This is a genomic window from Sphingopyxis italica (assembly GCF_011926545.1).
Classification (GTDB): domain Bacteria; phylum Pseudomonadota; class Alphaproteobacteria; order Sphingomonadales; family Sphingomonadaceae; genus Sphingopyxis; species Sphingopyxis italica.
Genome location: NZ_JAATIT010000002.1, coordinates 679712 through 733382 on the forward strand (window position 1 = coordinate 679712; position 53671 = coordinate 733382).

Below are 53671 nucleotides of genomic sequence, written 5' to 3' on the forward strand. Positions count from 1 at the left end.
AGGCCTTGAGGCGTCCGCCAGAATGTTCGGCCGCCTCGACATTGAACATGTTCTCCTCGCGCGTCAGCCGCGCCGGATTGGCAAGGCCGGCGGTCGCGAAGACGGATGCATACATATAGGCTTCCGAGAGAAGTACGCCCTGGGCGACCCCCGCATCATCCAGAACGCGCAAGGCATCCGCGCCGGAACGACTGTCCAAAATTGCGGGATTGAGGCCCGCGAACATAGCGGGGAGCCGCTCGGCCACTCGCCGCAGCTCGGCTGTGACCTGGGGACTCTGGATATGAAGGTGATGATCGGCCGCCGGCGTCAGTATTCCGGCTTGCGGCAAAGTCGTGGCGGTCGCCACCAGATCGGAACACCCCGTCAAGCACATCATCGATCACCCTATAAATCCGTCGCCATTTCAGACTGCGGGCGCTCAAGCACCAGCCCGGAAATCTAATGATGCCATTAGGCGATACCGGGTCTAGTCGGCCTAGGCTTCGACAGGTCGATCAAGCGAGAAAGCGCTGGACCGTCAAGCATCGCCTACCGGCGCGCCGCAATCAGATCGAGGGTGGCCCTCTGTGTCCTTTGCATCGACTTCTCCCACCAAAGCGCGAAACGGCGCTGCGGCGACTGAGCGTCGCCCGGCCGATGGGTCAGGAGGCGGAACGTCGGTCCGGGCACCGGCGGCCGGTCCAGCGCCGCAACAAGTTCGCCTCTTTCGATCAGCCGATTGACGACGACCGATCGTCCGATAGCTATGCCCTGACTGCAAAGAGCCGCATGATAGGCGAGATGCGCGAGATTGAAGTGGCGCTCGCTCGCAGGAGATTCAGGCCACCGCGTTGCCGCTCCCCGCCGCCACGCGTTCCACTCGTCCCCGCTCGCTCCGCCGATCCACGGGACGTCATCGTGAAGCAAAACGATAGGGAGTTCGGCATCGGCACCGAGGCGATCCAGATAATCGCGCGAACAGACCGGAAAGATGAACTCCTGCAGAGAGGCGAGTTCCTGCAGCTCCGCAATCGGATGCGGCGAATAATCGATCGAGATGTCGATGCCTTCATCCTCCATCCGTTCGACCGTCGAAGGAAAAAGTTCCGATCGCACAAAGATTTCGATTCCGGGATTCTCGCTGTAGAAATCCTCGAGATGGGGCACCAACCATTCGGTTGCCAGCGACGGGAAGCAGGACACGACGATCGCACCGCGCTGCTGGTGATGAATCCGGCTGACCGCATCGTTCAAGATCATAGCGACGTCGGACATTGCCCCCATCAGCGAAATCCCCGCCTCGGTGAGCGTTATTCGGCTCTTGTTGCGCACGAATAATGGCGTGGCGAGGCGGGCTTCGAGGCGCAGGACCCGTTGGCTCACAGCGCCCTGCGTCACGCCGAGCCGCCGCGCCGCTGCCGTGATCGATTCATGCCGGGCAGCCGCCCGAAAAATCCAAAGGTCGGACATAAGCTGCGCATCGAGCCGGTAAGCGTCGGCGTCTTCTTCGATCGTCTGAGACATACCCGCCACCGGTAAGGACGTGGCCGGCTCAGAGCAATGCCTTCGACCCGCACTAATGACGGCAATAGCCTTTCTAGATTGTCCGCTAGTTGCGAAACAGGAAGTGCACGACCGGGAGGTATGATAGCGATGCACTTGGAGCCCCGGTCCGTTGTGGACAAAGAGCCGGTCGACGGCTTGACCGTGAGCGGTCCCGCGAGCGGCCGTTACCTGATCGGCGGCCGTCCCTATCTGAATTTTTCCGGCGCCGGCTACCTTGCCCTCTCGGAGCTGCCCGAACTGCGCGAGGCCGCGCTGGACGCCATTGCCCGCGGCGTCCCCTTCGCGCAGCAATTGCCGCCGCCCTACGGCATTCGGGACCCGCTGTTCGAGGAGGTCGAACAGGTCGCCGCCGACTATATGGGCACCGAAACAGCCGTCTTTTTCGCGTCCGGCTATATGATCGGCATGGTGGCTCTCGCAGCCGAACGCCAGTCGCGCGATCAGCTTTTCATCGACGAATCCGCGCATCAGAATCTCAAGGACGCGGCGATCCTCTCGGGGGTGCCAATTACCTATTTCCGGCACCGTGATGCCGAGGCTCTGCGGCACAAGATCGACAGCTCGCTCGCGCCGCGGTCGCGGCCGCTGCTCCTCACCGACGGGACATTTGCGGCATCGGGCGACTTGGCGCCGCTGCGGGACTATGCCGATATCCTGGCGAATTTTGGCGGCGCGATGATCGTCGACGATGCCCATGGCTTCGGTGTATTGGGACTCGGCGGCTGCGGCGCGATTGAACATCTGGGGGTGACGGATCTCGCGATCCAAGGTGCAACGTTTAGCAAGGCCCTTTGCGCTCAAGGCGCCGTGATAGGCTGCACGGAGGCGCAGGCGCGCCGGATCAACGCGCTCGCACCCAAGCGCGGCGCGAACGCCGGCTCGCCAATATCCGCTGCGGTTTCGGTAGCGGCGATGCGCTATATGCGCCTGAATCCCTCACGGCGGCACAAGCTCAGCCGCCTCGCGGTTTCGCTGCGAAAAGGCCTCAGCAACAACGGATTTGCCGTTTCCGACTCCCCGTCGAACATCATCTCTTTTCGGCTTCAGTCGCGCGACGAGATGCGGCGGGTCCAGTACCGACTCTTTTCCAAAGGCATCTACCTACCAATATCGGATTATCCAGGGGCGGGCCCCGGAGGCATTTTCAGGGCGGCGGTGTACGCCAACCATGACCAGGCGGACATCGACAGACTGGTTTCCGAACTCGGAGCGATCTGACCAATGCTCACATATCACCGACTCCGAATGTCCCCGATGCCACGCCTCCAGACCAGACGGAGGGCGCTATGGTCGAACTGACGCATCACAAGCAATATGGTGGAGGCGTGCACGACATTCCTCCAGACGACCGGGTTTACCGCCTCGTGGTGATCGCGATCTCCGAGCCGGATCTGCTCTCACATATTCTCGGAATGGTCGCCGAACATGATCTTTTGCCTGCCGACATCGACTGTCGTTTCAGCCAGATGCAGTTTCGGGTGTCCTTGCAGGTGTCGGGATTGCGCACGGCCGCGCTGGAAACTCTCGCCAGGCGGATCGACGATATGCCTGAGGTTCGTTACGCCTATTGGAGGCCATCGAGCCGTCGGACTAAGATGCAGCGGCACCCGTCATGTGGTTCACACGATTTTCGAGGCCCCTCTCTCGCATCTCCCTCTACAATCGCATTCGCGTGTTAGTGCCACCCTGCGCTCAACCACGTATGCGCCACCGACAGGAAGTTATGGCTAAGACTGTCATTGTTCTTTCAGGTCTGATCCGCCCGCTCGTCGAATGCAGGCTACCCGACTGGGTCGAACCGCGCTTCTTTCAGTCGAAAGATGAAGCTCTCGAACTCGCGCCCGATGCCGAAATCGGCTGTTCGATATGTACGATAAAAGGGACATGGCGGTGGTCATCACCGCCGCGACAAACCTCAAATGGCTGAACTCCATCTACGCCGGGGTCGACGGCATGCCGCTCGACCTGTTTCATGAGCGCGGCACCATCGTCACGAACGGCGCCGGCATCAACGCGATCACCATCGCCGAATATGTCGTGATGGGCATGCTCACCGTCGCCAAGGGTTACCGCGACGTCGTCCGCGCGCAAGAACGCCGCGAATGGCTGATGGACTCGTCAGGAAAGGTCGAACTGTTCGGGTCGAAAGCGCTGCTGCTCGGCTATGGCGCGATCGGCAGCTGATCGAGGAGCAGCTGAAGGCGTTTGCGGTCGACGTTACGGTGGTGCGCCGGTCGCCCGGCCCCAACACGCTCACCCCCGATCAGTGGCGCGCCCGCTTAAGCGATTTCGACTGGGTTATCCTCGCGGTCCCCGCGACCCCCGAAACCGACGAGGGCGCGGCGGATGCCGAATAGAGAGGAGCGGGATGCCGGAGGACGTGTTATTCCGGCGCGACCCAAGACCGCCCGATCGGAATAGCGGCCAAGACGACCCAGCCGAAAAGCTGGCTGCGGTGTTGAAGCCGCACCGCAAGGGTCGCTACCCAACACCAGCCGTTGCCGCGAAGTCCCATGCCTGTTCCTCATGGTCCACGACACGGCTCGATCGAACGTCCATGAGCGGTGAAGATCATTCTTGCTCACCGATCAGACGGTGCGTCGGGATGATGCGCGATTTAGCGGGGGATCGGAATGCAGAGCGACGTGAAGCGAAAAGCAGCAAGCCGGGGCGGCGCTTTGTGGATCGCGGCTTGCATGAGCCTGATTCTTTCTGGCTGCGGCGGCACGCCCGAGGTCACACTCCCCGCCGACCGGGCCGAAAGCGCGGCGCTTTGCTACGGCGCCACGATGGCGGTGACGCAGGAAACCGTCGGGAAGGGCTCCGTCCCGCTCGACGACGCGAGCCATACGCTGCATTTCGCGCTGCTCGCCGGGACGGACGGCGACCTCGACGACCCGGCCAAGGTCGTCGCCAAGATCGAACGCATCGGCACGCACGACAAGGGATTGCAGGACAAGTTCGTCGCCGACAATTATGCCGCAAGCTACACCGCGCCGTGCGCCAAGGCGTTCCCGGAAACGCAGGCGAACGCGTTCAAGGGCCTGCCGCCCGACGCGCGCGACACGCGCACCCAATGCTATACGCTGTCGACCGTGCTGCTTCAGATTTTCGCACAAAGCGAGATTGCGCCCGACGCCCGCGCCGCGACCTGGGTCAAGCTCAATGGCCAGCTCGAACAATTGTCGAACAGCGAAGTCTATCCGGCGGAGGATGACAAGCATATCGGCGAGATCGCGATGCGCGCGCTCGCCAAGGCGGTGCGGCTGGGGCCACCCGTCGATGTGATGAAGGCGTGCGGCGACCGCTATCTGAAAGACTGACGGCGATGCCGCCGAGCGACGTGACCGGGGGCGCATCGATGACGTACACGACGGTCTATGACATCGCGAGCGATAGTGTCGGCTTGTGGTTTCCGCTGTTGGGGCTGGGATTGATCCTGGTCGGCGCGGTGATGAAATGGCGTTTCGGGCAATCGGGCTGGAGCAGCTATCCGTTCATCGCGATCGGCATCTTCACGATTCTCGCTGCGGGCGCGGTCCCGTGGTGGGACTATTGCCGGGTTACGCAGGCGGTGGCGAACGGCGAGGCGCAGCGGGTCGAAGGCCCGATCCATGACTGGCGCATGGCGCGTGGGCGCAAAAAGCGCCAAAGCACCGGTGTCACTCTTTATAGTCGTTACGAACATTTCGCGGTCGGCAGTGTCGATTTCGACATACATTGGGACGCGCTGGAAGCGGGCTTCGCCAACCGCGGCAGCACCGAGGAAAAACCCACGCTCCGCCTGGCGAACGGGATGCCCGCGCGCATCTGGTATCTGCCGGTCGACGGCCCCGGCAAGCCGCCGCGCATCGTCCGTATCGATCTGGGCGCGGAAAGCTGGGCCGATGCGGTGCGGCAACCCGATGCCGGCATAGCCTTCCGGCTGGTGCAAGGCCGTATCTCGGACGAAGCCAATATTCTGTCAGCGGACCAGAAGGCGCGGCTCGATGTCCGTCTCACTGCCTTCGAGCGGACGACCGGACATCGGCTTGCCGTGGTCACGACGCCGTCTCTCGGCGGGATCGACATCGCGCGCTTCGCGGCCCAGCTCGCCGATCGCAGAGGCATGGGCGACGACAGCATCCTGCTCCTGGTCGCGCCGAACGAGCGGCAGGCGCGGATCACCGTGGGGCGCGGGCTCGAGGCCCGCCTGCCCGACGCCGCAGCGCAAGAGATCATGGACATGGCGATCCTGCCGCTGTTTCGTCGCGACGACATCCCCACGGGAATCGAGGCGGGCGCATCGATGATCATCGGCAAGGTGACGAGCGAAGAGGGGAAATGAACCGGCTACTGAGCCAACCTGCGATCGGCGCCGTTCTGGTGCTGCAGCTCGCAAGCGCCGGGGCGCTCGGCGCGCTGTGGTTGCGCGACGGCTGGATCACGCCGACCGGCATCGCATTTGCCCTGCTGCCGCTCGGCCTATTGCTGTGGGGCGTGATGGCGGGCGGGGACGACCGTTCGCAAATCGGCATCATGATCTGGGCGCTCACCATGTTCGGGCCGCTCATTCCCGCAGTATATGTTTTGCAAAGCGGCCCCGAAAACTGGTTCGTGCAATGGCGGTTCATGGCCGCCTTCGGCGGTGGTTATGTCATGGTATTGATTGTCTTCATGCTGTGGCTCGCGGCCTGGACGGCATGGGTGCCATCCGCGCCGGGCGCCATGCCGCTGTCCGAGCACAGGCTGAAGCAGCGCATCGGATCATTGGCGAACGCCGGGCTGCACCTGCGGGTCGAGCGACCGGCGGGCGAACCCGACCGGATTCTGATCGCCCGCGGCTTTCGGGACGGAAAGCGAACGATCGGGGTGCGGCTGACCTTCGTTTCCAGGCGCCATTGCGTATTGGCGCGCGAGGTGTCGCTGATCCGCGGCGACAAGCCGATGAATGCCAGCGAAGCGCGGATGCGAAGCGGCCCCCGCAACCACGACGGTAAGCACCCCGACGCCGACCTAATCTATGACGCCAGTCTGACGGCGTCGCCGCCGAGCGAAGCTGTCCGGCGGCGGATAGCTCTGCGCATTACGGACGATCGCGTCGAGATCGCCGGGGACAAGGACATTGCGGCCGCTCCGGCCAATCTGGCGCATGTGCTGACCAAGGTCGTCCACCAGTCGGGGTGGGCCTGGCAGGGGGTATTCGCCGACTGGCAACGAGGCTGTCGCTAGACCCCGCCACCGCGCAAATCCGAGGGTGTCATCCCGAAGCGGCGGCGGAAGGTGCGGTTGAAATAAGATAAATCTCCAAAACCGCAGCCAAAGGCAATCGCTGCGATCGTCCGGAGCACCTGCCCCGGGTGCAGCAACAGGCTGTGCGCCCGGTCGAGCCGCTGACTGAGGACATATTTGGAGAAGCTGCTTCCCTCATCCTGAAACAGGCGGCGGACATAGCGCGAACTGATCCCGCAGCGCCTTGCCACCCCTTCAACGTCCAGTTGTGGATCGCACAGGTAGCGGGCGATCTCGGCCTTGATCGCTTGGACCCGTGCCGCTTTCACGCCGGGTTGCTCAGGCAGCGGCGAGCCGTCGGCCGCGGCGATGGCACCGATCAGGTCGCGGATATGCCCGGCGACGAGAGGTCCGCCTGCGCCCGCGCTCACCTCGGTGCGCAGGCGGAGCATGTCGATATAGGCATGGAGCAGGCCCAGCAGGTCGCTCTGCCGGGGCACGACCCGCATCGCCAAATCATCTGCCCCCGAATAGAAGGAGCGCAGATCGTCGAGCGCGATCGCAATATTGGTGAAGCGGCTCTGTTTCTGGCAGCTTATGATGCTGGCCTCGCCGCCGCGCACGAAAATAGAATCGCCCGGCGCCAGAATATGCTCGCGCCCGCCTTGCCTGATGTCCAGCGGCGCATCGGCAATGATCAAATAGAGCATCTCCACGGGGTCGGCGGCAATCAGACTGCCGGTGCGCGTGACCCGCACCGGCGACGCAGAAACCGAGGCATAGGCGGCGCCCGGTAACGCGCATAATGTTCCTTCGGCGTGAAAGGGCACGTCCCTGGTCGGCTCTATGTCGAGCCGGACCATCGCCTGCCCGAACACCTCACGCCACATCGGCAGGCGCTCGCGAACCGGAACCGAGGCAGTGGACAATTGCTGCGACAAGCCCGTCGAGTTCAAGCCCACCCCCAATTCACCGGCCGCCAGCCGCCAGCGTCCATGGTCCATCCTTATCCGGCGGATGCCGCCTGGTCCATCCCGCGTTCCGTCTGGTCCGAGACGGGCGCGAGCCGGCGTGGCATCTGCTTTCGATCGCGGGAGCGGAGGCGGCAATAGCGATCCATCGGCACATCCGTGGACGGCTCCAGAGGCAACCCGGCCTGAAAGGCTTCTCTCCACCTCTGCCGGCCTCCCCGCCCGGGCCTGCCCATGTCTCTTGCGACATGGGCAGGCCGTTGATTCGATTGAGCAGGAAACGGAAATGCGACCGTCAACAATCCGGAAGATCTATTCCTTTTTTGTAGCGTTTGTCCTGACTGCAGTAGCTACGCCGGATTGGGCGCTGGGCCGCGGGCTGCATCGGGATAGTGTCGAAGCGGCCGACCTGAGTGTGATGGCGGTCAACAAGACCGACCGCCGCATCGAGCAGATTGCGCTGCGCGAGCCCGACGGCATCGAACTCGATTCCGATATCTTCGGTTATGACGGCCTCGCGCCGCGGCAATGGCGGGCCTTTACCATCCCCCGTGGAGCGGGGGTCTGCACTTATGAAATCTCGATCCTGTTTGAGGAAAAGAAGGAAGCGGACTGCTGCAGCGACCCTTTGCCGATCGGCGTCCGAAATCTGTGCGATGATCCGCGGATTGTCGTTCATGACTAGCTGGCGTAAAATCGGCTTTGGCGGCCTGCTTCTCTCCGCCACCATCCCCTTGAACGGGACGGTGGTTGCCCCATCGAACGCGCAAACGGCGGCGCCAGTCACGGTTCCGGCAAGTTTCGATTGCGGCAAAGCGACGCGCGCGGTCGATCGCTTCCTGTGCGCCAATGCCGCCTTGCGCTGGCAGGACCTGGCCCTCTCGCGAAGCTATCGCGCTACGCTCAGCGCGCTGAGCGGCCCGGCACGCGCGGCGCTGGTGGCGGAGCAGCGCGACTGGGTTAGCGAACGCGACCGCCGCTGCGCCGCCGACCGCAGCTTCATTGAACTGAACGATCCCGCGTCATCGGTCCACGATCAGGCGTATGACTGCCTGATGACGGTCTATCTCGACCTAAGGCACTTACGATCGCTACGCGACAGCGGCATGATCGACGAAGCGGAATATCGGGCGAAGCGCGCCGAGATATTGGCGGCCCTGTGATGAAGCGCCGGACTCGCCTAGGCCTCGCGGCCCTGCTCTGTGCAGCGATCGCGGGCTGCGCAAACCGGGAGCTAGCCGCGCGCGACACTTTGGCCAAGCCTTCACATGACCGATCGAGCGCGTGACGGCGACGAAGATGAGCGGCGGGCGCTGGAGCGAAGTGATGCGGCGCGCGAACCCCGTCCCCGACCCACCCGCGGAAATTCGGGCCGACCCGGCGCGGCTCGCCCAGTGGACCGAGAGCCATCACGCGCCCTTCTCTCCCGGCTTCGAACATAATTACGCAGGGTTCCACGCCGCCGGATGTGGACATGAGGCCGAACACCTCTGCTTCTGCCCGCTCGAAGCTCCGATCGGGAAGCAGGCGGCTTGTCACTGCAAAGCGCCCATCGCCCCGTTGTTGCCGGGCTCCTGAGATGGAGAAGCGCGATGACCGAGGAAGGCGCCGGCATGGCCCTGCGCGCGTTGATCGGTCCGGGGATCGTCGCAGAGATCTTCGGGCTGCTGTTCCTGATCGCGGCGCTCGACAGGTTTCTCAAGGCGCATCGCTCTTGGCTATCCGGCCGCTGGACATTGTGTCCGCGGCGGTGGCTTGGGGGTTCGTCGCGATGACGTTCGCGGTTACGAGCGGCGCGGTCTACTCCGCCGATACCGAGATCGCGCAGTTCGACATGGCGACGTACGCCGAACACCGCATCGCGGGCACCGCGCGCGGCGACCAGCCTATACCGTGTCGGCCGATCTTGGCAGAGCGGTGTGAGCAACATACAATCGCTGCGGCGACGAATTTCTGGCAGAGCCGGATAGACAGGCACCCGAGCACTTCTGCCTCGCCGCGATGAACCGGCGCGGCGCGTCTGGCCACGCGGTCTCCCGGGCGATAGCGGGAGATTAAGGGCCGCATTTCATCCGACGTCCTCCAGGCAGCCATACCAGCAGATAATTTCGCCGTCCGTACCAACGCGCGCCGCCCCTCTGGAACGCAGTCGCCTCCAAGCGTCGGTTTCAGAACGGCGGACGCGATATTCCGTGTCGATCGGGCTTCCGCTTTCGAATGATTTGTTCATTGCGTCCAGCGTCGGCTGGATGTCATCGGGGTGCAATGCGTCCAGCCAGCCAAAACCTTGCCATTGATCCCCCTTCATTCCAGTCATTTCCAACCATCGTTGGCTGACATCCAAAGCCCGTCCTTCCGGATCGATGATCCATGGAATTTGGGGCAACAACTCGACCATATGCCGAAAGTTTTCTTCGGCCGCCCGGCGCGCTTCTTCGGCGTCCTTAATGGGGGACATATCCGCAATCGCCACGGACACCCCGACCACTTCTCCTGCTTCGTCACGGGCTGGCTCGTAGGACAAGTGAATCGTCCGGCCGCCATTGACGCCAGACGCAGGTTTCGTGACTTCGACGCTTGGAATAGCCTCGCCGTCGAGCGCCCGACGGATATACTCTTCGACTATCGGAAAGAGTTCGGGGATCATTTCCGAAACAGTTCTACCGATATGTTCCTCCATAGGCCGCCCGTTCATTTCCGCGAGCTTACGGTTTAGCATCCTGTACCGAAGGTTTCGATCCAGAAACCCCAGTCCAACCGGCGCGCCGTCATACACGGCCTGCAGTTGCGCGAGCCTCACCGAGGGAAGGAGATCCAAGCTACCGCGAGAAACGCGCCCTACAGCATCAATCGACATGGCGGAGGGATCTATCGGTCGAAAACCTGACACAGCATCCGCAAGGTCTTTGGCGGGCATCGCCTTTCCGTAGAGCCAGCCTTGCGCCAACTCGCAACCGAGCCACTGTAACATCTGGACCTGCTCAAGTGTCTCGACCCCTTCAGCTACTGTTACAAGTCCCAAGCTTTGACCCAAGCCCACGACCGCGGCGACAATTTTCCGACTGTCACGACGCTCCTCCATGGATCGCACAAAACTCTGATCAACCTTGATTTCATCGAACGGAAGGGATTGGAGATGCGTTAAACTCGAGTACCCCGTTCCAAAATCATCGAGCGCCAGCTTGCAGCCCCGGGCCTTCAAGGCCCCCAAAATTGTACGCGCTTGATCACCATTCTCTGTCAAAGCGCTTTCGGTAATTTCGATCGTCAAACGATCTAAAGAGAATCCGGCAGCCTCGGCGATGGCCTGGATATTTATGGGCAAGCTGGGCCCGCGCAACTGGACTGGTGAGATATTGACGGAGAGGGTTCCGAAGCTTGGCTGGCTCGCCATTGCAGAGAAAGCTCGATGGAATAATTCACTGGTTAATCGGTCAATCCATCCGTCTTTTTCGGCCAAAGAAACAAATTCCCCTGGTGGAATCCATCCTCGATCGGGGTGTTTCCATCTGGCGAGAAGCTCAAACCCTTGCAGATCACCCGTTCGAAGATTGACAAGCGGCTGAAAGTGCGGGCGGAACTCACCATTGGCGAAAGCTCGCTCGATTTCTCGTTGCTGTTCGATGTTCCCCACCCCCCGCGGCCTTATTGGCCCTTCATTCTGTTTTCCGCCGCGTGTCCGACTTCGGAAGCAGCAGGACGAATCTAGGCCCACTTTCCGCTGCTTCCTAACGGGGATTTGACAAATTGGCGGACCACAGTCGGGCTCAGACGGTGTAAGTGAAGCCGAAGTAGCTGTCGCCGGTTTTATCATTGCGGGCGGCAGCCTCGGGATGTCCGCTCCTGCCAAACAGCAGTCATTCGCCACCGATGCCCCGAAAACAGGCGTTATGACGAGAGCAGCCTGTCGGGAAAGCGCTCGCGATAGTGCTGGATGCGCGTGGTGCGCAAACCCGGAACCCCGACCCGATCGAACAGACGCTGCCAGTTTGCCAGTTCTTCGAGGCTCATGCGATAACGGGCGCAAGTCTCTTCGGGCGTGAGCAGCCCGCCTTCGACCGCAGCAACCACTTGCGCCTTGCGTCGGCTGACCCACCGCGTCGTCTCAGGCGGCGGCAGATTATCGATCGTCAATTCTTCGCCCAGCGGACCGATGATTGATGCCGAACGTATCTTCTGGTTCTCGAGCACATCGACTCTCCGTCTCGCGGCATTATGCCGCAGTTGTGCCCCCCGATCTTGCAACGGGATGATGCTGGCTTAATCGGGTTAATGAAGTTTTGGCCGAGAGCCTTAATTGAGACGAGCCGAGAGCGGCGCAGGCCAAATCTTGAATTGGCTCGCACGCGCCTGCTGAATCATCCTGCCCTGAAAATGGCACCTTCGGCTCCGCCGTGCGTATTGGTTCCGACATGGTGGATAGTTGGAGGCGTTGATGGCAACCGAGTGCACGGCCTACCGCGATGGCAAGGGATCACTTCACCCGACCCCCGAGAGGGCAACGCTCGCCGATCTGGCCGATGTATTGGGACGCGTGGGCGAGGAAGGCGGAATGACTTCAGGCGTCGCCAAGCTGATCTTCGAGAAAAGAGAAGAGATCGAGCGGGTCTTTGCCGAGCATGATGCCATCCTCGCGAGCAGCACTCCGACGCAGGACGAGACAGGAGAAGTCGTACCAATCAAGGGCGCCGGCTGAACCGGCCATAACCGGTTGGATCGTCGCGCTACTCAAGCAGCGTGATCTGATCGGCTCAACGCCGAACAAAGAAAATCGCCCGGTTCTCAGAAACTGCGAAAACCTTCGATCGTACCGCCACGAGCGCAACCGGCGCCCTTTTGCCCGAAACAGTCCCTGCTCCCGATAGCAGCCGGACATAAGCGCGGGTTTCGGCAGGCAGCGTCTGGCCATCGGAAATGAAGGCGGCGTAGCGCGTCGGTCCGGCGTTATAGGCCGCGAAGAGGCCGTGGTAGCCGAAACGGTCGTACGAGCTTGAGCTCCAGATAATGCAGCGCTTTCGCGGCGGCGCGGCGCGTGTCGTTCGCTTCCTCGGCGAAACGAACGATCCGCGCGCGCCCGTCGTCGGGATCGGGAACCAGTTCGACGATGCCGCGCGTCTCGAGCTCGCTCAGCATCAGGCTGATCGCCTGGCGCGTAACGCCAAGGTTGCGGGCGATGCGCGTCGCGCGATGTTCCCCCGCCGAGATATGGCGATCAGCATCGACTGGGCGCGGCTGACGTTCGGAATGCCGGCTTCCTTGAGCGCAGCCTGAAGCGCCTCATCGAACCAATAGAGGGCGCTCAGCAGGTTCATCATCAGAAATCGGCTATCGATCGTCGTCATCCCCTTGGCCGCGGCGCGCCGGTCATAAGGTCGGTCGCCACCTCCTTGCAATCGCGGCGCATGGAGCCCGACCCGGTCGCGGTCAACCGGTCTTGCGATTCCGCAGGCGCCCCTTCGCGGCGCCGCATATCGGTCGGCGTCATGCCGAACCGGCGCGCGAAGGCGCGGGTGAAGCTGGCGTTGCTTTGATAGCCGCAGCGATAGCCGATGCTCGAAATCGGCAGATCGCTGAGCGTCAACAACATGCGGGCATGCGACAGCCGCCGCTCGCTCACCGCCTCCGCGACGGTGCATTTATACATTTCGCGAAACCCCTGCGTCAGCTTCGCTTTGCCGAGCCCCGACCGCCGCGCGATCTCGGCCACGGTCAATGGCTCCCGCCAGCCTTCGCTGACCAGCTGGTGCGCAGTGGCGACGCGTTTGGCGTCGATCTCGCTCAGCGTCGTCTTGCCATGGAACTCGACCATCCGATGCTCTTCGAGCGCGCCGAACAGCCGGCACAGCAGTTCGAGGCTGCGCGCGGTGCGGAGCATGCCCGCAACCTCGCTTTCCCCCTCGACCGCCACGAGCGCACGGCCAAGCTCGCGCAGGTCGGCGGAGAGATACCAGCTTCCCTTCACGCTCGGCAGCAGCCCGAACATGCGCAGGCACGCGTTGCGGCTGATCGCGAACAGCAGGATATGGCCGCCCGCTTCCTCGCCGATATTTTCGCCCGCCAATATGCTGACCGCGGGTTCGCCCATGTCGCCGAAGCCGATGACGATCGGCTCGGGCGGCAGCCACGTCGGATCGAGGACGCCGCGCCCGATGAAGCTCGCCAATTCCGCCGATATGATGATCGCGCGCTTATGTGTCATCGAACTGCCGGCCTCTCCCGATCAGCGTGGGGTGAGGTCCCCTTAGAGTTCCGGGAGAAACGCGTCCAGTTCGGTGGACGACACCCCCGGCAGCGGGATCAGCGGCCGGTGGCTCCGCGCGCCGACAGATGTGTGAGAAGCAGTACGGTGAGCAGCGCGCCGCCGCTGAGCTGGCCGAGCCACTCGACCGCGCCATAGCCCCACCCGAGCGCGAGACCAGCCACCGGATAGGCCAGAAGCAACAGGAACAGGCCGCCCCGGCGCATGCGCACGGCCGTTCCGGCGCGAAGCTTGCGGCCCAGAAGATCGCGCTGATGCCGGTCGCGTGCGGCGCAAAGCATCGCGAATCCGGCGAAGGCGAAGAGGAAGAGCAAAAGGTGGATCATGCCGCTTCGACACCCGGTATCGCGCCCGCGGAAGCTCGGCGCGACGAGACCCTGCCCTCCTGCCTGCGCGCGACCTTCAGCGCCGCCCAGCCAAAGCCGACGGCAATAAGCAGCATCGCGCCATCGAACGCGGCGAAAACCGCGTCGCCGGCCGCCAGACTGGTGAAGAGCGACCGATCGGTGGTCAAGGCGTTGACGACGGGCACCGCCGCGAAAGCGAGCGCGGTTGCCGACAAGGTTTCGAGCCAAGCGCGCCGCGCGGGTCGTGCCAGCGCCCATATCGCCACCGCGCCCCAGGCGATGAACATGGTATCGATCTCGCGGTCGCTGCGACCGGCGATGCCGAGCGGCAACAGACGGTTGGCGAGGAAATAAACCGCCATGCCGAACGGCAGGCCCGCAATCGCCGCGATGTTCAGCTTCTCGACGAGCCGGAATCCGAAATGTGGCCGCTCGGGATCGGACAGCCTGGCGCGGCGCTTCACCGTCCACAGGATCAGGCCCGAGGCGACCATGACGCAGCCCGCCACGCCCGACAGGAAATAGAGGGCTCGCAGCCAGGGCGAGGCGAAACGGCCGGCGTGAATCCCGATCATCGTGTCTTCGGTCACCGTCGCCGCACCCGATGGATCCAGCGCGCCGACCGGCCTCCCCGTCACCCCGTCGAAGGTCAGCGAGCGCAGGCTGATCGACATCCCGGCATCGGGCGCACTCGACACGATGACCTGCGCCGAACGATCACCCGGGTTGAGGATGCGCACGCTTCCCGCGGCGCTTCCCCATGCTTGCTCGGCGCGCTCGACCATCGGTCCGATGGGGGCAAGCGGTGCCGCCCCCGTCTTTTCCCCCGGCACGGGCCAAGGAGAGGTCGCGTCGAAAAATTTGCCTTCATCGGCGTAATTGGCGGCGATACCCCACGGCATATAGTGGGTCGCAAGGCTGACGAGGCCGGTGTAGGTGATCATCAGGATGAAGGGCAAGAACAGCACGCTCGACGCATTATGCGCATCGAGCCAGCTTCGCTGGCCCTTGCCGAACCGCAGCAGGAAGAAATCCGCGAGGATCTTCTTGTGCGTGACGATGCCGCTGAGGATCGCGACGAGCATCGCCATCGCCGCGATGCCGACCAGCCAGCGCGCCCAATACCAGTTGATGTAATGAAGATCGTAGTGAAAGCGGTAGAGGAACCAGCCGCCCAGCGTCTCGCGCGCGAAAACCCTGGTCCCGGTGCCGTCGAGGCGCGCGCTGGTCGGCGCGTCGGCGGGCGCGTCAGGGCCGTTCACCCAATAGAGTTGCAGGCCGGCGGCGCGCTTGCCCGTCGAATAGATCGACCATTCGCTGCCATCGGACGCCTCGCGCTTCAGCCACTCGGTCGCCGCGACGAAGCCGCTCGCCGGATCGGCCGGGACGCTCCGCACCTCGGGCGTCATCCAGAGGGTGATTTCTTCCTGAAAATAGGCCGAAGTCCCCGTCACGAAGATGGCGAACAGCAGCCAGCCGAGCAGCAGCCCCGTCCAGGTGTGCAGCCACGCCATCGATTGCCGGAAGCCGCCCTTCACAGCCTTCCTCCCACCGCGATCAGCAGCCAGTCGGCGGTGCCGGCAACCAGCCCGGCGGCGACCAGCCCGATCCACAGCCGCAGGGCCGAGCGGACCGCAAAGGCGGTCATCGCGATCCCCGCGAAGATCGCGAAGGAGAGCGTCGTCGCGGCGATCGAGGCCTGCGCGGCGTCGCCCGGCAGCAGCCGCGCGATCAGCATGGTCAGCGCGCTGGTGACGGCATAGTTGAGCGGCACCGCGGCGAGCGCGCGCGCCGCGATGTCGCGCCCCCTCGCGGCGCGCAAATTTTGGACCGCCCTGCTCATCGCACCCCTATCGCAACATTGCGACTGACTCGCAATAGCCTCGCTCCATGTCAGAAGCGATAGCCGATCGTTCCCATCACATTGCGCGGGGCGCCGACGAAGCAGTCGCCGCGCGCGAGGCAGGAGGCGTAATATTCGTTGTCGAGCAGGTTCGTGGCGTTGACCGCGAAGCGCCAGTTATTCCAGCTGATCTCGGCGAGCGCGTCGACCGTCGTGCGCGAGGGCGTGACGATCGACCAGACCGGGCTGGTCGATACGCTCTTGCCGTTATAGACGACGCCGGCGCCGAGGCGCAGCTGCGCTTCGCCCGACAGGCCAAAGATCTTGGTCGACCAGAGCGACGCCGTGTGGCGCGGCATATAGTCGAGGCTCGTATTGCTTTCCGACTTGAGCTTCGCATAGCCATAATTGGCCAGCAATTCGAAATCGCCCGGGAGGGTATGGCTGGCCTCGATTTCGAAGCCCTTGGTGTTGAGTTCGCCCGACTGGGTCGTGCCCCCGGCGGCAAGATAGAGGACGCGATTGCGCTCCTTGATCTTGAAAGCCGTCGCGGTGACCAGCGTGCCGGGCGTCGGCTGCCACTTGATGCCCGCTTCATACTGCGTACCGGTCTGCGGAACATAGGGATCGCCGAAGGTGCCGTCGCCATTGTCGATCCGGCCGGCTACCGGCAGGAAGCTTTCGGTATAGCTGAAAAAGGGGGAAATGCCCGCGCCGATCTCGCCGATGATGCCGGCGCGGAAGGTGGTGGCATTGTCCTTCTGGCCCGACGAGCCGGTCACCCGGTCGCGGCGGGCGCCGAGCACGACCGAGACGCGGTCGAAGAAGCGGATCTGATCCTGGACGTAAATGCCCAGCTGCTTCTGGCTTTCCGTGGTGAAGGGGCCGGTGGGATCATAGGTCGCCAGCGCGTCATAATCGATGTCGTAGAGGTCGACGAGTTCGGCCCCGCCGGCATAACGCTTGGCAATCTTGTTCCAGCTATAGTCGATGCCGACGAGCAGCTTGTGCTCGATGTTGGCGCCGGTGCCGAAATTGAACTGGAGATTATTGTCGGTCGAGAAGACGTTCATCCGCGCGTCGCTGGCGTCGGCAGTCAGGGCGATGGTGCGGCCGTCGGTCCCGTAGACCGAGAAAGGATCCTGCGGATTCGTATAGCTGTCGGCATAATGGGTGTTATATTCAAGGTCGCTGTCGATATAGCGGGCCTTCAGGCTGAGCTGCACATTGTCCGAGAAGCGGTGGGTGATCGATCCGCCGCCTTGCAACGAACGGCCCGCATAGCGGTCCCAGCCGGCCTTACCGACGAAAGTGTAGCGGTCGAGTTGCTCTCCGGCGACCGTATTGGGCCGGAAAGTGCCGATGATCGGCAGGAATTGCGAGGTCGAGCCGGTATCGTCCTCCTGATAGAGGCCGGTCAACACGATGTCGGTGTCGGGGGTCGGCTGCCAGCGGATCGACGGCGCGAACATCACGCGGTCATCGGGCACATGGTCGACATAGGTATCGGCGTCACGCGCACGGCCGACGAACCGAACCGCGAGATTGTCGGCAAGCGCGAGGTTGACGTCGCCCAGCACTTCCTTGCGGTCGTAGCTGCCATAGACGAAGTTGATTTCGCCGCGCGTGTCGAAGTCGGGCGTCTTGCTGACGAGGTTGACGATGCCGCCGATCGAGCCCTGGCCGAACAGCACCGAGGCGGGGCCGCGCACGATTTCGACGCGCGAGAAATTATACGGGTCGGACGTGATGCTGGCATAATAGGAGAAGATGTCGCGCATGCCGTCGCGGAACTGGAGCGCGTCGAGGCCGCGGATGTTGAAGCCGTCGACGCGGGTGTCGCGGCCATAGGGATTGGCGAGGACACCGGCGGCATATTTCACCGTGTCGCTGATGCTGATCGCCCCCTGCGCCTCATATTGGTCGGCGGTGACGACCTTGACCGGCTGCGGCAATTCGGTCAGCGCGGTGTCGGTCTTGGTTCCGGTATAGCCGGTGACGACGATCGCATCCTCGTCGGCATCGGCTTCGGCAGCGGCGGCATCGGCGGACGCGGCAACGTCCCCGCCCTCGCCGGCCCAGGCCGGATTGGCGGCAATAGCCAGCGTGGCTGCCCCGCAGAGCGCGATCATTCGGACGGTCATGGCGTTTCCCTTTTTGCGACTCAGTCTCAATTGAGCGAGGCCGCTAAAGCGAACGGGTCGCAATAGCAAGCTACTAATAATCGTTTGCAATAGGAGGCGCTCGGGGTCACACAGCTTTCTCGCGCACCGCCGACATTGCCGGCCGGACACATTCGGAAAAAAGAGGGACGTCTTTATGAAAATCACTTTTGCCGCGCTGATGGCCTTCAGCATCCTTGCCTCGCCTGCAACGGCCCACGAGGTCTGGGTCGAGCGCGACGCGACCGGTCCGGCGCGCATCTATCTGGGCGAACCCGTCGATCCGGTCCCCGCAGCCGGCGACCCCGAATTTGCCAAGCTGACCGCCCCGCGCCTGATCGCAGCCGGCGCCGTGAAGCCGGTCGCGCTGGTCCGCCGCGCGAACCATATCGAGGCGGCGGTGACCGGCACCGGCGACGTCCGCCTGACCGACGACAATGTCTTCACGCCATGGGAAGCCGAGGGCGGCAAATGGGAGGGCGTCGTCTATTATGCCCGCGCCGGCCGCACCGAAACCCGCTCGGCGCTCGACCTCGAGATCGTTCCGACCGCCGCCGGAGCGAACAGCTTCGTCGTCAACTGGCTCGGCAAGCCGCTCCCCGGCGCGAAGGTGACGGTGATCAATGCCGACCGTTGGCAAAAGAGCTTCGCCGCCGACGACCAGGGCCGCATCGACGTCCCGGTGACGGGCACCGGCCGCTATCTGCTATCGATCTCGCACGATGTCGAGGGCGCCCGCACGCTCGGCGGCAAAGAGGTCGCGAAGACCTATCACATCTCGACGCTGACCTTCGTCGCGCCATAACAGCCCGCGACGGGCGATGCGTTGGTGCCCCTGGCCGGACTCGAACCAGCACTCCTTGCGGAACTCGATTTTGAGTCGAGCGCGTCTACCAATTTCACCACAGGGGCCCGTGGACGCGGAGCCGTTGCCACAAAAGCACGGTCCGCGTCCAGCGCGAATCATGGCGAAGCATGAGGTTGCGCGAAACGCCGCCGCCGATAAGGTGGCGCGATGACCGAAAAGACGCCGGCGCCCGCCGCCTCGCCCACCCGATCGCAGAGCAAAGCGAAGCCCGCCGCCGCTCCGCCGCCCGCGTTCGGTCCCGGCCGGATCGCGGCGGCGATGCTGATCGTCCTGGCGCTGGTCGGCGTCGCGCTGCTCGTGGTCGAGCTGACGCGTTTCTTCATGCTCGTCTTTGCGGCGATCGTGCTCGGCGCGATCTTCGACGCCATCGCGAGCTGGCTTTGCCGCAAGACACGGGTCGGCCGGGGCATCGCGCTGGCGCTGTCGGTCGCGGGGATCGTCGCGATCTTTGCGGGGGCCTTCATGCTGTTCGGATCGCAGCTGGCGCGCGAGGTCGACACGATTCGCGAGCAGATTCCGCAAGCTCTGCGCGGGGTTGAGGCATTTCTCGATCGCTATGGGCTGGGGCAACGCGTGCGCGAGCTGGCCGAGGTCGGCAGCGACGATCTCTCGCGGCTTGCCTCGCAAGCGGGCGGCTATGCGCTCGCGGCGGGCAGCGGCATCGCCGATTTCGTGCTGGTGCTCGTCGCCGCGATCTTCCTCGCTAGCGATCCCGCGACCTATCGGCGCGGGCTGTTGCTCATGCTTCCGGTACGTGCCGAAGAGACGGCGGCGCTGGCGCTGGGCGATGCCGCGCGCGGGCTGAAGGGCTGGATGGTCGGGCAGGCGGTGTCGTCGCTCGTCGTCGCGGCGCTGACCTGGGCGGGGCTCGCGCTGCTCGGCGTGCCCGCCGCGGGCGGGCTCGGCCTGATCGCGGGGCTGCTCGACGTCATCCCGATGATCGGCCCCATCATCGCCGGCGTCCCCGCCGTGCTGCTCGCCTTCACCGTCTCGCCCGCGACCGCGCTATGGACGCTCATATTGTTCCTCGCGATCCAGCAGCTGCAGGGCAATTTCCTGCAGCCGATGATCCAGAAGCAGGCGGTCGACGTGCCGCCCGCGGTATTGCTGTTCGCGGTCGTTGCGGCGGGCATTTTGTTCGGCTTCCTCGGCGTGCTGCTCGCCGCGCCGCTGACGGTGGTGGTCTATGTGCTGGTCCAGCGCGTCTATGTGAAAACGTTGCTCGGCAAGCCGATCAAGATCGCGGGGGCGGACTAACGCTAATTCCGTTCGCATCGAGCGAAGTCGAGATGCCCATAAGGCATGCGCCGACGATGGGTGTCTCGACTTCGCTCGACACGAACGGAACTCTAGCCCCTATTTCTTCAATTCCTTCGCCAGCGTCTTCGCCGTCGCCTTGCCATAGGGCGGCTTGAAGCCCGCGAGGCCCGCGACGTCAAGCTTGGGCTGGCGATAGACCGCGCGCGCGTGGCTGAAGGTCTTGAAGCCGTCGACCCCGTGATAATTGCCCATGCCCGACGGGCCCACCCCGCCGAAGGGTAGATCCTCCATCGCATTGTGGAACAATACGTCGTTGACCGTGACCCCGCCCGAGATCGTCCGCGTCAGCACGCGGTCCTCCTCGCTCTTGTCCTGCCCGAAATAATAGAGGCCGAGCGGGCGGTCATGTTCGTTCACATAGTCGATCGCCTCGTCGATCGTCTTGTAGGTCTTGACCGGCAGCACGGGTCCGAAGATTTCCTCCTGCATCACCTTCATGTCGTCGGTCGGGTTGCGGACGATGTGGAGCGGCATCTTGTGGCCGTTCGCGCTCGCGAAATCCTCGTTGCCCGGATTGACCTCGATCACCTCGGCGCCCTTTTCGCGCGCGTCGGCGAGGTAGGATTGCAGCCGGTCATAGTTCCGGCCGTTGACGACCGAGGTATAGTCGTCGTTGGCGAGCAGCGTCGGATAGAGCGCCGCCGCGCCCCTGGTGACGCTGTCGATCACCGCGCCTTCCTGATCCTCCGCGACGAGCAGATAATCGGGCGCGAGGCATATCTGTCCCGCGTTCATCATCTTGCCGAGCGCGACGCGCTGGCCGACGAGATCCTTGTTCGCGCTGCGCCCGATGAAGGTCGGCGACTTGCCGCCGAGTTCGAGCGTCACGGGAACCAGATTATCGGCGGCGGCGCGCATGATGTGGCGGCCCACACTCGTCGCGCCGGTGAAGATCATATGGTCGAAGGCGAGCTTCGAAAAGGCGATGCCGACCTCGGCGTCACCGGTAAACACCGCCATTTCGCTTTCGTCGAAATAGTCGGGGACGAGCCGCGCCATCAGGGCCGAGACATGTTCGGTGAATTCGCTGGGCTTGATCATCGCGCGGTTCCCCGCCGCGAGGATGCCCGCCATCGGCACGAAGACCATGCCGACGGGGAAATTCCACGGGGCGACCACGCCGACGACGCCCTTCGGCTGGAACTGCACTTCGGCCTTCGCGCCGAGCAGGCCGAGCGGGAAAGTGGGCCTCCGCTTCTCGCCCTTCGCCCAGCTCGCCATATGCTTTTTCGCGTGCTTGAGCGCACTGACCGACGGCATGATGTCGGTCATCAGCGTCTGCTCGCGGCTGCGGTGGCCGAAATCCTCGCTCACCGCCTTGGCGAAATCCTCCGCATGATCGACGAGCAGCGCGATCGCGCGGTCGAGGCGGTCGGTGCGCACCGCGAGGCTTTCGGGCATCGCGGCAGTAAAACTCGCCTTCTGCGCCGCGAGCACCTGGCTCATCCGCCGCGTCTCGCCCTCGATTGCCGTCGCCATAGCTGTTCCCCTCCGTTTGTGCCCGTCAGATCATGTCGGCGATCGGGTTGCAAGATGAAACTCGCACGCCGAACTTGTCAAACTTGTCATTCCCCTCGGGTATAATAATACCCGTCGCCAGAAAAGGTCCTCGTCACCGACGAGTGTGGTGCGGAAACGGTGGAGGGGACCGGGCCATCCATCGTGGATCGGCCCTAACCCGCCGCGATAATGTAGGAAAGCGGCTTTTTTTCGGCATTGCGGATGGGGTGCATATTCGGTGCCGAGCAAACTATGTCCAGAATGGCAATGGCCGCTTGCGCCATGAACAATGCCGGGACATAAGGAGAACTTGGGGGGAAGAATCTTGACGCAGCACAGCGATAGCCGACAGGCCGACAGGCCGACAGGCCGACAGGCCGACAGGCCGACAGGCCGACAGGCCGACAGGCCGACAGGCCGACAGGCCGACAGGCCGACAGTTTCGTCGGCCGGCAACCGGACGCTGTCAAAGGCTAAAAAAGACAAGAATGACGAATTTTATACGCAGCTTGTCGATATAGAAAATGAGCTGCGGCATTATCGGGATCAGCTTCGCGGCAAGACGATTTTCTGCAATTGCGACGACCCGTTCGAGAGTAATTTCTTCCGCTATTTCGCGCTCAACTTCAACACGCTGGGCCTGAAGAAGCTCATCGCCACCTGCCATGTGAAATCCAGCATCGCCGGGGCGCAATTGCCGCTGTTCGATATGGAGGGGCTGAAGCCCGAGGGCAAATTGCCCTATGCGATCGAGATCAACGCGGTGCCCGACCATGATGGCGACGGCGCGACCGACCTGGCCGATGTCGAATATCTGCTGCGCCACGACGCCAACAGCTCGCGGCCGCTGGAGGGCGACGCCGACTATAGCGGCGGCGATTTCCGCAGCCGCGAGTGCGTGGCGCTATTGGAAGAAGCCGACATCGTCGTCACCAACCCGCCCTTCTCGCTGTTCCGCGAATATGTCGCGCAGCTGGTCGATTACGGGAAACAGTTCCTGATTATCGGCAACCAGAATGCGATTACCTATAAGGGGGTTTTCACGTTTATAAAAAATAATAAAATGTGGCTCGGTATCGATAATGGCGGGACAAAGTGGTTTCGCGTACCCAATGACTACGACATTCAAACTGAGTCACGTAAAAAAATAAAAGATGGGGTCAAATATTTCAGTATGGGAAGTGTCGTTTGGTTCACAAACATGGACAACCCAAAACGGCACGACAGCATCCCGCTTTTCAAAAAATATTCATCTGCCGAATATCCTGCGTATGACAATTACGATGCCATCGATGTAGCAAGGGTGGCGGATATTCCCATCGATTACGATGGCGTGATGGGCGTACCGATTACCTTTCTGGACAAATATAATCCTGAGCATTTCGAGTTAGTTGGTTCAAATCGCGACGTGGGTCAAGATCCAAGCGGAGTCTACGGCAGAGGATCAATGCTACACGGGAAGGAAACATTTAAAAGACTGTTCATCAGGCGAAAGACCGGCGCATGAAAATCACCCTGAAAAATATCAAGGTTTCCGAACTGGTCGAGGGCTACAAGGACGAGGGCGAGGCTGGGGTGCGCGGTTTTGGCGGGCGGCTGGACATCCGCCCCGCTTACCAGCGCGAGATGATCTACAAGGACAAGCAGAAGCATGAGGTGATCCACACCGTCCGCAAATCCTTCCCGCTCAACACCATGTATTGGGCGGTGGCGGGCGGCGGATATGAATTGATGGATGGTCAGCAACGCACGCTCAGCATCTGCCAATATGTCGCCGGCGATTATTCGGTCGAGATCGACGGATCGCCCAAGGGCTTCGGCAATCTGACAGCCGACAGGAAGCGGCAAATCCTCGATTATAAGCTGTCGGTCTATGTCTGCGAAGGCAGCGAGGACGAAAAGCTCGACTGGTTCCGGATCATCAACATCGCGGGCGAAAAGCTGACCGACCAGGAATTGCGCAACGCCATCTATACCGGCCCATGGCTCGCCGATGCGAAGCGATGGTTTTCCAAAACCGGCGCGCCGGCGGCGGCGATCGGTAGCAAGCTGGTGAACGGCGCGCCGATCCGGCAGGACTATCTGGAAACCGCGCTCGACTGGCTGTCCGGTGGCCGGATCGAGCATTATATGGCCGGGCACCAGCATGACCAGAATGCCAACGAACTGTGGACCTATTTTCAGAATGTCATCAATTGGGTCGAGTTGACCTTTCCGAATTACCGCAAGGAAATGAAGGGTGTGGCATGGGGACCGCTCTACAACAGCTTTGGAAAAGAAAAGCTCGATACGGCGAAGCTGGAGGCGGACGTTACGCGCCTGATGCGCGACGAGGATGTGACGAAAAAGTCGGGCATCTATGATTATGTCCTGAGCGGCAGCGAGCGCGCCTTGTCGATCCGCGCCTTCACCGACAATATGAAGCGCGAAGCCTATGAACGGCAACGGGGTGTCTGCCCGGCCTGCAATGACCCTTTCCCGCTGGACGGGATGGAGGCCGATCACATCACCCCGTGGAGCAAGGGCGGAAAAACCGTCGCGGCCAATTGCCAGATGCTTTGCAAGATGGACAACCGGACAAAGAGCGGGAAGTGAGCGGCGGACGGGGCCTGCCCCGCTTGCGCGAGGCCGATGACCCCCACCCGCTGCGACTAACGACCAAGTTCGTAAGTCTCGCTGCCCTCCCCTGAAGAGGAGGGCGTGGAATGTGCCCCTTTCGCAGGTGCAGCATTTTCGCTAGGGTCGATGCAACATTCATCCATCCCATCGGAGTCTCCCGCCATGACCGCCACCGATCCCGTCGTTTTCCTCTCCTATGCGCGCACGCCGATGGGCAGCATGCAGGGCAGCCTGTCGGACGCGAGCGCGACCGACCTTGGCGCGACCGCGGTGAAGGCGGCGGTCGAGCGCGCGGGGGTTTCGGGCGACGATGTCGAGCGCATCTATATGGGCTGCGTGCTGCCCGCCGGGCTTGGCCAGGCACCGGCGCGTCAGGCCGCGATCAAGGCGGGCCTGCCCAAATCGGTGCAGGCGACGACCGTGAACAAGGTGTGCGGTTCGGGGATGCAGACGGTGATCATGGGCGCCGAGGCGCTGGCCGCGGGCAGCGTCGACCTGATCGTCGCGGGCGGCATGGAATCGATGACCAACGCGCCCTATCTGCTCAAGAAGCATCGCGGCGGGGCGCGCATCGGCCACGACACCGCTTATGACCATATGTTCCTCGACGGGCTGGAAGACGCCTATGAGGCGGGCCGCGCGATGGGGACGTTCGCGCAGGATACCGCCGACGCCTATCAGCTCTCGCGTCAGGCGCAGGATGATTATACGCTGACGTCGCTGAGCCGCGCCAAGGGTGCGATCGCCGACGGCGCCTTCGCCGCCGAAATCGCGCCGGTGACGATCGCGGGGCGCAAGGGCGACGTCGTCGTCGATACCGACGAAGCGCCGGGCAAGGCGATGCCCGACAAGATCCCGACGCTGAGGCCCGCCTTCGCCAAGGACGGCACGATCACCGCGGCGACCAGTTCGTCGATCTCGGACGGCGCCGCCGCGGTGGTGCTGACGCGCCAGTCGATCGCCGACGCCAAGGGCGCGAAGCCGGTCGCAAGGCTGGTCGCGCACGCCGCGCACGCGCAGGAGCCGAAGGATTTCACCGTCGCCCCGGTCGGCGCGATCAACAAGCTGCTGGCCAAGACCGGCTGGTCGATCGGCGACGTCGACCTGTTCGAGGTCAATGAAGCCTTTGCCTGTGTCGCGATGTTCGCGATGCACGACCTTGGCATTCCGCACGACAAGATCAACGTCCACGGCGGCGCGACCGCGCTCGGCCACCCGATCGGCGCCAGCGGCACGCGCATCATCACGACGCTGATCGCCGCGCTCCAGCGCCACGGCAAGACGCGTGGCATCGCGAGCCTGTGCATCGGCGGCGGCGAAGCGACCGCGGTGGCCGTCGAACTGGTCTAAAATCATAATCGGCGAAGGTTGCACGGCGCCGTCGCACGACGGCGCCGTTTCGTCGTCACCCTCGCGACAAATTGCGACACTGATGACCTGAAAATAAACGCCGCATTCCGGTTCGGTTCAAACCGACCCGCCTAATCCTTCTCCTGTCATCGGGCAGCCCCCCTCCCCCTGACGGATTGAAAAGGAATGGCACAATGAAGAAGATGAAATTTCTCACCGCCGGTCTGATCGCCGCGATGATGGTTCCGGCCGTGGCGCAGGCGCAGACCCGCGAGATCCGCGCCGACCGCCGCGACGTTCGCGAAGAGCGCCGCGAGGTTCGCGATGCACAGCGTTATGGCGATCGCGGCGACGTGCGCGAGGAGCGCCGCGAATATCGCGATGCGAAGCGCGAGCTGCGCGAAGACCGCCGCGACTGGCGCCAGGACCGGCGCTATCGCGATTATCGCGCACCCTTTCGCTACCATCAGTTCCGCGTCGGCTCGACGCTTCGTTCCAACTATTATGCGCCGGCGTATCGTCCCGCGTGGGACAGCCGCTGGGGCGTGCCGCGGGCGGGTCGCAACCTGACCTATGTCCGCCACTATAACGACCTGCTGCTCGTCAACGCGCGGAACGGCAAGGTCATCCGGGTCTATCGCAACCATTTCCGGTGGCGCTGACCGCTAGCGACAAGGGCCGGGCGAGCGATCGTCCGGCCTTTTTTGGATGGCGTTGGATGGCAGCTTTGGGGTGGAGAGCGGATGCAGCTTAAGTTTTCGCGCTGCTTTATTCGGGTATCCAGAAATCCACGCTAACCACCCCACCAGTCGTCTGTGGAGTGCCTGCATCGTCGGTCGGCGAGGCAAAGCGCGCTTTACGCTCGAGCGACCTGCAGGGAACAACATCTAGAGCCTTGTGACCGCTTGATGATTTGACCTCGCAATTCTCGACTCTCCCTTTCGCGTTGATATCGAACGCGACGACAACACGGCCTGAAATTTCGCCTTCGAGGGCTTTGCGCGGATAATCGGCCACGGACAGCCAGCGAGGGGTCAACAAGGTTGCTCCGCCATAATCCTTGATCGCCTCGCCAAAGGGGGACGTGTTTTGGGCCATTGCGGGCCAAGTGCCGAATAGGGACAGGCAGGCCAAAGTTTTGAGATGTTGGCTCTTCATATTTTGATGTCCTCACGCCTGCGTTGGTGCAGGGGCCCAGGGTTAAGCCGGTCCGTAAACGTCCTCTATCGGTAGAATCCTATCGCCGGTCCCCAGCCGGTCAATCGCCCCAGATATGATCGGTCTGGATCCAGCCCTTGCGCCCCTGGACGTCGAACAGGCACCAGCCGTTCTTGCAATCGCTGATCCGGCCGACGACGCCGGGCTGCGCGCGATAGGCTATGGCGGCCGAGACGCTCGCATCCTCGCGCATCGGACGGATTTCGTCGGTGACGATCGCGGTGCGGGTGCGGCTCAAGAGACGCGCCGCCATCCAGCCTTGCGTCCCGTCGGGGTCCTCGATCTTGCGCCAGTTTTCGTGGCGCGCGATGACCTTGACGGGCAAATCAGTGCGCCGATACTCCCACATCACGGGGACGTGCGGCGACGGCCCCTTGCGCATCCGCGCCTGATCGACGCTGATCGACGCCCAATAAGGCACTTCGACATCGGATTGCGATTGTGCGGCGGCCGGTCCCACACTGGCCATCAGCAGGGCGGCGGTAAATATCAAGCGGCTGGTCATCGCTTTGCCTTGTCAAACTCATCCCCGCATTTCAACCGCTCACCGCGCAAAAGGCTGCGTTCATCCCCAGCCTTTTCATTTCTCCCGCTCTTGACCGCCGCGCCGCGCCGCGCTCTATCGGCGGCCATGCCCGATTCCACCCGTCCCAAGCGCCCGCGCGTCATCGTCACCCGCCAGTTGATGCCGCATGTCGAGGCACGCATGGCCGAATTGTTCGATGCCCGGCTGTCGGCGCGCGATCGCGCCTTTACCCGCGAGGAATTGAAGGCGGCGGTCGCCGATTGCGACGTGTTCGTGCCGACGGTGACCGACGAGATCGATGCGGAGGTGATCGCCGCGGCCAGCGAGCGGCTCAAGCTGATCGCCAATTTCGGGGCCGGGGTCGACCATATCGACCTCGCCGCCGCGCGCGCCAAGGGTATCATGGTGTCGAACACGCCCGGCGTCTTTACCGAAGACACCGCCGACATGACGATGGCGCTGATCCTCAGCGTCCCGCGCCGCCTCGCCGAGGGCGAGAAGCTGATGCGATCGGGCAAATGGGAAGGCTGGGCGCCGAGCACGATGCTCGGCCACCGCGTCGGCGGCAAATTGCTCGGCATCATCGGCATGGGGCGCATCGGGCTGTCGGTCGCGCGGCGCGCCCGCGCGTTCGGCCTGTCGATCCATTATCACAACCGCAAGCGCCTGCCCGAAGCGATCGAGGAAGAACTCGGCGCGAGCTATCACGCGAGCGTCGACACGCTGCTCCGCATCAGCGACGTCGTCACGATCCACTGCCCGCACACCAGCGAAACGCACGAAATGGTGAGCGCCGCGCGCATCGGCGCGATGAAGCCGACCGCTTATTTGATCAACACCGCACGCGGCGAGATCGTCGACGAAAAGGCGCTGATCGCGGCGCTGCAAACGGGCCGCATCGCGGGCGCCGGGCTCGACGTCTATACGCACGAACCCGCGGTCGACCCCGCTCTGCTCGCGCTCGACAATGTCGTGCTGCTGCCGCACCTCGGCTCGGCGACGATCGAGGGCCGCGAGGCGTCGGGCGAAAAAGTCATCGCCAACATCCGCGCCTGGTGCGACGGACATCGCCCGCCCGATCAGGTGCTGGAGGGGTGGGCCTGAGTCCCGTCGCCCCCGCCTTCGCGGGGGCGATATGTTCTCTAATCCCCCGTCAGGATCCGGTCGACGAGCTGCTTCACCGTCGGGGTGAAGTTGTTCGAATAAAAGGGATCGGTCTTGAAGTTGAACGCGGCGTGGCCCGCGAACATCAGATTCTGCTCGACGTCGCCGCCGTGCGCGATGTCCTGCAGCGTTTTCTGGATGCAGAAACTGCGCGGGTCGGCGAGATAGCCGGTGGTGTAATCGTCATGGTCCTTCCACGACGAAAAGCCGCAATGCGACAGGCAGCCCATGCAGTCGGTCTGGTCCTTGCGGATCATCGCCTTGTCGGCTTCGGTCACGAACACCACCGTATTGTCGGGGGTCTTCAGCGCCTCGGTATAGCCTTCGGCGAACCAGTCGCGCGCGCGCGCACGGTCGTGGGGCGTGACCCAGAAATTCTTGCCCTTCACCCCGACGTCGAGCTGGACGATATGGTCGCCCGCTTCCTGCTTCGAGTAAGGAATCTGACGCTCCGAGCGCGCTTCGAGATCGCGCAAAAAGGGCGTGCGAACCGCGCTCGAATAGAAACCGGTCGGCGAGAAACGGTGGAGCAGCACATCGCCGTCGTCGAGCGTGCGCAAACGGTCCTTCCACTGCTGCGGGATCGGGCTTTCCTCGGTCAGCAGCGGCCGCGTGCCGTACTGGAAGACGATCTGGCCGAGCTCGGGATTGTCGATCCAGTTTTCCCAGTCGCGCAGATACCAGACGCCGCCCGCCATCACGATCGGCACATCGTCCGCGATCCCCTCGGCGCGCATCGTTTCGCGCACCGCGGCGACGCGCGGATAGGGGTCCTGCGGCACCAGCGGGTCTTCGGCGTTCGACAGGCCATTATGCCCGCCAGCCAGCCAGGGATCCTCATAGACAACGGCGCCCAGCAGATGCGGGACCTTGCTGTAAGCGCGCTTCCACAGCGCGCGAAAGGCACGCGCCGAGCTGATGATCGGCAGATACAGGACGTTGTGCCGCGCCGCGATCTCGCTCAATTTATACGGCATGCCCGCGCCGCAGGTCACGCCCGCGACGAGGCCCTTGGTCCGTTCGAGTACGCCTTCGAGTATCTGCTGCGCGCCGCCCATTTCCCAGAGCACGTTGATGTTGATCGCGCCCTTGCCGCCCGACACGTCATAAGCGCGCTCGACCTGTGCGACCGCCCCCTCGATGCCATACTGGATCAGTTCCTCGTGGCGTTCCTTGCGCGTCAGCGCGTGATAGATTTGCGGGATGATCTTGCCTTCGGCGTCATAACTGTCGGCATTGACCGCCGAAACGGTGCCGATGCCGCCCGCCGCGGCCCACGCGCCGCTCGACATATGATTGGTCGCCGACACGCCCTTGCCGCCTTCGACCAGCGGCCAGACTTCACGCCCGCCGTAAAGGATGGGCTTCAAACCTTTGAACACTCTAAACCTTCTCTCTCTCCGCCGGTTCGCGAGCGCGAACCAGCCCCCTTTGCCGCTTGCGTAAGCGGAAATCGGACCCCGTTGTCAATCGCAGCCGACCCAGCCACCGCCGAACGGCCCATAGCCTCCAAGCGCCCGAGCATAGAGCTTTTCATAGGCGCCGACCATGGTAGATTCGTCGAACCGTTCGGTGGCGACGCGGCGGTTCGCCGTGCCGACCTCGGCGCGCAACACCGCATTTTCCGACATCCGCGCCAGTCCAGCGCGAAATCCCGCCTCGTCCGCCGCGACATAGGGGCGGTTCAAGTCCGAAACCATCGCGGCCACGTCGCCGACCGCTGGACTGACGACGGGCAACCCCGCCGCCATCGCCTCGATCACCGCGATCGGCGCCTGTTCGCTGAGCGATGAGAGCGCGAGCAGGTCGAAATGGCCGATCCAGCGCGCGGGCTGCGCCATGAAGCCGGGCATGACGAGACGGCCCGCCATGCCGCACGCCGCGGCCTCGGCGGCGATGGCCGCATGTTCGGGGCCCTCGCCCACGATCGCCAGCCGGACGTTCGCGGGCAACGCCGCCACCGCGCGCACGAGGCGCGGCAAATCCTTGACCTTGCGCAGTCCGGCGACGGTGCCGATCACCACCTCGCCCGGACGGCGTTCCAGCCCCGGAATCGCGACCAACGGCGGGGCTTCATAGGCTGCCGTGTCGATCCCGTTGCGGATCATCGCCACATGGTCGCGGGCGCCCCATTCGCCGCGCGCGATACGCTCCAGCAGCGCCGACGGCACGACGAGCGCCTCGGCCGCCGGAAGCGCGAGGCGGCGGAAGGCGTTGCGTTTCCAGTTGCGCCGGACGCTTTCGTCCTCGTTAAAGCCGTCCTCGTGATGGATCAGCGGCGGCAGGCGATAGGCGCGCGAAAACAGGCGGTGCGCCATCACGCCGTCCATCGCGCCCCAATTATAGCTGAGCACCAGGTCGAAATTCCGTATGTAGCGCACAAGATCGCGGTAGCGGCCAAACGACGGCTTGCCGTGCAGCGGCGGCGCGTCCTTTGGAAAATCGACGACAATCCCCGGATCGATCGCATCGCGCGCGCCGAGCGCGCCCGGCATCGCCGACAGGATCGTGTGATGCGCGCGCCCCTCCATCAGATTCATCAGCCGGACCGCGCGCGCCTCCTTGCCGCCGAGCGAAAAGCTCGAATGCAGGTGCAGGATGCGGATCGGCCAAGGCGTCTCGGGCTTGTCGGCGCTCACGCTTGCGGAAGCTCCATCGCCCATGCGTCGATCGCCGCGCGCGCTTCGGGCTCGTCCATCGTCGGGGCATGGCCCACACCCGGCACCTCGACCAGCCGCGCGCCCGGCAATTCGGCCGCCATCTTCGCGCCCGCCCGGCGCGCCAATATGTCCGACAGCTCGCCGCGCAGGATCAGCAGCGGAACGCCCGCCAACGCGCGATAGGCGGGCCACAGGTCGACGCCCGCGTCGCCGCCGTTCGGAACGCGCAGCGGCGCCGCGATCTGCTTGTCATAATCGGTGACGATGCGCCCCTCGGGCGTCAGCCTGTGCGTGCGCTTGGTCAGCCGCAGCCAGTCGCGGATGTCATAGGCCGGATAGACCGCGCGGTTGAGGTCGGCAAAGGCGCGCGCGGCGTGAATCCAGGTCGGCTGGCTGCCGCCCGCGCCGATATAGTCGCGGATGCGTTCAAGCCCCGCGGTCTCGAGTTCGGGGCCGACATCGTTGAGCACCGCGCCGGCGAGCCGCCCGGGCAGCGTCGCCGCCATCAGCATCGCAACCAGCCCGCCGAGCGAGGTGCCGATCGCCGCGAACCGTTCGATCTTCAGCTCATCGAGCAGCGCGACCACATCCTGCACATAGGTCAGCGGGACATAGGTCATCGGGTCCTTGGCATAGGCGCTCTCGCCCCGCCCGCGAAATTCGATGACGATGACCTTGCGATATTGCGCCACATGCGGCGCCAGCGCTTCGAAATCGCGGGCATTGCGCGCGAGTCCGGGCATGCACAATATCGGCGGCAGGTCCTCGCTGCCTTCGGGGCCGGCATAGACGCGCGCGTGCAGCCGGACGCCGTCGGGCGACCACCAATATTGGTCCGACCAGTCGCGGCTGTCCTGCTGAGCCAATATGGCACGTCCCCTTGCTTCGTCTCTTGCGTCCCCTGCACGGGACTCGTTCGCGTCTATCGCCAACCGCGCCGCGCGGCGCAAGCGATCCGTCGCCGCGCAGGTTGCCCCTGCCCGCTTTCGCCGATAAGACGCGGGCGACCATGAGCGATCCTTTGATTTCCTTCCAACCCGCAACCGGCGAAGAACTGTGGCGCGGGCCGGTCAGCGACGTCGATGCCGAGGTCGAGATCGCCCGCCGCGCCTGGCCCGAATGGGCGGCAAAGCCCGTCACCTTCCGCACCGAAACGCTGCGCCGCTTCGCCGACCGGGTGAAGGCCGAGGGCGAGGCGCTCGCCGACCTGATCGCGCGCGAGACCGGAAAACCGCTCTGGGAAGCGCGCACCGAGGTCGAATCGGTCGCGAACAAGGTCGATATTTCGGTCAAGGCCTATGCCGAGCGCACCGCCAACCGCCGCATCGAGGGCGCGATGGGGCTGCGCAACGCGGTGCGACACAAGCCGCATGGCGCCGTCGCCGTGCTTGGCCCGTATAATTTTCCGGCGCATTTGCCGAACGGCCATATCGTCCCGGCGCTGATCGCGGGCAATGCGGTCGTCTTCAAACCATCGGAGAAAACGCCCGCGGTCGGCGCGAAGCTCGTCGAGCTCTTTCACAGCGCGGGCGTGCCGCAAGAGGTTCTGCGCCTCGTCGTCGGCGGCCCCGATACGGGCAAGGCGCTCGCGGGCCATGACGGCATCGACGGGCTGCTCTTCACCGGCTCGGCGCGCACCGGGCTTGCCCTCAACCGCCAGTTCGCGGGCCAGCCGGGCAAGATGCTCGCGCTCGAAATGGGCGGCAACAATCCGATCGTCGTGTGGGACACCGCCGACATCCGCACCGCGGCGATCCTCGTCGTCCAATCGGCTTTCCTGAGCGCCGGGCAAAGGTGCAGCAACGCCCGGCGGCTGATCGTCCGCGACACGCTGGCCGACCGGCTGATCGAGGAAGTGTGCGATCTGGCGAACCGGCTGATCGTCGATCATCCGCACGCCGATCCCGCGCCCTATATGGGGCCGGTGATCGACAATGAGGCGGCCGATGGGCTGACCGAAAGCTTTCTGATCCTGATGTCGAACGGCGGCAAGGTGATCCGCCATATGGCGCGGCCGATCGCCGGTCGTCCCTTCCTGACGCCCGGCATCATCGACGTCACCGCGATGCCCGAGCGCCCCGACATCGAGCTGTTCGGCCCGCTGTTGCAGGTCATTCGCGTCGAGACATTCGAGGCGGCGATCGCCGAGGCGAACAACACCGCTTTCGGCCTGTCGGCGTCGCTGATCGGCGGCACGCCGCAGCTTTACGACCAATTCTGGGCCAATGCCCGCGCGGGGGTGATCAACTGGAACCGGCCGACCAACGGCGCCTCGTCCGCCGCCCCCTTCGGCGGTATCGGCCTGTCGGGCAATCACCGCCCGAGCGCCTTCTACGCCGCCGACTATTGCGCCTATCCGGTGGCGAGTTCGGAAAGCGACGCGATGCGCGCCTCGATCGGCGTGGGCTTGCGCGATCCCGAGGGATCGCAGCTGGTGACGAAGAAATATCTCTGACGAATGAGTTCGCAACCGGCCCAATTTTACCTTCACCACCGTCAATAAAGCCTGCTTTGCCAATCGCGGCCCGCGCGATCATCTATCCTGCATGGCAAAGACTCTCCCTCCTGCGGGCAAGCTCTGGCTCGTCGGCGCCGGTCCCGGCGATCCCGACCTGTTGACGCTGCGCGCCGCGCGGCTGCTCGAAAGCGCCGACCTCGTCGTCCATGACGGGCTCGTCGGAGAAGGCGTGCTCGCGCTGATCCCGGCGCATGTCGAGCGGATCAGCGTCGCCAAGCAGCGCAGTCGCCACACGATGAAGCAGGAAATGATCAACGAACTGCTCGTCCGCGAGACGCTCGCCGGCAAGCAGGTCGTGCGTCTCAAGGGCGGCGATCCCTTCATTTTCGGCCGCGGCGGCGAGGAACTCGACGCGGCGCGCAAGTCCGGCGTCGCGGTGGAGGTCGTCCCTGGCATCACCGCGGCGGCGGGCTGTGCCGCGCAAGCGGGCCTCCCCCTCACCCACCGCGAAGATGCGAGCGCGGTGAGCTTCGTCGCCGGCCAGTGCAAGGATCTGACCGATCAGGACTGGTCGGGGCTCGCCGGTCACGGCCGCACGCTGGTGATCTACATGGGCCTCGCGACCGCGCCCGCCATCGCCGACAAGCTGATCGCCGACGGCGTTTCGCCCGGCCTGCCCGTCGCGGTCGTCGAGCGCGGCACGACCAAGGATGCCCGTGTGCTCCGCACGCTGCTCACCGATCTCGGCGACCTCGTCGCGCGCGAGAAGGTCGCGAGCCCGGCGCTGATCATCGTCGGCAAGGTCGCGGCGCGCGCCGACGCGCTCGACTGCCTCGGCGCGCCCGGCGTCGCCAATAGTTTGAAGGATATTGCATGCGAATCTTGACCGGCAACGACCTGAAATCGGGAGCTGTCATCTGGTGGACCGGCCGCGACTGGTCGCTCCACGTCGAGGAAGCCGCCGACGTCGGCGAGCATGGCGAAGCCGTGCTCGCGGCCGAGGACGGCGCGCGGCGGGTCAACGGCGGCTATATCGTCGATGCCGAGGCGACCCCCGAAGGCCCGCGTCCCGCGCATATCAAGGACCGCATCCGCGCGCTCGGCCCGACCGTGCGCCCCGACCTCACATTGAAACCCGCCGATCCGACGGCCGGCGACTGGGTGATCTGACATGTACCAATATGACAAGTACGACCAGGGCATGGTCGATGCGCGCGTCGAGGAATTTCGCGACCAGGTGCGCCGCCGCATCGCGGGCGACATCAACGACGACCAGTTCAAGCCGCTCAGGCTGAAGAACGGCCTCTATCTCCAGCTCCACGCCTATATGCTGCGCGTCGCCATTCCCTATGGCACGTTCAATTCGCTGCAGATGCGCAAGCTCGCCGACATCGCGCGCAAATATGACCGCGGCTACGGCCATTTCACCACGCGCCAGAATATCCAGTACAACTGGATCAAGCTCGAGGAAGCACCCGACATCCTCGCCGAGTTGGCGACGGTCGAAATGCACGCGATCCAGACCAGCGGCGAAAGCATCCGCAACATCTCGGCCGACCAATATGCCGGCGCCGCCGCCGACGAGATTTGCGATCCGCGTCCGTGGGCCGAGCTGATCCGTCAGGCGACGACCTTCCACCCCGAATTCAGCTATTTGCCGCGCAAGTTCAAGATCGCGGTGATCTCGGCTGCCGAGGATCGCGCGGCGCTGCGCTGGCACGACTGCGCGCTGCGCATCGTGCGGAACGAGGCGGGCGAAGAAGGCTTTGAAGTCTATGCCGGCGGCGGCATGGGGCGCACGCCGTTCATCGCGTACAAGATCCGCGACTTCCTGCCCGCGCAGCAGATCTTCTCCTATTTGCAGGCGATCCTGCGCGTGTGGAACCTCCACGCCCGGCGCGACAATATCCACAAGCAGCGGATGAAAATCCTCGTCCACGAACTCGGCGAAGAGGAATTCCGCCGCCAGGTGGAGGAGGAATTCCAGACCTTCCTCGCGCTCGGCACCGATTTCCCGCAGGCCGAATATGACCGCATCGCGGAATATTTCACCCCGCCGCCGTTCGAGGCCGGGCTTTCGGACGAAATCGACCGCAGCGATCCCGACTTCGCCTTGTGGGTCGACCGGCAGGTCGCAGAGCACAAGGCGCCGGGATATGCGATCGCGAACATCAGCCTGAAGCCGATCGGCGGCATCGCGGGCGACATCTCAGCGGACCAGATGGATATCGTCGCCGACCTCGCCGAACGCTACAGCTTCGACGAAATCCGCGCGACGCATGCGCAGAATCTTGTCCTGCCGCATGTCCGCAAGGCCGACCTTTATGCGGTGTGGCAGGCGCTCGACGCCGCGGAGCTTGCCGATGCGAACCTCGACCTGATCACCGACATCATCGCCTGCCCCGGGCTCGACTATTGCACCCTCGCCAATGCGCGCTCGATCCCGCTGGCGCAGAAGATTTCGGAGCGTTTCGCGGACATGGAGCGCCAGCTCGACATCGGCGAGCTCAAGATCAAGATCTCGGGCTGCATCAACGCCTGCGGCCACCATCATGCCGGCCAGATCGGTATCCTCGGCGTCGATCGCAAAGGCACCGAAAACTATCAGCTGCTGCTCGGCGGCTCGGGTGCCGAAGACACCTCACAGGCCAAGATCACCGGCCCGGGCTTCGACGAAGCCGGGATCGTCGATGCGGTCGAACGCACCGTCGAACGCTATCGCGAGCTCCGCGAGCCCGGCGAACGTTTCCTCGACACCTATCGCCGCGTCGGCCTCGACCCTTTCAAGGAGGCCATCTATGGCTAATTTCCGTTACCGCGACGACCAGCCGCACGAAGAGCCGGCGGTCACTCTCGACGCCTTTCTCGAACAACCCGACGCGACCGCGGTGCGGCTCGAGGCGGGCGAGGATGCGCGGCGGCTGATCCCCTTTCTGGGCCGGCTGCAGCTCATAGAAATCTCCTTCCCGCGCTTTCGCGACGGGCGCGGCTTTTCGAGCGCGCGCATCCTGCGCGAGGCCGGCTATGAGGGAGAGCTGCGCGCCGAGGGCGATGTGCTGATCGACCTTCTCTTCTTCATGCGGCGCTGCGGCTTCGACAGCTTCTCGTCGCAGCATTCGCTCAACCCCGCCGATGTCGAGGCGGCGCTGAACCGCTACAGCAACGTCTATCAGGACGCGACCGACGCGGCGGTGCCGATCTGGAAGCTGAGGCATGGCTGACGTGAAGACCTCTCCCCGCACCCGCGACCGGATCGACGTCGCGCCGCGATTCACGCAGGCCGACGTCATCCGCCTCAACAACCTCTTCCGCGGCCAGGATGCCGCGGAGGTGGTGACGAGCGTGATCGGCGCCGGGCTTCTCGGCGAAAGCGCGATCGTGTCGAGCTTCGGTGCCGAAAGCGCGGTGCTGCTGCACCTCGTCAGCCGCGCCGCACCCGACATGCCCGTGCTGTTCCTCGATACCGGCAAGCATTTCCCCGAAACTTTGGCCTATCGCGACACTCTCGCGGCGAAGTTGGGGCTTAACATCGTCAACCTGGCGCCCGACGCCGAGGAACTGGCGAAGAAGGACGCGACCGAGCTGCGCTGGTCGTACGATCCCGACGGCTGCTGTGAAATCCGCAAGGTCAAGCCGCTCGAAAAGGCGCTGACCGACTTCGACACGTCGATCACGGGGCGCAAGGGCTTTCAGTCGTCGACGCGGCAGGGCCTCGCGCGTTTCGAGCTCGACGGGACCACCGGCCGTTTGAAATTCAACCCGCTCGCCAACTGGACGCGCGAAATGCTCGACGCCTATTTCGCCGAGCACGACCTGCCGCGCCATCCGCTCGAAGCCGAGGGCTATCCCTCGATCGGCTGCTCGCCCTGCACGTCGAAGGTCAAGCCGGGCGAAGACCCCCGCTCGGGCCGCTGGCGCGGCTGGGACAAGACCGAATGCGGCATCCACACCGAAGTGACCCCGATCGACGACGATCCGGCGAACGATCCGGCGTTCTGACGAGCTGCCCGAAAGCCATTCGCCCTGAGCTTGTCGAAGGGCGGCATTTTCTGTTGGGGCCGCAAGAAGAAGGACGGTGCTTCGACAAGCTCAGCACGAACGGATTTGAAGTTGGACTTTAAGCCCTACTCATAATCCTCGAACGCCATGCTGTCGTCGGCGAGGTCGCTGAACTTGGTCGTCTTCGCCTCGAAGTGCAGGCGCACCTTGCCGGTCGAACCGTGACGCGATTTGGCGACGATGACTTCGGCAAGCCCGAAGACGCGCTCCATTTCGGCGGCCCATTCCTCGTGCTGCGCGTGGATCTTGACATCGTCGCCCTCGATCGGGCGCTTGGGCTCGCGCGCGGCGACGTAATAATCCTCGCGGAACACGAAGAGCACCATGTCGGCGTCCTGCTCGATCGAGCCCGATTCGCGAAGATCGGACAGCTGCGGGCGCTTGTCTTCGCGGCTTTCGACCGCACGGCTGAGCTGCGACAGTGCCATCACCGGCACATGAAGTTCCTTGGCCAGCGTCTTCAAACCACGCGAAATTTCTGAAATTTCCTGCACGCGGTTGTCGCCGCTCTTCGACGACCCCTGAAGGAGTTGAAGATAGTCGACGATGACGAAGCCGATGCCGTGGCGCCGCTGGAGCCGCCGCGCGCGGGTGCGCAGGCCCGCGATCGTCAGGCCCGGCGTGTCGTCGATGAACAGCGGCAGCGTCTGGAGCGTCTGCGCCGCGCGGCTCAGCTGCTGGAACTGCTCCTTGCTGATCTTGCCCATGCGTAGCGCCTCGCCCGACACCCCCGATTGTTCGGCGAGCACGCGCGTCGCGAGCTGGTCGGCGGACATTTCGAGGCTGAAGAAGGCGACCTTGGCGCCCATATTCTTCTCGGGCGGAATGCCGTCGTCTTCGTCGCGGCGGAAACGCTCGGCGGCGTTATAGGCGATGTTGGTCGCAAGCGAGGTCTTGCCCATGCCCGGACGTCCGGCGAGGATCATCAAGTCCGAATTGTGCATACCGCCGATCTTGGCGTTCATGCTGCCGATGCCGGTGGTGATCCCCGACAGATGGCCACCCGAGTTGAGCGCACGTTCGGCGGCTTGCAGTGCGGTGAGGCTCGCCTGGCTGAAGCTCTTGACCGACCCCATCTCGGCCTCGCCGCCCGCGACCCGGTAAAGTGCGGTTTCGGCCTCCTCGATCTGCGCCTGCGGATCGACGCGTTCGCTCGTGTCGAGCGCATTATCGACGAGCGAGCGGCCGACGCCCGCGAGTTCGCGGAGCAGCGCGAGGTCGAAAATCTGCCGCGCGAAATCGCGCGCGCCGATCAGGCCCGCACCGCTGCCGGTGAGCTGCGCGAGGTAACCGACGCCGCCGACCGCCTTCATCGCCTCGTCGGCCTCGAAATAGGGCTTGAGCGTCACCGGGGTCGCGATGCTGTTGCGCTCGATCAGCGCCATCGTCTGTTGAAAGATGCGGCCGTGGAGCGGCTCGAAGAAATGCTCGGGATTGAGCGCCACCGGCAAATCCTCGACGACTCGGTTGTCGATCAGGATCGCGCCGAGAAACGCGGCCTCAGCCTCGATATTACGGGGTAATTGGCGCTCATCCCCGGTGTTGGCCGGGGTGGGAATCAGGGCTAGTTCGGGCATGGCTGCATCATGCGCCGCTCGCGCAATAGGCGCAACCGGCTTGGATGTGCCGGTCATCAGCATCGTGGACCCCTCTGGGGATAATTCCCAAATCCGTTCGCATCGAGCGAAGTCGAGATGCCCCTCGGGCTGGGCATGATCTCGATGGGTGTCTCGACTTCGCTCGACACGAGCGGAAACGGGAGCGCCTTACGCCCTTGCCCTTCGTGCGTGGCCAAGTAGAAGCACGGACGGCATGAGCGACGCAGACCCTTCGACACAGCGGATCATTTCGGTCGAACTCGACGAGGGGTCGATCGTCTGGCGCAATCCCGATGTCGAGCAGGAACGGCGCGTCGCGATCTTCGACCTGATCGAGGACAACAAGTTCGTGCCGCAACGCGGCCACCCCGACGGCTATGCCGGTCCCTATCGGCTCATGTTGCGTGTCGAGGAAGGACGTTTGATCTTTGAAATCGCACGCGAAGATGGCTCTCCGCTCGAAGCGATCATCCTTGGCCTCGGGCGCTTCCGCCGCCCGATCCGCGACTATTTCGCGATTTGCGACAGCTATTATCAGGCGATCAAGACATCGACCGCGCAGCAGATCGAGACCGTCGACATGGCGCGGCGCGGGCTGCACAATGAGGCGGCCGAAATGCTGATGGACCGGCTCGACGGCAAGATCGCGGTCGATTTCGATACCGCGCGGCGGCTGTTTACGCTGATCTGCGTGCTGCATATCAAGGGCTAGGGATGGCGACGGGGGCAATCAGGGGCGGAAAGGTCACGAAGACCGCAGCCGCATGGCGCGCGGCGATTGCACGCGCGCTGCGCCGGATCGGCGCCGCCATCGTGCTGCTGCTCCTCGCCGCGGGCCTCGCGCTGTGGTGGGCGGCCCGCTGGACACCCGACCGCGCCCTCTATCCGACGCAGGGGGTGACGATCGACGCCGGCAACGGCGACGTCCATTGGGGCTCGATCAAGGCCGCAGGCGCCGAGTTCGCCTATATCGCGGCGACCGACGGGTCGAGCGGCATCGACCCCAAATTCTCCCGCAACATGACCGAAGCGCGCGAGGCGGGGGTGCAGGCGGGCGCGATCCACCGCTACAGCCTCTGCCAGCTCGCGACCGACCAGGCCGCCAATTTCATCCGCCATGTGCCGCGCCGCGCCGATATGCTGCCCGCCGTGGTCTGGCTCGACTATGACGACCGCTGCCCCGACCGGCCGACACGCGCGCTGCTCCTGTCCGAACTCGCCACCTTTCTGGCGCAGATCGAGGCGCATATGGGCAAGCAAAGCCTGATCGCGCCCGGCCCGGCGTTCGAGAGCGATTACAAGGTGACGCGGGGGATCGCGCGCACGACCTGGTTGCGCCGCGATTTCTTCGAGCCCGATTATGGCGCGCACCCCTGGGCGATGTGGCAGGCGAACGACTATGTGCGCCTGTCGGGCGCCAGAGGCACCGTCGGCTGGAACGTGCTGCGCCCGCGAGGAGAGATGCGATGACCGAGACCCGTGATGCGCTGATCGAAGCCGCGCGCGACGCCGCAAGCCGGGCTTATGCGCCCTATTCTGGCTTTCATGTCGGCGCGGCCTTGCTGCTCAAGAACGGCGATGTGGTGACCGGCGCCAATGTCGAAAATGCCAGCTACGGCCTCACCCTCTGCGCCGAAACCGCCGCGGTGGCCAAGATCGCCAACGAAGGTTGGATCGGCGAGCTTGCCGAAGTCGCGATCGTCGGCGGCCGCCCCGACGGCGACGCACTCACCGGCAGCGATCCGGTCAATCCCTGCGGTCGCTGCCGCCAGATCCTCAACGAAGCCGCCGAGCGGTCGAAGACCGACATCCTTGTCCATTGCGCCTCGGGCGACGGTAGCGCGGTGAAGTCTTACAAGCTCAGCGAACTGCTTCCCGCAGCCTTTGGTCCGAAGGATCTCGGCCTCATCGACTGACCGCTTGCGCAACCCCCACAGGACCGACAAGAGACACCATGGCCATTCTTTCCGACCGCTGGATTCGCGAAGCCGCCCGGACGCAGGGCATGATCGAACCGTTCGTCGAGGCGCAACGCCGCGACGGCTGCATCAGCTATGGCCTCTCTTCCTACGGCTATGACGCGCGCGTTGCGCCCGAATTCAAGATCTTCACCAACATCGATTCGACCACGGTCGATCCCAAGGAATTCGATCCCAAGAATTTCGTCGACCGCGAAACCGACGTCTGCATCATCCCGCCGAACAGCTTCGCGCTCGCCCGCACGGTCGAATATTTCCGCATCCCGCGCGACATACTCGTCATCTGCCTCGGCAAATCGACCTATGCGCGCTGCGGCATCATCGTGAACGTCACCCCGCTCGAGCCCGGCTGGGAAGGCCATGTGACGCTCGAATTTTCGAACACCACTCCCCTGCCCGCCAAAATCTATGCCAATGAGGGCGCGTGCCAGTTCCTGTTCCTGCAGGGCAACGAGCCGTGCGAGACGAGCTACGCCGACCGCGCGGGCAAATATATGGGGCAAAAGGGCGTCACGCTGCCCAAGCTGTGACGAGCCGCCGGACGGCGGAACCTCTTGTCTTCCCCAAGCGTCCTACCCGCACAAGCGGACGGGGCATTGTTTGGAGGATCCAACCCATGTCCATGATCGCCGTCTTTTTCGGCCGCCTGTTCATCGCCGTGATTTTCATCGTGTCGGGGGTCAACAAGCTGATCCACGTCAACGACACCAATGCGATGATTTCAGCGGTGGGCCTTCCCGGCGGGCTCGCAATCCCGACCGGCCTTTTCGAACTGATCGCGGGCATCTGCATCGCGCTCGGCATCGGGGTTCGGCTGGTGTCGATCCTGCTCGCGGCCTTCGTCCTCCTCACCATCCTCTTTTTCCACCGCGAGTTCACCGATCCGGTGCAGGCGACGGCGGCGATGAAGAATCTGGCGATCGCGGGCGGGCTGCTCTGCCTTTTCGGCTATGGCAATACGCGCTGGAGCTATGACGCGCTGCGCGCACGGCGGCGCGAGGAACTGGCGACGCACCGGGCACAGGAGCACGCGACCGACGCCGAACTGCGCGCCGCACGCGCCGAAGGCCGGGCGGAGGTGGCCGGGGCGCCGGTTGTGGTCGAGAAGCGACCGTTCTGGCGCCGCTGACGCTTCGCGCTTGGCAAGCCTCGCCGCCTGCGCTAGCCTCCACTTAACGTTTACGTAAAGGGAGGACAGCCATGGCGGCGACCCGCGAGTTCGACATCATCGTCTATGGCGCGACCGGTTTTACCGGCCGTCTCGTCGCCGAATATCTCGCGCACCATTACAAGGGCCGCAAGGACGCTCCCAAATGGGCGATGGCGGGGCGCAGCCTTGACAAGCTGGCCGAAGTTCGCGGCCTTATCGGCGCGAGCCCCGAAACGCCGCTGATCGTCGCCGACGCCAGCGACCCCGCGAGCCTCGACAAGCTGGCGCAAAGCACGAAGGTCGTGCTCACGACCGTTGGCCCCTACCAGCTTTACGGCAGCGAACTTGTCGCCGCCTGCGTTCGCGCTGGCACCGCCTATGCCGACCTTTGCGGCGAACCCGGCTGGATGCGCGAGATGATCGACGAGTATGAGGCCGCCGCGAAGGCGTCGGGCGCGCGCATCACGTTCAGTTGCGGTTTTGACAGCATCCCGTTCGACCTCGGCGTCCATTTCCTGCAAGCCGAGGCCATCAAACGCCACGGCAAGCCCGCGCCGCGCGTCAAGGGCCGCGTCCGCAAGATGGCCGGCGGCGCATCGGGCGGCACGATCGCGAGCCTGACCGAAACGCTGAAAGCGATCGCCAAAAAGCCGTCGCTCGCGCTGCTGCTCAAATCCAGCTTCGCGCTGACGCCGGGCTTCGAGGGGCCCTCGCAGCCGACCGGGCTGATCCCCGAATATGACGGCGCGACCGGCACCTGGACCGCGCCCTTCGTGATGGCGCCGATCAACACCAAGAATGTCCACCGCACCAATTTCCTGCTCGGACACAAATGGGGCGCGGATCTGGTCTATGACGAGATGGTGATGACGACGATTGGCGACGCCGGAAAGGCGATGGCCGAAGCGATGGCGAAGGCGAACCCGTTCGGCGAGTCGACGCTCAAGCCCGGCGAAGGCCCGAGCAAGGAAGAGCGCGAGAAGGGCTTCTACGACATCCTGTTCATCGGCGAATATCCCGACGGCACCACGGTGCGCGCGAGCGTCCAGGGCGACCGCGACCCGGGCTATGGCTCGACATCGAAGATGCTCGCCGAAACGGGCATGGCGCTGCTCGAAACCAAGGGCGCGGGCGGCGTGTGGACGCCGGGCGCGCTGCTCGGCGATGCGTTGGTCGCACGGTTGACCGCGAACGCCGGGCTGACGTTCCAGATCGAGGACTAATTCCTGTTCCGTTCGTGCTGAGCTTGTCGAAGCACCGTTCTTCTCTCCTTCAAGAGAAGAGCGGCCCTTCGACCAGCTCAGGGCAAGCGGGCTTTATGGTGAAATGACATTATGACTTCCGGTTCTCCCTCCGCCCTCGACACCCTTCTCTCCACCCTCCACGTCGACGACGGCAGGGCCAAGGCGCATATCGACGAAGGCTGGATGCAGGGCCGCACCGCCTATGGCGGGATCAGCTCGGCGATCGCGCTCGCCGGCACGATGGCGCTGCATCCGACCGAGACGCCGCTGCGTTATGCGCAGATCAGCTTCGTCGGTCCGGTCGGCGGCGACTGCACGGTCGAAACGCGCGTGCTGCGCCAATCGAAATCCTCGCTGTTCATCGACGCCGGGGTTTCGAGCGATCAGGGGTTCGGCACCGCCGCGGTCTTTGCTTTCTCGGGCGACCGGGCGAGCCATGTCGACCATGATCGGCTGGCGATGCCCGATGCGCCCGATCCCGACACGCTGGCGCCGGTGCCCGAGCATCACGCGCGCCCGTCTTTCACGCGCCATTTCGATATGCGGCCGACCACGGGCCCGCGCTTCGGCTGGAAGAGCGACGTCGGCGAATATCTGACCTGGGTCCGCTTCGTCGAGGAGCCCCGATGCCATCCCGCGGTCGCGCTGCTCGCGATGGGTGACGCGCTGCCTCCCGCCGCGATGGCGCTGTTCAGCCAGTTCGGACCGATCAGTTCGATGAACTGGACGGTGAACATGCTGACCGGCACGCCCGCGACCGATGACGGCTGGTGGCTGCTGTCGGCAAAGACCGGCTATGCCCGCCACGGCCTGTCGGTGCAGGACATGATGCTGTGGAACCGCGCCGGGCAGCCGGTCCTCAGCGGCAGTCAGGCGATCGCGATCTACGCCTGAACCGGCAACGCGATCACCGCGTCGAGCCCGCCGTCAGGGCGATTGGACAAGGTCAGCGATCCGCCCTCGCCCTCCGCGATGTCGCGCGCGATCGACAGGCCCAGCCCGGCACCGCCGGTGGCGCGATTGCGCGACTGTTCGCCGCGCGCGAAGGGCTCGATCAGCGTGCGAATCTGTTCCTCGGTCAGCCCGGGGCCGTCGTCGGACACCGCTATCCGCACCGTCCCTTCTTCGACGCCCACCGACAGGCGCGCCCGCACGCCATAGGCCACGGCATTGTCGGCCAGATTGCGCAAGGCGCGCTTGAGCAGCATCGGCCGCGCCAGCACCGCCACATCGGCAACACCGGCGATCGCGACATCCTGCCCGCGCTCCTGATAGTCCGCCGCCAGTTCGCCGATCAGTTCGCGAAGCGGGATGCGCTCCTGCGCTTCGGTTCCCGCCCCCGAGCGCGCCAGCGCCAATATGTCGCTCAGCATCGCGGTCATTTCCTCGATGCTCGCGATCATCTTGTCGCGCAGCGCGTCGTCCTCGACCTGCTCGACACGCACGCGCAGGCTAGCGAGCGGGGTGCGCAGGTCGTGCCCGACGGCGCCGAGCATCCGGTCCTTGTCGGACAGCATCGTCGCGATCCGCGCCCGATAGGCGTTGAAGGCGGCGATGAGGTCGCGCATGTCCGACGGCCCCTCCTCTTCGAGCGGCGTGGCGTCGCGCAGCGCCGGGTTGGTGCGGGCCGCGCGCGTCAGGTCGCGCAAGGGCCGCGCGGCGCGCCATGCAATCAGCATGATCGGGACGAGGAGGAGGAGGTAAAGCGACAGCGTCTGCCACAGCAGAAAGCCCTGCAACCGGTCGCCGCCGATCTGGATCCGGCTGCGGGCCGCGACATAGCGGCCATCAATCTTTGCCGAGACGACGACGATCCTGCCCGGATAATCGGACCGGCGCGGAAAATTGGCGCGCTGCGCGCGCGGCCGGACGGGCAAGGCCCAGGCGTCGACCGCCTCGACCCGCACATCGGCATCGTGCAGCAGGCCCGAGACATAGTCGGCAAGGTCGGGCATCGGCTTCGCGCCGGCGGGCACCGGAATCGGCGTATCGGAAATCACCTGCTTGCGGCCGCGCTCCCGGCCGCGCCGCTCGTCATCGCCGTCGCCGCGGCGCGTCCGGAAGTCGCCGCGGCGGTCGCGCTCGACGGCGTCGATGATCCGCGCGACCGCCATCCCGCCGCCATGCGCCAGAAATTGCTGTTTCTGTCCGCGCACCAGCAATGCGAAGTTGATCGCCTGCGCGACGAACAGCATCATCGCGACCGCAAAGACGAGCTGGCCGACAAGGCTTTTCGGCCACAGGCGGAATTTCATGCGGCGGGACCCATGCGCTTGACTTCGCACGCGAGCGTATAGCCCCCGCCCCACACGGTCTTGACGAGCTGCGGATGCGCGGCGTCGACCTCGATCTTCTTGCGCAGCCGGCTGACCAGATTGTCGATCGCGCGGTCGAAGATGTCCGCCTCGCGCCCGCGGACAAGATCGAGCAGCCGGTCGCGGCTCATCACCTGCCGCGGGTGGCGGACCAGCGCATGGAGCAGATGATATTCGCCCGACGACAGCGCAACCTCATTGCCCTCGCCATCGACCAACACGCGTTCGACCTCGCGCAGCACCCAGTCGCCAAAGGCATAATATGTTCCGCCGGGATCGAGCGCCCGCCCGCCCGCCTGCGTCCGGCGCAGCACGGTGCGGATGCGCGCGACCAGCTCGCGCGGGTTGAACGGTTTGACGACATAATCGTCGGCGCCGATCTCCAGCCCGACGATGCGTTCGGTATCCTCGGCGCGCGCGGTCAGCAGGATGACGGGAATGCCGCTCGTCTCACGCAAATGGCGGGTCAGCGACAATCCATCCTCGCCGGGCATCATAATGTCGCTAACGACCAGATCGACGGTCTGCGCGCGCAGCACCGAACGCGCCTCGGCGGCGCTGGTGGCATCGACGACGGTAAAGCCCTGCGCGCTCAGATATTCGGCGAGCGGCTCACGGATCGACGGTTCGTCGTCGATCAGCAGGATGCGCGGCGTATCGCTATCGGTCATGCGGCTCTCATTTGGTGCTAGTTCGCCCACCGGTCCGTGGGGAACGGTGGGCGATAGCTGGCAGGGACCGGCGGCAAAGGCAATGCCGGGAGGGGGGATGGCCTGTCGTTACCGAAAAAGCCCCTGCCAAATGGCTTATTCGCCGGCGGGAGCGGCCGGAGCCGCGCCGCGCTTGGCGCGCCATGCGCCGCGCTGCGCCTTGCGTTCCTCGGCGGTCACCTGACCGTCCTTGTTCGCGTCGGCGGCGTCGAAGCGGGCGAGCGCGGCGGTCTGGAACTCGGCCTGGCTGATCGCCTTGTCGCCGTCGGTGTCGGCCTTGCCCATCATCCGCATGGCATGATGGCCGCCGCGCTTGCCGTGATGGCCGCGCATCGCGTGGCGCTTGCCTTGGCCGGCTTCGTCCGCCGCCGCGCGCTTTTCGCCGCGCTCGGCACGCTTGGCCGCGCGGTCGGCGCGTTTGGCTGCACGGTCGGCGCCATGCTGGTCCCATTCGGCCTTGCTGATGCTGCCATTGCCGTCGGCGTCGAGGCGCGCGAACATCTTCGCCTGCCGCTCGGCGTGCTTGGCCGCGCGGTCGGCGGTGTCGAGCTTGCCGTCCTGATTGACATCCATCCTGGCAAACATTTCCGCGGCCCTGGTCTGCACCTCGGCACGGGTCTGCGTAGCGTTGCGGTCGCCGCCGGGGGCGGCGAGGACGGGCACGGCGATCAACGCCGCACCCAGCGTCAAAAGTGGGATTTTCTTGTTCATATATCGAACTCCTTCGGGGACCTTGCGGGGGAGAGCCGGTCCCGATGAAGGCGTTTTAGCCGCGATTTGTCCCAGCCCAGTGCCGTATGAGCGAAAAAATGTCGCAAAATGTCGCAGAAAGGCTGCACCGTTCATGGGGGCGCAAGCGCCGGGGCCGGCCGCGCTTCCAGGCGCGGCCGGCCCCGGCCATTGCTTCATTCGTCAGGGACTGACGGGCGAATCGTCGTCCTTGTCGGCGACGAGGATGATCGCGCCGACGCCGACCAGCAGGCCGACAAGCCCGATGATCCAGCTCGAATTGCCCTCAAGCTCGTTCGCGCCCGCAGTGGCGGACGCAGCGCGCGGGGCGCTGGACGCGGCCGACGCCGCAACCGGGGCCGCAACGACCGACAGGGCCGCAAAAGATATTGCCGTCTTCTTGAATATGCTCATTTCATTCTCCGTCGCTGGACATGTCCCTACCGCCCAACAAACGAACGGGTGACGGTCATCGATCCGCGTTCCAAGGCGCTTCATCGCGGAAGTGGGACGGATCGACCGGCCGCTGCCCGATCGCAGCACGGAAAGTTTCACAGCGGCGCCAGCATGTTGCGGCGACGGCGCGGCATCCCTAGGGTCGCGCGGCACAAACAGGAGGGAGAATCGCATGACCGACACGGCGCCCGATCGACGGACCATCCTTGCCGCAATGGGCGGCCTTGCCGTCGCCGGCATCGCCCGCCCCGCCGCCGCCGAAGCAAGCGCCGACGCACGGCTCGACGCGCTGCTCTCCGCGCAGTTCGAACAGGGGCTGCGCGACGAGCCGACGCGTGCGACCTCGCTCGGCATCGACACCGGCGCCCGCGCCGCGCTGCGCGCCAAGTTCCCCGACTGGTCGCCCGCCGCACGCGCCGCACGCGCGCGCCAGATCGACCGCGATCTCGCCGCGGTCCGCGCGATCGATTCCGACACCCTCGGCGATGCGGCGCGGATCGCGCACGACAGCGCCGAATTCGACCTCGTCACGCGCCAGCGGCTCGCGCGCTTCACTTATCACACCGGCGGTTTCGGGCACCGGCCCGGCCCCTATGGCGTGACCCAGCTCGGCGGCTTCTACACCGGGGTCAGCACCTTCCTCGACAGCCAGCATCCCGTCGCGACGAAAGCCGACGCCGACGCCTATATGGTGCGGCTCCAGGCGATCCCGGCGCTGTTCGACGCCGACACCGCGATCGTCGAGGCGAATGCGGCGATGGGCGTCGTCGCGCCGCGCTTCATCCTCGATCAGGCGCTGCAACAGCTTGGCCGGCTGCGTGACGGGGACGTCGCGGGCAAGACGCTCGTCGCCTCGATCGCCAAGCGCAGCACCGCCATCGGTCTTTCGGGTTATGGCGAGCGCGCCGCAGCGGTCTTCGCAGGGCCTATCCGCGCCGCGCTCACGCGCCAGATCGACGCGCTGACCGCGCTGCTTTCCCGCGCCGGCACCGACGCCGGCGTCGCGCGCCTGCCCGATGGCGAGGCCTATTATGCCGCCACGCTCGCGCAGCATACGACGACCAGCCTCGCCGCCGCCGAAATCCACCGCATCGGCCGCGAACAGGTCGCCGACCTCACCTCGCGGATGGACGTGCTGCTGAAAGCGCAAGGCTACACGAAGGGCAGCCTTCGCGACCGGCTGAACGCGCTTAGCAAGGCCGAGGGGCAGTTGTTCGCCAATAACGACACCGGTCGCGCCGAAATGCTCGCCTATCTGAACGGCCTGCTCGTCAAGGTGCGCGACCGACTGCCGCAAGTGTTCAGCCGTATGCCCAAGGCGCCCTATGAAATCCGCCGCGTCCCGCCCGAGATCGAGATCGGCGCGCCGGGCGGGTCGGCGCAGGCGGGCACCCCCGACGGCTCGCGCCCCGGTATCTTCTTCATCAACCTGCGCGATACCGCCGAATGGCCGCGCTATACCCTCCCCACCCTCGCTTATCACGAAGGCGCGCCGGGGCATTTGTTCGAAGGGGCGCTGAAATTCGAGGACAGCGAGCTGCCGCTCTATCGCCAGGCGGCATCGGTCACCGCCTATGGCGAAGGCTGGGGCCTTTATGCCGAACAGGTCGCCGACGAGCTTGGCATGTATGACGACGATCCGCTCGGCAAGATCGGCTATCTCGCCTCCTATGCCTTTCGCGCATCGCGCCTCGTCGTCGACACCGGACTTCATTCGATGGGGTGGAGCCGCGAGCAGGCGATCGACTATATGGTCGAAAATTCGTCCACCTCGCCGACCGCATCGCGGACCGAGATCGACCGCTATATCGTCTATCCGGGGCAGGCCTGTTCGTACAAGGTCGGTCAGATCGCGATCAGCCGCGCGCGCGATGCGGTGTCGAAGCGGCCGGGCTATGACATCAAGCGCTTCCACGATGTGGTGCTGGGGGCGGGCCGTGTTCCGCTCGCGGTGCTCGAACGCCGCGTCCTCGCGGCTTTCCCGGCCTAGAAACAGGTAAGCCCCGTCGTATTTCTACGGCGGGGCTCCCTAGACTTCGTCCGAAGACAGAAGTCAAATTCCACTCGTTCTTTCGATTGAGCAGGTAGGTGAAACGCGGCGGATCCCGGATGGTTCCCGCCGCGCCGGATTTTTTAGCTTATCTTGCGCGCGGCGGCCGACCCGAGGATCAGGAACAACACGACGAGCGCGAGGCCGACGAAGAACAGGATCTTGGCGACACCCGCCGCCGCGCCCGCGACGCCGCCGAAACCGAGCACCGCGGCGATCAGCGCGATCACGGCGAAGATCAAGGCCCATTTGAACATCTGACGTCTCCTTGCATTTGCGCGCACTGCCGACGTCGAAAGCGCATGGCTTTCGAAGGAAAACGGCCGGTCGCCGCGCTTCAAATCTCTGAATGTTGGTACGAAAGCCAAACGTCGATCGACCGCGAAAGTTCCTGCGCCCTTGCGATACCCTCTTGCGCATCGTGCCCGCGATGGGTTTATGCAGGCATCGATCGAGGGGAGTTTTCATGCGCATTTCATCGCTCAGACCGCTGCTCGCGGCGGCCGCCTCTGCCCTGTTCGTGCCGGCGTCGGCCGGCGCCCAGCCCGCCGACACGGCACCGACGCAAGGCACCGCCTATCTCAACCGGCAGATGACCGCGCTCGCCGAGCGCCACGGCGCCGACGGCTGGCGCGTGACGCCGAGCGGCCTGCGCTGGCGCCGCATCGCCGGCGACGGCAGCGGCGCCCACCCCGGCCCGACCGATCAGGTCACCGTCCATTATGTCGGCACCTTCGCCGACGGCCGCGAGTTCGATAGCTCGGTCGCGCGCGGCGAACCGGCGACCTTTCCGCTCAACCGCGTGATCGACGGCTGGCAGGAAGGCGTCCAGTTGATGGGCGTCGGCGACAAGGTCGAATTCGCGATCCCTTGGCAGCTCGCATACGGCCCCGTCGGCAAGGGACCGATCCCCGGCGGCGCGACGCTGCTGTTCACGGTCGAACTGCTCGGTATCGACCCCGCCGGCTGACGGGAAGCAGCGGGGGCCAGAGCGGGGAAATGACCGGATGTCCGGTCCCGTCATCCTTGCGGTTTGGACACCGACATGAACACTTCGCCGGTGGCCGGATCCACCCACAGCCTAGGCGAGGCCTTGCAGGGGAAGGACGTGTTCATCGCCAGCAGGAACAGCATGTGCGTCGACACATTCCGGATCTGCGGATTCTCGCGAAGATAGGTGTGGAACACGTCCCTGTTCTGCTCATAGGACGCGCCCGCGGGCAGGCAGTAGACGGCCTGGACGGCGGATTTGTCCGCGTTCATCACCGGCGCGTCGGCCATGCCCATGAAATATCCGATGCACGCGCTATAATCCTTCGCGCGCGCGACGCATTGGTCGAAATAGGAACCCCCGCGCGCAAGGCTTTCGCGCGCCTGAAAGGCCGGGCTGCCAGTCGGGATCATCGCCGCCAGCAGCGCCAAGGCAACCCATCGCGTCATCCGCCCTCCCCGGGGATTTGGTCCCGCAGCCATTCTATACCTTATCCGTCCTCCGGCCTAACGATATGCGACAACCTGCCTCGATCGGGTATCGCGCCGGCCGGAACCGCAAAAAACGATCGGGGTTTCGGGAGTCTGTAAGAGCCACGAACATCGGCGGTCGCGGGAATCAACATGACCATCTATCTCATTGATATTAATCAACTACTCGCCCAGTGGTCGAAGAAATACCCCCATTAACACCCCCAAAAAATGCGGATTAGAGCGAATGCCCGCGGTCGTCAGCGGCCATCGAAGCCGCTCGCCGCATTAACATGGTCAGGGCGGTGCCGATTTAATATGACTCAACGGCACCGATCCTCGACGATAAATCATATACAACCGAAGACAATGTGCGCCTGCATTCTAGTGCCATCGCCTGTGATAGATATCACATCAAACTGTTGATAAATATATCAAATTTGACTTTCTGGCGATGGTTTGCTATATGTTAACGGCGGCGGCTTGCCGCATATCATAACAGAGGCGGATTATGGGAACGTCAGCAAAGGTGCTGACGCCTCGAGAGTTTGGCCGCGTGCTAGAGTACGTCAGCCAAGGAGGCGCAGCTAAACGAAATCAATGCATAGTCTTACTAAGCTTCAGGGCTGGACTTCGAGCCTGCGAAATTGCGGGGTTGAGTTGGGAGATGGTAACCGGGCCTGACGGAAACGTTTCCACGGCACTCGCCATTAGCGGGGCGATAGCCAAAAATGGTCGCGGGAGAGTGGTCCCGATGCATCCCGAGCTTAAGACTATTCTCAACGGCTTGCGCGTTTTGCAGGGACGCCCCGCTACAGGTCCGGTCGTTCGCTCTCAGCGCGGAGGTCATATGTCTGCGAAGAGCATCGTAAACTGGTTCACCGCCCTGTACCGCAAACTCGGATTTGAAGGGTGCTCGTCACATTCTGGTCGTCGGACTTTTATCACTCAGTCCGCAAGGCTGCTGGCAAAGGTCGGTGGCTCTCTTCGCGACATCCAAGAACTTGCTGGCCACCGTGCGCTAACCACCACCGAACGGTATATCGAAGGTGATCGGGAGGCACAGCGTAAGCTGATTCGAATGCTGTGATAACCCTCAAGCGCTTTCTTCGGCTGGAAAAGCTTTTGCGAGACGCTGGTTTTGCCGAAGACATCGATTGGTCCGAAGCCGTGCCTGTAACCATCAGCCCCGAAGAATTTGCAGATCATGCAATTTACGTCATCTGCAATTCGGGGATGAAGAACAGCGTGGCCGAAGAAATCCACAAGCGATGCATGATAGCACTATATCTCGGCAAGCGTGTACGACGGGTCTTCGGTCATCCCGGAAAGAGCAAAGCAATCGAGCAAATCTGGCGAGATCGGGAAGTGCTTTTCGTTGCCTACCTCATAGCGGCAGAGCCGGTGTCGTTTTTGCAATGCCTGCCATGGATCGGCCCAATTACCAGCTACCATCTCGCCAAAAACCTTGGCGCGGATGTGGCAAAACCCGACGTCCACCTCGAGCGGCTTGCCCGTCGCGATAAGACGACGACACATAGGCTGTATCGACGGCTGGCACGCGAAACTGGGTATCGAGTTGCAACGATCGATACCATTTTATGGCGAGCATGCGCCGAAGGGCTGCTGAACTCCACTACCTATGAACGAGCCGGCTGGATGGCTGCATACAATCCCACAAAGCTGTCAGCACGCCTAACCGACTAGCGAACTCAACCGAACGCCGAGTTAGCCCCACAATTTACAATCGTAGAAGAAGGAGTACGGATTATGGATTCCGAGAATGATTGCGCGTGCGCCCTGACGTGACCCCCTGATTTTCCTCCAACTGTGATTAGAGTCCGGCCTTGAAGGAAGGACGGACAGATGAAGCGGACGAGGTTTTCAGAAGAGCAG

Annotated in this window: 58 protein-coding genes, 1 tRNA gene and 1 pseudogene (1 of these 60 only partly in view); 34 read left to right on the forward strand and 26 right to left on the reverse strand. The window is 64.2% G+C overall.

Going from position 1 to position 53671, the window contains the following annotated elements; genetic code table 11:
• Both GGR90_RS10940 and GGR90_RS10945 read right to left on the reverse strand, forming a co-directional pair.
• On the reverse strand, window positions 1-349 hold the start of the coding sequence (locus tag GGR90_RS10940; protein WP_167921455.1) for an amidohydrolase family protein. Its footprint begins 620 nt before the window's first position; 349 of the gene's 969 nt are visible here — the first part of the coding sequence; it begins with the start codon at window positions 347-349; the stop codon falls past the left edge of the window.
• A 182-nt stretch (window positions 350-531) separates the two neighbouring features.
• The gene (locus tag GGR90_RS10945; RefSeq protein WP_167921456.1) at window positions 532-1641 is read right to left on the reverse strand and encodes a LysR family transcriptional regulator; all 1110 of its coding nucleotides are present in this window, start codon (window positions 1639-1641) and stop codon (window positions 532-534) included.
• An 18-nt stretch (window positions 1642-1659) separates the two neighbouring features.
• Between GGR90_RS10945 and GGR90_RS10950 the strand changes: the two genes are divergently transcribed.
• The 6 genes and pseudogenes from GGR90_RS10950 (at window position 1660) to GGR90_RS10975 (ending at window position 6759) form a co-directional block, all read left to right on the forward strand.
• On the forward strand, window positions 1660-2766 hold the full coding sequence (locus GGR90_RS10950; RefSeq protein WP_167921457.1) for an aminotransferase class I/II-fold pyridoxal phosphate-dependent enzyme: 1107 nt from the start codon (window positions 1660-1662) through the stop codon (window positions 2764-2766).
• 68 nt (window positions 2767-2834) lie between these two features.
• Window positions 2835-3227: a hypothetical protein gene (locus GGR90_RS10955; protein ID WP_167921458.1), complete on the forward strand. Its 393-nt coding sequence runs from the start codon at window positions 2835-2837 to the stop codon at window positions 3225-3227.
• A gap of 44 nt (window positions 3228-3271) precedes the next feature.
• A pseudogene (locus GGR90_RS10960) lies at window positions 3272-3896 on the forward strand (NAD(P)-dependent oxidoreductase); the annotation flags it as partial.
• 348 nt (window positions 3897-4244) lie between these two features.
• Window positions 4245-4871 (forward strand): hypothetical protein, encoded by a 627-nt coding sequence (locus GGR90_RS10965; protein WP_167921459.1) that lies wholly within the window; start codon window positions 4245-4247, stop codon window positions 4869-4871.
• 38 nt (window positions 4872-4909) lie between these two features.
• Complete coding sequence (locus GGR90_RS10970) at window positions 4910-5875, forward strand: TPM domain-containing protein (RefSeq protein ID WP_167921460.1); 966 nt, start codon at window positions 4910-4912, stop codon at window positions 5873-5875.
• Window positions 5872-6759 carry a hypothetical protein gene (locus GGR90_RS10975; protein ID WP_167921461.1) on the forward strand — a complete coding sequence of 296 codons (888 nt, stop codon included), beginning with the start codon at window positions 5872-5874 and terminating at the stop codon, window positions 6757-6759. Before GGR90_RS10970 ends, GGR90_RS10975 begins: the two co-directional genes overlap by 4 nt.
• Here GGR90_RS10975 and GGR90_RS10980 read toward each other — a convergent pair.
• Window positions 6756-7763, reverse strand: coding sequence for an AraC family transcriptional regulator (locus GGR90_RS10980; RefSeq protein ID WP_167921462.1), 1008 nt, complete (start codon window positions 7761-7763; stop codon window positions 6756-6758). The two genes, GGR90_RS10975 and GGR90_RS10980, sit on opposite strands and share 4 nt — an antisense overlap.
• A 253-nt stretch (window positions 7764-8016) precedes the next feature.
• Between GGR90_RS10980 and GGR90_RS10985 the strand changes: the two genes are divergently transcribed.
• The 3 genes from GGR90_RS10985 (at window position 8017) to GGR90_RS10995 (ending at window position 9505) form a co-directional block, all read left to right on the forward strand.
• The gene (locus tag GGR90_RS10985) at window positions 8017-8415 is read left to right on the forward strand and encodes a hypothetical protein (protein WP_167921463.1); all 399 of its coding nucleotides are present in this window, start codon (window positions 8017-8019) and stop codon (window positions 8413-8415) included.
• A complete protein-coding gene (locus GGR90_RS10990) occupies window positions 8408-8893 on the forward strand; it encodes a lysozyme inhibitor LprI family protein (protein ID WP_209023682.1) in 486 nt (161 codons plus the stop codon). The genes GGR90_RS10985 and GGR90_RS10990 overlap by 8 nt, the downstream gene beginning before the upstream one ends.
• 429 nt (window positions 8894-9322) lie before the next feature.
• Window positions 9323-9505 carry a hypothetical protein gene (locus GGR90_RS10995; protein WP_167921465.1) on the forward strand — a complete coding sequence of 61 codons (183 nt, stop codon included), beginning with the start codon at window positions 9323-9325 and terminating at the stop codon, window positions 9503-9505.
• 293 nt (window positions 9506-9798) lie between these two features.
• Here GGR90_RS10995 and GGR90_RS11000 read toward each other — a convergent pair whose 3' ends face one another.
• Window positions 9799-11364: an EAL domain-containing protein gene (locus tag GGR90_RS11000; RefSeq protein WP_167921466.1), complete on the reverse strand. Its 1566-nt coding sequence runs from the start codon at window positions 11362-11364 to the stop codon at window positions 9799-9801.
• A gap of 254 nt (window positions 11365-11618) precedes the next feature.
• A complete protein-coding gene (sciP, locus tag GGR90_RS11005) occupies window positions 11619-11921 on the reverse strand; it encodes a CtrA inhibitor SciP (RefSeq protein ID WP_167921467.1) in 303 nt (100 codons plus the stop codon).
• Between the two features lie 244 nt (window positions 11922-12165).
• On the opposite strand from sciP, the gene GGR90_RS11010 reads away from it, so the two are divergent.
• Window positions 12166-12426 carry a hypothetical protein gene (locus GGR90_RS11010; protein ID WP_167921468.1) on the forward strand — a complete coding sequence of 87 codons (261 nt, stop codon included), beginning with the start codon at window positions 12166-12168 and terminating at the stop codon, window positions 12424-12426.
• Window positions 12427-12674: 248 nt separating this feature from the next.
• Here the strand turns inward: GGR90_RS11010 and GGR90_RS11015 are convergent, their stop codons facing one another.
• The 7 genes from GGR90_RS11015 to GGR90_RS11045 all read right to left on the reverse strand — a co-directional run bounded on the left by GGR90_RS11015 (window position 12675) and on the right by GGR90_RS11045 (window position 18323).
• A complete protein-coding gene (locus tag GGR90_RS11015; RefSeq protein ID WP_167921555.1) occupies window positions 12675-12935 on the reverse strand; it encodes a MarR family transcriptional regulator in 261 nt (86 codons plus the stop codon).
• Window positions 12863-13045 carry a hypothetical protein gene (locus GGR90_RS11020; RefSeq protein ID WP_167921469.1) on the reverse strand — a complete coding sequence of 61 codons (183 nt, stop codon included), beginning with the start codon at window positions 13043-13045 and terminating at the stop codon, window positions 12863-12865. The genes GGR90_RS11015 and GGR90_RS11020 overlap by 73 nt, the downstream gene beginning before the upstream one ends.
• A 23-nt stretch (window positions 13046-13068) precedes the next feature.
• On the reverse strand, window positions 13069-13929 hold the full coding sequence (locus tag GGR90_RS11025; RefSeq protein ID WP_167921470.1) for a helix-turn-helix domain-containing protein: 861 nt from the start codon (window positions 13927-13929) through the stop codon (window positions 13069-13071).
• 98 nt (window positions 13930-14027) lie between these two features.
• Window positions 14028-14315 carry a DUF3325 domain-containing protein gene (locus GGR90_RS11030; protein WP_167921471.1) on the reverse strand — a complete coding sequence of 96 codons (288 nt, stop codon included), beginning with the start codon at window positions 14313-14315 and terminating at the stop codon, window positions 14028-14030.
• A complete protein-coding gene (locus GGR90_RS11035) occupies window positions 14312-15874 on the reverse strand; it encodes a PepSY domain-containing protein (RefSeq protein ID WP_167921472.1) in 1563 nt (520 codons plus the stop codon). The genes GGR90_RS11030 and GGR90_RS11035 overlap by 4 nt, the downstream gene beginning before the upstream one ends.
• Window positions 15871-16179: a DUF3649 domain-containing protein gene (locus GGR90_RS11040; RefSeq protein WP_167921473.1), complete on the reverse strand. Its 309-nt coding sequence runs from the start codon at window positions 16177-16179 to the stop codon at window positions 15871-15873. Before GGR90_RS11040 ends, GGR90_RS11035 begins: the two co-directional genes overlap by 4 nt.
• Before the next feature lie 50 nt (window positions 16180-16229).
• Window positions 16230-18323: a TonB-dependent siderophore receptor gene (locus tag GGR90_RS11045; protein WP_245198580.1), complete on the reverse strand. Its 2094-nt coding sequence runs from the start codon at window positions 18321-18323 to the stop codon at window positions 16230-16232.
• 175 nt (window positions 18324-18498) lie between these two features.
• On the opposite strand from GGR90_RS11045, the gene GGR90_RS11050 reads away from it, so the two are divergent.
• Complete coding sequence (locus GGR90_RS11050) at window positions 18499-19146, forward strand: DUF4198 domain-containing protein (protein ID WP_167921474.1); 648 nt, start codon at window positions 18499-18501, stop codon at window positions 19144-19146.
• Window positions 19147-19168: 22 nt separating this feature from the next.
• Here the strand turns inward: GGR90_RS11050 and GGR90_RS11055 are convergent.
• A tRNA-Leu gene (locus GGR90_RS11055) sits at window positions 19169-19253 on the reverse strand.
• Between the two features lie 103 nt (window positions 19254-19356).
• On the opposite strand from GGR90_RS11055, the gene GGR90_RS11060 reads away from it, so the two are divergent.
• Entirely contained in the window at window positions 19357-20466 is a 1110-nt protein-coding gene (locus GGR90_RS11060; protein ID WP_167921475.1) for an AI-2E family transporter, read from the forward strand.
• Window positions 20467-20565: 99 nt separating this feature from the next.
• Here GGR90_RS11060 and GGR90_RS11065 read toward each other — a convergent pair whose 3' ends face one another.
• Window positions 20566-22008: a coniferyl aldehyde dehydrogenase gene (locus GGR90_RS11065; protein WP_167921476.1), complete on the reverse strand. Its 1443-nt coding sequence runs from the start codon at window positions 22006-22008 to the stop codon at window positions 20566-20568.
• Window positions 22009-22354: 346 nt separating this feature from the next.
• Between GGR90_RS11065 and GGR90_RS11070 the strand changes: the two genes are divergently transcribed.
• The 4 genes from GGR90_RS11070 to GGR90_RS11085 all read left to right on the forward strand — a co-directional run bounded on the left by GGR90_RS11070 (window position 22355) and on the right by GGR90_RS11085 (window position 26660).
• Window positions 22355-23536 (forward strand): adenine-specific methyltransferase EcoRI family protein, encoded by a 1182-nt coding sequence (locus tag GGR90_RS11070; protein WP_209023683.1) that lies wholly within the window; start codon window positions 22355-22357, stop codon window positions 23534-23536.
• A complete protein-coding gene (locus GGR90_RS11075) occupies window positions 23533-24624 on the forward strand; it encodes a GmrSD restriction endonuclease domain-containing protein (RefSeq protein ID WP_167921478.1) in 1092 nt (363 codons plus the stop codon). Before GGR90_RS11070 ends, GGR90_RS11075 begins: the two co-directional genes overlap by 4 nt.
• Before the next feature lie 186 nt (window positions 24625-24810).
• Complete coding sequence (locus GGR90_RS11080; protein WP_167921479.1) at window positions 24811-25998, forward strand: acetyl-CoA C-acyltransferase; 1188 nt, start codon at window positions 24811-24813, stop codon at window positions 25996-25998.
• Window positions 25999-26192: 194 nt separating this feature from the next.
• Window positions 26193-26660: a hypothetical protein gene (locus tag GGR90_RS11085; RefSeq protein ID WP_209023684.1), complete on the forward strand. Its 468-nt coding sequence runs from the start codon at window positions 26193-26195 to the stop codon at window positions 26658-26660.
• 106 nt (window positions 26661-26766) lie between these two features.
• On the opposite strand, the gene GGR90_RS11090 is transcribed toward GGR90_RS11085, so the two are convergent.
• Window positions 26767-27156 carry an energy transducer TonB gene (locus tag GGR90_RS11090; RefSeq protein WP_167921480.1) on the reverse strand — a complete coding sequence of 130 codons (390 nt, stop codon included), beginning with the start codon at window positions 27154-27156 and terminating at the stop codon, window positions 26767-26769.
• A 100-nt stretch (window positions 27157-27256) separates the two neighbouring features.
• Entirely contained in the window at window positions 27257-27721 is a 465-nt protein-coding gene (locus GGR90_RS11095; RefSeq protein WP_167921481.1) for an SH3 domain-containing protein, read from the reverse strand.
• 126 nt (window positions 27722-27847) lie between these two features.
• Between GGR90_RS11095 and GGR90_RS11100 the strand changes: the two genes are divergently transcribed.
• A complete protein-coding gene (locus GGR90_RS11100) occupies window positions 27848-28846 on the forward strand; it encodes a 2-hydroxyacid dehydrogenase (RefSeq protein WP_167921482.1) in 999 nt (332 codons plus the stop codon).
• A 38-nt stretch (window positions 28847-28884) separates the two neighbouring features.
• On the opposite strand, the gene GGR90_RS11105 is transcribed toward GGR90_RS11100, so the two are convergent.
• The 3 genes from GGR90_RS11105 to GGR90_RS11115 all read right to left on the reverse strand — a co-directional run bounded on the left by GGR90_RS11105 (window position 28885) and on the right by GGR90_RS11115 (window position 32432).
• Window positions 28885-30288 carry a nitronate monooxygenase gene (locus tag GGR90_RS11105; RefSeq protein ID WP_167921483.1) on the reverse strand — a complete coding sequence of 468 codons (1404 nt, stop codon included), beginning with the start codon at window positions 30286-30288 and terminating at the stop codon, window positions 28885-28887.
• An 84-nt stretch (window positions 30289-30372) separates the two neighbouring features.
• Window positions 30373-31569: a glycosyltransferase gene (locus GGR90_RS11110; protein WP_167921484.1), complete on the reverse strand. Its 1197-nt coding sequence runs from the start codon at window positions 31567-31569 to the stop codon at window positions 30373-30375.
• A complete protein-coding gene (locus GGR90_RS11115) occupies window positions 31542-32432 on the reverse strand; it encodes an alpha/beta fold hydrolase (protein WP_167921485.1) in 891 nt (296 codons plus the stop codon). Before GGR90_RS11115 ends, GGR90_RS11110 begins: the two co-directional genes overlap by 28 nt.
• A 143-nt stretch (window positions 32433-32575) precedes the next feature.
• Between GGR90_RS11115 and astD the strand changes: the two genes are divergently transcribed.
• The 6 genes from astD to GGR90_RS11145 all read left to right on the forward strand — a co-directional run bounded on the left by astD (window position 32576) and on the right by GGR90_RS11145 (window position 38023).
• Entirely contained in the window at window positions 32576-34021 is a 1446-nt protein-coding gene (astD, locus tag GGR90_RS11120) for a succinylglutamate-semialdehyde dehydrogenase (protein ID WP_167921486.1), read from the forward strand.
• Window positions 34022-34112: 91 nt separating this feature from the next.
• Window positions 34113-34910, forward strand: coding sequence for a uroporphyrinogen-III C-methyltransferase (gene cobA / locus GGR90_RS11125; protein ID WP_167921487.1), 798 nt, complete (start codon window positions 34113-34115; stop codon window positions 34908-34910).
• Complete coding sequence (locus GGR90_RS11130; RefSeq protein WP_167921488.1) at window positions 34898-35194, forward strand: DUF2849 domain-containing protein; 297 nt, start codon at window positions 34898-34900, stop codon at window positions 35192-35194. The genes cobA and GGR90_RS11130 overlap by 13 nt, the downstream gene beginning before the upstream one ends.
• Before the next feature lies 1 nt (window position 35195).
• Complete coding sequence (locus GGR90_RS11135) at window positions 35196-36830, forward strand: nitrite/sulfite reductase (RefSeq protein WP_167921489.1); 1635 nt, start codon at window positions 35196-35198, stop codon at window positions 36828-36830.
• The gene (locus GGR90_RS11140; protein ID WP_167921490.1) at window positions 36823-37245 is read left to right on the forward strand and encodes a DUF934 domain-containing protein; all 423 of its coding nucleotides are present in this window, start codon (window positions 36823-36825) and stop codon (window positions 37243-37245) included. Before GGR90_RS11135 ends, GGR90_RS11140 begins: the two co-directional genes overlap by 8 nt.
• A complete protein-coding gene (locus GGR90_RS11145; protein ID WP_167921491.1) occupies window positions 37238-38023 on the forward strand; it encodes a phosphoadenylyl-sulfate reductase in 786 nt (261 codons plus the stop codon). Before GGR90_RS11140 ends, GGR90_RS11145 begins: the two co-directional genes overlap by 8 nt.
• Before the next feature lie 125 nt (window positions 38024-38148).
• On the opposite strand, the gene GGR90_RS11150 is transcribed toward GGR90_RS11145, so the two are convergent.
• Entirely contained in the window at window positions 38149-39660 is a 1512-nt protein-coding gene (locus GGR90_RS11150; RefSeq protein WP_167921492.1) for a replicative DNA helicase, read from the reverse strand.
• A 235-nt stretch (window positions 39661-39895) separates the two neighbouring features.
• Here GGR90_RS11150 and GGR90_RS11155 point away from each other — a divergent pair, with 235 nt between their 5' ends.
• The 7 genes from GGR90_RS11155 (at window position 39896) to GGR90_RS11185 (ending at window position 44948) form a co-directional block, all read left to right on the forward strand.
• Window positions 39896-40393, forward strand: coding sequence for a UPF0262 family protein (locus tag GGR90_RS11155; RefSeq protein WP_167921493.1), 498 nt, complete (start codon window positions 39896-39898; stop codon window positions 40391-40393).
• Between the two features lie 2 nt (window positions 40394-40395).
• Window positions 40396-41151 carry a glycoside hydrolase family 25 protein gene (locus GGR90_RS11160; RefSeq protein ID WP_167921494.1) on the forward strand — a complete coding sequence of 252 codons (756 nt, stop codon included), beginning with the start codon at window positions 40396-40398 and terminating at the stop codon, window positions 41149-41151.
• Window positions 41148-41597 carry a cytidine deaminase gene (locus tag GGR90_RS11165; protein WP_167921495.1) on the forward strand — a complete coding sequence of 150 codons (450 nt, stop codon included), beginning with the start codon at window positions 41148-41150 and terminating at the stop codon, window positions 41595-41597. Before GGR90_RS11160 ends, GGR90_RS11165 begins: the two co-directional genes overlap by 4 nt.
• A gap of 38 nt (window positions 41598-41635) precedes the next feature.
• Window positions 41636-42190 (forward strand): dCTP deaminase, encoded by a 555-nt coding sequence (gene dcd, locus GGR90_RS11170; RefSeq protein WP_137894259.1) that lies wholly within the window; start codon window positions 41636-41638, stop codon window positions 42188-42190.
• Between the two features lie 86 nt (window positions 42191-42276).
• Window positions 42277-42789 carry a DoxX family protein gene (locus tag GGR90_RS11175; RefSeq protein WP_167921496.1) on the forward strand — a complete coding sequence of 171 codons (513 nt, stop codon included), beginning with the start codon at window positions 42277-42279 and terminating at the stop codon, window positions 42787-42789.
• 71 nt (window positions 42790-42860) lie between these two features.
• On the forward strand, window positions 42861-44033 hold the full coding sequence (locus GGR90_RS11180; protein WP_167921497.1) for a saccharopine dehydrogenase family protein: 1173 nt from the start codon (window positions 42861-42863) through the stop codon (window positions 44031-44033).
• Between the two features lie 111 nt (window positions 44034-44144).
• Window positions 44145-44948 (forward strand): acyl-CoA thioesterase, encoded by an 804-nt coding sequence (locus GGR90_RS11185; RefSeq protein WP_167921498.1) that lies wholly within the window; start codon window positions 44145-44147, stop codon window positions 44946-44948.
• Here GGR90_RS11185 and GGR90_RS11190 read toward each other — a convergent pair.
• The 4 genes from GGR90_RS11190 to GGR90_RS11205 form a co-directional block, all read right to left on the reverse strand.
• Window positions 44939-46309, reverse strand: a complete 1371-nt coding sequence (locus GGR90_RS11190; protein WP_245198581.1) for an ATP-binding protein — start codon at window positions 46307-46309, stop codon at window positions 44939-44941. The two genes, GGR90_RS11185 and GGR90_RS11190, sit on opposite strands and share 10 nt — an antisense overlap.
• Window positions 46306-47040, reverse strand: coding sequence for a response regulator (locus GGR90_RS11195; RefSeq protein WP_167921499.1), 735 nt, complete (start codon window positions 47038-47040; stop codon window positions 46306-46308). Before GGR90_RS11195 ends, GGR90_RS11190 begins: the two co-directional genes overlap by 4 nt.
• A gap of 135 nt (window positions 47041-47175) precedes the next feature.
• Window positions 47176-47790, reverse strand: coding sequence for an EF-hand domain-containing protein (locus GGR90_RS11200; protein WP_167921500.1), 615 nt, complete (start codon window positions 47788-47790; stop codon window positions 47176-47178).
• A 201-nt stretch (window positions 47791-47991) separates the two neighbouring features.
• On the reverse strand, window positions 47992-48222 hold the full coding sequence (locus GGR90_RS11205) for a hypothetical protein (RefSeq protein ID WP_167921501.1): 231 nt from the start codon (window positions 48220-48222) through the stop codon (window positions 47992-47994).
• Window positions 48223-48436: 214 nt separating this feature from the next.
• Here GGR90_RS11205 and GGR90_RS11210 point away from each other — a divergent pair, with 214 nt between their 5' ends.
• Window positions 48437-50254: a DUF885 domain-containing protein gene (locus GGR90_RS11210; RefSeq protein ID WP_167921502.1), complete on the forward strand. Its 1818-nt coding sequence runs from the start codon at window positions 48437-48439 to the stop codon at window positions 50252-50254.
• A 143-nt stretch (window positions 50255-50397) separates the two neighbouring features.
• Here the strand turns inward: GGR90_RS11210 and GGR90_RS11215 are convergent, their stop codons facing one another.
• Window positions 50398-50571, reverse strand: coding sequence for a DUF1328 domain-containing protein (locus GGR90_RS11215; protein ID WP_037557099.1), 174 nt, complete (start codon window positions 50569-50571; stop codon window positions 50398-50400).
• A gap of 209 nt (window positions 50572-50780) precedes the next feature.
• Here GGR90_RS11215 and GGR90_RS11220 point away from each other — a divergent pair, with 209 nt between their 5' ends.
• Complete coding sequence (locus GGR90_RS11220) at window positions 50781-51284, forward strand: FKBP-type peptidyl-prolyl cis-trans isomerase (RefSeq protein ID WP_167921503.1); 504 nt, start codon at window positions 50781-50783, stop codon at window positions 51282-51284.
• A gap of 50 nt (window positions 51285-51334) precedes the next feature.
• Here the strand turns inward: GGR90_RS11220 and GGR90_RS11225 are convergent, their stop codons facing one another.
• The gene (locus GGR90_RS11225) at window positions 51335-51754 is read right to left on the reverse strand and encodes a Rap1a/Tai family immunity protein (RefSeq protein WP_167921504.1); all 420 of its coding nucleotides are present in this window, start codon (window positions 51752-51754) and stop codon (window positions 51335-51337) included.
• Between the two features lie 532 nt (window positions 51755-52286).
• Between GGR90_RS11225 and GGR90_RS11230 the strand changes: the two genes are divergently transcribed.
• The gene (locus tag GGR90_RS11230) at window positions 52287-52865 is read left to right on the forward strand and encodes a tyrosine-type recombinase/integrase (RefSeq protein ID WP_167921505.1); all 579 of its coding nucleotides are present in this window, start codon (window positions 52287-52289) and stop codon (window positions 52863-52865) included.
• Window positions 52862-53482 (forward strand): hypothetical protein, encoded by a 621-nt coding sequence (locus tag GGR90_RS11235; protein ID WP_167921506.1) that lies wholly within the window; start codon window positions 52862-52864, stop codon window positions 53480-53482. The genes GGR90_RS11230 and GGR90_RS11235 overlap by 4 nt, the downstream gene beginning before the upstream one ends.
• Window positions 53483-53671 lie beyond the last annotated feature (189 nt).

Excerpts from the sequence above, each read along its gene's own strand:
- GGR90_RS10955 (WP_167921458.1), top strand. The coding sequence starts at position 2,835 with ATGGTCGAACTGACGCATCACAAGCAATATGGTGGAGGCGTGCACGAC.
- GGR90_RS10965 (WP_167921459.1), top strand. The coding sequence starts at position 4,245 with ATGAGCCTGATTCTTTCTGGCTGCGGCGGCACGCCCGAGGTCACACTC.
- GGR90_RS10970 (WP_167921460.1), top strand. The coding sequence starts at position 4,910 with ATGACGTACACGACGGTCTATGACATCGCGAGCGATAGTGTCGGCTTG.
- GGR90_RS10975 (WP_167921461.1), top strand. The coding sequence starts at position 5,872 with ATGAACCGGCTACTGAGCCAACCTGCGATCGGCGCCGTTCTGGTGCTG.
- GGR90_RS10980 (WP_167921462.1), bottom strand. The coding sequence starts at position 7,763 with ATGGACCATGGACGCTGGCGGCTGGCGGCCGGTGAATTGGGGGTGGGC.
- GGR90_RS10985 (WP_167921463.1), top strand. The coding sequence starts at position 8,017 with ATGCGACCGTCAACAATCCGGAAGATCTATTCCTTTTTTGTAGCGTTT.
- GGR90_RS10990 (WP_209023682.1), top strand. The coding sequence starts at position 8,408 with ATGACTAGCTGGCGTAAAATCGGCTTTGGCGGCCTGCTTCTCTCCGCC.
- GGR90_RS10995 (WP_167921465.1), top strand. The coding sequence starts at position 9,323 with ATGACCGAGGAAGGCGCCGGCATGGCCCTGCGCGCGTTGATCGGTCCG.
- GGR90_RS11010 (WP_167921468.1), top strand. The coding sequence starts at position 12,166 with ATGGCAACCGAGTGCACGGCCTACCGCGATGGCAAGGGATCACTTCAC.
- GGR90_RS11020 (WP_167921469.1), bottom strand. The coding sequence starts at position 13,045 with ATGATGAACCTGCTGAGCGCCCTCTATTGGTTCGATGAGGCGCTTCAG.
- GGR90_RS11025 (WP_167921470.1), bottom strand. The coding sequence starts at position 13,929 with ATGACACATAAGCGCGCGATCATCATATCGGCGGAATTGGCGAGCTTC.
- GGR90_RS11030 (WP_167921471.1), bottom strand. The coding sequence starts at position 14,315 with ATGATCCACCTTTTGCTCTTCCTCTTCGCCTTCGCCGGATTCGCGATG.
- GGR90_RS11040 (WP_167921473.1), bottom strand. The coding sequence starts at position 16,179 with ATGAGCAGGGCGGTCCAAAATTTGCGCGCCGCGAGGGGGCGCGACATC.
- GGR90_RS11045 (WP_245198580.1), bottom strand. The coding sequence starts at position 18,323 with ATGACCGTCCGAATGATCGCGCTCTGCGGGGCAGCCACGCTGGCTATT.
- GGR90_RS11050 (WP_167921474.1), top strand. The coding sequence starts at position 18,499 with ATGAAAATCACTTTTGCCGCGCTGATGGCCTTCAGCATCCTTGCCTCG.
- GGR90_RS11060 (WP_167921475.1), top strand. The coding sequence starts at position 19,357 with ATGACCGAAAAGACGCCGGCGCCCGCCGCCTCGCCCACCCGATCGCAG.
- GGR90_RS11065 (WP_167921476.1), bottom strand. The coding sequence starts at position 22,008 with ATGGCGACGGCAATCGAGGGCGAGACGCGGCGGATGAGCCAGGTGCTC.
- GGR90_RS11075 (WP_167921478.1), top strand. The coding sequence starts at position 23,533 with ATGAAAATCACCCTGAAAAATATCAAGGTTTCCGAACTGGTCGAGGGC.
- GGR90_RS11080 (WP_167921479.1), top strand. The coding sequence starts at position 24,811 with ATGACCGCCACCGATCCCGTCGTTTTCCTCTCCTATGCGCGCACGCCG.
- GGR90_RS11085 (WP_209023684.1), top strand. The coding sequence starts at position 26,193 with ATGAAGAAGATGAAATTTCTCACCGCCGGTCTGATCGCCGCGATGATG.
- GGR90_RS11090 (WP_167921480.1), bottom strand. The coding sequence starts at position 27,156 with ATGAAGAGCCAACATCTCAAAACTTTGGCCTGCCTGTCCCTATTCGGC.
- GGR90_RS11095 (WP_167921481.1), bottom strand. The coding sequence starts at position 27,721 with ATGACCAGCCGCTTGATATTTACCGCCGCCCTGCTGATGGCCAGTGTG.
- GGR90_RS11100 (WP_167921482.1), top strand. The coding sequence starts at position 27,848 with ATGCCCGATTCCACCCGTCCCAAGCGCCCGCGCGTCATCGTCACCCGC.
- GGR90_RS11110 (WP_167921484.1), bottom strand. The coding sequence starts at position 31,569 with ATGGGCGATGGAGCTTCCGCAAGCGTGAGCGCCGACAAGCCCGAGACG.
- astD (WP_167921486.1), top strand. The coding sequence starts at position 32,576 with ATGAGCGATCCTTTGATTTCCTTCCAACCCGCAACCGGCGAAGAACTG.
- cobA (WP_167921487.1), top strand. The coding sequence starts at position 34,113 with ATGGCAAAGACTCTCCCTCCTGCGGGCAAGCTCTGGCTCGTCGGCGCC.
- GGR90_RS11130 (WP_167921488.1), top strand. The coding sequence starts at position 34,898 with ATGCGAATCTTGACCGGCAACGACCTGAAATCGGGAGCTGTCATCTGG.
- GGR90_RS11135 (WP_167921489.1), top strand. The coding sequence starts at position 35,196 with ATGTACCAATATGACAAGTACGACCAGGGCATGGTCGATGCGCGCGTC.
- GGR90_RS11140 (WP_167921490.1), top strand. The coding sequence starts at position 36,823 with ATGGCTAATTTCCGTTACCGCGACGACCAGCCGCACGAAGAGCCGGCG.
- GGR90_RS11145 (WP_167921491.1), top strand. The coding sequence starts at position 37,238 with ATGGCTGACGTGAAGACCTCTCCCCGCACCCGCGACCGGATCGACGTC.
- GGR90_RS11150 (WP_167921492.1), bottom strand. The coding sequence starts at position 39,660 with ATGCCCGAACTAGCCCTGATTCCCACCCCGGCCAACACCGGGGATGAG.
- GGR90_RS11155 (WP_167921493.1), top strand. The coding sequence starts at position 39,896 with ATGAGCGACGCAGACCCTTCGACACAGCGGATCATTTCGGTCGAACTC.
- GGR90_RS11160 (WP_167921494.1), top strand. The coding sequence starts at position 40,396 with ATGGCGACGGGGGCAATCAGGGGCGGAAAGGTCACGAAGACCGCAGCC.
- GGR90_RS11165 (WP_167921495.1), top strand. The coding sequence starts at position 41,148 with ATGACCGAGACCCGTGATGCGCTGATCGAAGCCGCGCGCGACGCCGCA.
- dcd (WP_137894259.1), top strand. The coding sequence starts at position 41,636 with ATGGCCATTCTTTCCGACCGCTGGATTCGCGAAGCCGCCCGGACGCAG.
- GGR90_RS11175 (WP_167921496.1), top strand. The coding sequence starts at position 42,277 with ATGTCCATGATCGCCGTCTTTTTCGGCCGCCTGTTCATCGCCGTGATT.
- GGR90_RS11180 (WP_167921497.1), top strand. The coding sequence starts at position 42,861 with ATGGCGGCGACCCGCGAGTTCGACATCATCGTCTATGGCGCGACCGGT.
- GGR90_RS11185 (WP_167921498.1), top strand. The coding sequence starts at position 44,145 with ATGACTTCCGGTTCTCCCTCCGCCCTCGACACCCTTCTCTCCACCCTC.
- GGR90_RS11190 (WP_245198581.1), bottom strand. The coding sequence starts at position 46,309 with ATGAAATTCCGCCTGTGGCCGAAAAGCCTTGTCGGCCAGCTCGTCTTT.
- GGR90_RS11195 (WP_167921499.1), bottom strand. The coding sequence starts at position 47,040 with ATGACCGATAGCGATACGCCGCGCATCCTGCTGATCGACGACGAACCG.
- GGR90_RS11200 (WP_167921500.1), bottom strand. The coding sequence starts at position 47,790 with ATGAACAAGAAAATCCCACTTTTGACGCTGGGTGCGGCGTTGATCGCC.
- GGR90_RS11205 (WP_167921501.1), bottom strand. The coding sequence starts at position 48,222 with ATGAGCATATTCAAGAAGACGGCAATATCTTTTGCGGCCCTGTCGGTC.
- GGR90_RS11210 (WP_167921502.1), top strand. The coding sequence starts at position 48,437 with ATGACCGACACGGCGCCCGATCGACGGACCATCCTTGCCGCAATGGGC.
- GGR90_RS11215 (WP_037557099.1), bottom strand. The coding sequence starts at position 50,571 with ATGTTCAAATGGGCCTTGATCTTCGCCGTGATCGCGCTGATCGCCGCG.
- GGR90_RS11220 (WP_167921503.1), top strand. The coding sequence starts at position 50,781 with ATGCGCATTTCATCGCTCAGACCGCTGCTCGCGGCGGCCGCCTCTGCC.
- GGR90_RS11225 (WP_167921504.1), bottom strand. The coding sequence starts at position 51,754 with ATGACGCGATGGGTTGCCTTGGCGCTGCTGGCGGCGATGATCCCGACT.
- GGR90_RS11230 (WP_167921505.1), top strand. The coding sequence starts at position 52,287 with ATGGGAACGTCAGCAAAGGTGCTGACGCCTCGAGAGTTTGGCCGCGTG.